Origin of the sequence: Rhodococcus sp. ARC_M6 (assembly GCF_022810305.1) — a bacterium.
Lineage (GTDB): Bacteria > Actinomycetota > Actinomycetes > Mycobacteriales > Mycobacteriaceae > Rhodococcus_F.
This window is the reverse complement of sequence record NZ_JALGQH010000016.1, coordinates 1-57,098: the sequence shown is the minus strand read 5'-3', so window position 1 is coordinate 57,098 and position 57,098 is coordinate 1. Positions and strand designations below refer to the sequence as shown.

55 protein-coding genes and 5 pseudogenes (1 of these 60 running past the window's edge) are annotated in these 57,098 nt (G+C 60.9%); 35 read left to right on the top strand and 25 right to left on the bottom strand.

Going from position 1 to position 57,098, the window contains the following annotated elements; genetic code table 11:
• From MTX36_RS17410 to MTX36_RS17370, 9 genes and pseudogenes are all read right to left on the bottom strand, one after another.
• On the bottom strand, positions 1–1,825 hold the 5' portion of the coding sequence (locus MTX36_RS17410; RefSeq protein ID WP_243620949.1) for a cation-translocating P-type ATPase. The gene continues 125 nt to the left of window position 1, outside the view; 1,825 of the gene's 1,950 nt are visible here — the first part of the coding sequence; it begins with the start codon at positions 1,823–1,825; its stop codon lies off the left edge, out of view.
• Positions 1,822–2,199, bottom strand: a complete 378-nt coding sequence (locus tag MTX36_RS17405) for a helix-turn-helix transcriptional regulator (RefSeq protein WP_243620948.1) — start codon at positions 2,197–2,199, stop codon at positions 1,822–1,824. The genes MTX36_RS17410 and MTX36_RS17405 overlap by 4 nt, the downstream gene beginning before the upstream one ends.
• Positions 2,200–2,428: 229 nt before the next feature.
• Positions 2,429–4,183, bottom strand: coding sequence for an arsenical pump-driving ATPase (gene arsA, locus MTX36_RS17400; protein WP_243620947.1), 1,755 nt, complete (start codon positions 4,181–4,183; stop codon positions 2,429–2,431).
• A 17-nt stretch (positions 4,184–4,200) separates the two neighbouring features.
• Positions 4,201–4,608, bottom strand: coding sequence for an arsenite efflux transporter metallochaperone ArsD (gene arsD, locus MTX36_RS17395; protein ID WP_243620946.1), 408 nt, complete (start codon positions 4,606–4,608; stop codon positions 4,201–4,203).
• Between the two features lie 58 nt (positions 4,609–4,666).
• Entirely contained in the window at positions 4,667–5,077 is a 411-nt protein-coding gene (locus tag MTX36_RS17390; RefSeq protein WP_243620945.1) for a low molecular weight phosphatase family protein, read from the bottom strand.
• A 28-nt stretch (positions 5,078–5,105) separates the two neighbouring features.
• Positions 5,106–5,534 carry an arsenate reductase ArsC gene (locus tag MTX36_RS17385; RefSeq protein ID WP_243620944.1) on the bottom strand — a complete coding sequence of 143 codons (429 nt, stop codon included), beginning with the start codon at positions 5,532–5,534 and terminating at the stop codon, positions 5,106–5,108.
• A 52-nt stretch (positions 5,535–5,586) separates the two neighbouring features.
• A pseudogene (locus tag MTX36_RS17380) lies at positions 5,587–6,248 on the bottom strand (three-helix bundle dimerization domain-containing protein).
• 23 nt (positions 6,249–6,271) lie between these two features.
• A complete protein-coding gene (arsB, locus tag MTX36_RS17375) occupies positions 6,272–7,366 on the bottom strand; it encodes an ACR3 family arsenite efflux transporter (protein ID WP_243620943.1) in 1,095 nt (364 codons plus the stop codon).
• Complete coding sequence (locus tag MTX36_RS17370) at positions 7,363–7,764, bottom strand: helix-turn-helix transcriptional regulator (protein WP_243620942.1); 402 nt, start codon at positions 7,762–7,764, stop codon at positions 7,363–7,365. The genes arsB and MTX36_RS17370 overlap by 4 nt, the downstream gene beginning before the upstream one ends.
• 111 nt (positions 7,765–7,875) lie before the next feature.
• Between MTX36_RS17370 and MTX36_RS17365 the strand changes: the two genes are divergently transcribed.
• The 6 genes from MTX36_RS17365 to MTX36_RS17340 all read left to right on the top strand — a co-directional run bounded on the left by MTX36_RS17365 (position 7,876) and on the right by MTX36_RS17340 (position 11,650).
• Positions 7,876–8,280 carry a MerR family transcriptional regulator gene (locus MTX36_RS17365; RefSeq protein WP_243620941.1) on the top strand — a complete coding sequence of 135 codons (405 nt, stop codon included), beginning with the start codon at positions 7,876–7,878 and terminating at the stop codon, positions 8,278–8,280.
• Positions 8,277–9,287 (top strand): alkylmercury lyase family protein, encoded by a 1,011-nt coding sequence (locus MTX36_RS17360; protein ID WP_243620940.1) that lies wholly within the window; start codon positions 8,277–8,279, stop codon positions 9,285–9,287. Before MTX36_RS17365 ends, MTX36_RS17360 begins: the two co-directional genes overlap by 4 nt.
• A gap of 77 nt (positions 9,288–9,364) precedes the next feature.
• Positions 9,365–9,613, top strand: coding sequence for a hypothetical protein (locus tag MTX36_RS17355; protein ID WP_243620939.1), 249 nt, complete (start codon positions 9,365–9,367; stop codon positions 9,611–9,613).
• A 117-nt stretch (positions 9,614–9,730) separates the two neighbouring features.
• On the top strand, positions 9,731–10,087 hold the full coding sequence (locus MTX36_RS17350; protein WP_243620938.1) for a hypothetical protein: 357 nt from the start codon (positions 9,731–9,733) through the stop codon (positions 10,085–10,087).
• Positions 10,088–10,110: 23 nt separating this feature from the next.
• On the top strand, positions 10,111–10,578 hold the full coding sequence (locus MTX36_RS17345) for a MerR family transcriptional regulator (RefSeq protein WP_243620937.1): 468 nt from the start codon (positions 10,111–10,113) through the stop codon (positions 10,576–10,578).
• A 55-nt stretch (positions 10,579–10,633) separates the two neighbouring features.
• Positions 10,634–11,650: an arsenic resistance protein gene (locus MTX36_RS17340; protein ID WP_243620936.1), complete on the top strand. Its 1,017-nt coding sequence runs from the start codon at positions 10,634–10,636 to the stop codon at positions 11,648–11,650.
• A gap of 189 nt (positions 11,651–11,839) precedes the next feature.
• On the opposite strand, the gene MTX36_RS30275 is transcribed toward MTX36_RS17340, so the two are convergent.
• On the bottom strand, positions 11,840–12,205 hold the full coding sequence (locus tag MTX36_RS30275; protein WP_243620935.1) for a DUF4229 domain-containing protein: 366 nt from the start codon (positions 12,203–12,205) through the stop codon (positions 11,840–11,842).
• Between the two features lie 129 nt (positions 12,206–12,334).
• On the opposite strand from MTX36_RS30275, the gene MTX36_RS17330 reads away from it, so the two are divergent.
• Genes MTX36_RS17330 through MTX36_RS17300 form a run of 7 tightly spaced genes read left to right on the top strand, consistent with a single transcriptional unit; the run spans position 12,335 to position 19,255 of the window.
• Positions 12,335–12,988 carry a TlpA disulfide reductase family protein gene (locus tag MTX36_RS17330; RefSeq protein ID WP_243620934.1) on the top strand — a complete coding sequence of 218 codons (654 nt, stop codon included), beginning with the start codon at positions 12,335–12,337 and terminating at the stop codon, positions 12,986–12,988.
• The gene (locus tag MTX36_RS17325; RefSeq protein ID WP_243620933.1) at positions 12,985–13,629 is read left to right on the top strand and encodes a TlpA disulfide reductase family protein; all 645 of its coding nucleotides are present in this window, start codon (positions 12,985–12,987) and stop codon (positions 13,627–13,629) included. The genes MTX36_RS17330 and MTX36_RS17325 overlap by 4 nt, the downstream gene beginning before the upstream one ends.
• The gene (locus MTX36_RS17320) at positions 13,626–14,432 is read left to right on the top strand and encodes a cytochrome c biogenesis CcdA family protein (protein ID WP_243620932.1); all 807 of its coding nucleotides are present in this window, start codon (positions 13,626–13,628) and stop codon (positions 14,430–14,432) included. Before MTX36_RS17325 ends, MTX36_RS17320 begins: the two co-directional genes overlap by 4 nt.
• 47 nt (positions 14,433–14,479) lie before the next feature.
• Entirely contained in the window at positions 14,480–16,060 is a 1,581-nt protein-coding gene (locus MTX36_RS17315; protein ID WP_243621011.1) for a cytochrome c biogenesis protein ResB, read from the top strand.
• Positions 16,057–17,658, top strand: coding sequence for an apolipoprotein N-acyltransferase (gene lnt / locus MTX36_RS17310; protein WP_243620931.1), 1,602 nt, complete (start codon positions 16,057–16,059; stop codon positions 17,656–17,658). The genes MTX36_RS17315 and lnt overlap by 4 nt, the downstream gene beginning before the upstream one ends.
• 60 nt (positions 17,659–17,718) lie before the next feature.
• Entirely contained in the window at positions 17,719–18,519 is an 801-nt protein-coding gene (locus MTX36_RS17305) for a DUF3105 domain-containing protein (protein WP_243620930.1), read from the top strand.
• Positions 18,512–19,255, top strand: a complete 744-nt coding sequence (locus MTX36_RS17300) for a DUF305 domain-containing protein (protein WP_243620929.1) — start codon at positions 18,512–18,514, stop codon at positions 19,253–19,255. The genes MTX36_RS17305 and MTX36_RS17300 overlap by 8 nt, the downstream gene beginning before the upstream one ends.
• Positions 19,256–19,310: 55 nt before the next feature.
• On the opposite strand, the gene MTX36_RS17295 is transcribed toward MTX36_RS17300, so the two are convergent.
• Positions 19,311–20,246, bottom strand: coding sequence for a cytochrome c oxidase assembly protein (locus MTX36_RS17295; RefSeq protein WP_243620928.1), 936 nt, complete (start codon positions 20,244–20,246; stop codon positions 19,311–19,313).
• A 38-nt stretch (positions 20,247–20,284) separates the two neighbouring features.
• A complete protein-coding gene (locus MTX36_RS17290; RefSeq protein WP_243620927.1) occupies positions 20,285–20,827 on the bottom strand; it encodes a copper resistance CopC family protein in 543 nt (180 codons plus the stop codon).
• A 184-nt stretch (positions 20,828–21,011) separates the two neighbouring features.
• Between MTX36_RS17290 and MTX36_RS17285 the strand changes: the two genes are divergently transcribed.
• From MTX36_RS17285 to MTX36_RS17275, 3 genes are all read left to right on the top strand, one after another.
• Complete coding sequence (locus MTX36_RS17285) at positions 21,012–21,674, top strand: DsbA family protein (protein WP_243621010.1); 663 nt, start codon at positions 21,012–21,014, stop codon at positions 21,672–21,674.
• Positions 21,671–22,333, top strand: coding sequence for a vitamin K epoxide reductase family protein (locus MTX36_RS17280; RefSeq protein ID WP_243620926.1), 663 nt, complete (start codon positions 21,671–21,673; stop codon positions 22,331–22,333). The genes MTX36_RS17285 and MTX36_RS17280 overlap by 4 nt, the downstream gene beginning before the upstream one ends.
• Before the next feature lie 157 nt (positions 22,334–22,490).
• Positions 22,491–22,673 (top strand): antitoxin, encoded by a 183-nt coding sequence (locus tag MTX36_RS17275; protein ID WP_243621009.1) that lies wholly within the window; start codon positions 22,491–22,493, stop codon positions 22,671–22,673.
• 122 nt (positions 22,674–22,795) lie between these two features.
• On the opposite strand, the gene MTX36_RS17270 is transcribed toward MTX36_RS17275, so the two are convergent.
• The 6 genes from MTX36_RS17270 to MTX36_RS17245 form a co-directional block, all read right to left on the bottom strand.
• Positions 22,796–23,335, bottom strand: coding sequence for a hypothetical protein (locus MTX36_RS17270; protein WP_243620925.1), 540 nt, complete (start codon positions 23,333–23,335; stop codon positions 22,796–22,798).
• A 33-nt stretch (positions 23,336–23,368) separates the two neighbouring features.
• Positions 23,369–25,126, bottom strand: a complete 1,758-nt coding sequence (gene ctaD, locus MTX36_RS17265) for a cytochrome c oxidase subunit I (protein ID WP_243620924.1) — start codon at positions 25,124–25,126, stop codon at positions 23,369–23,371.
• Positions 25,127–25,244: 118 nt separating this feature from the next.
• Positions 25,245–26,195, bottom strand: a complete 951-nt coding sequence (locus tag MTX36_RS17260; RefSeq protein WP_243620923.1) for a M56 family metallopeptidase — start codon at positions 26,193–26,195, stop codon at positions 25,245–25,247.
• Positions 26,196–26,555, bottom strand: a complete 360-nt coding sequence (locus MTX36_RS17255) for a BlaI/MecI/CopY family transcriptional regulator (RefSeq protein ID WP_243621008.1) — start codon at positions 26,553–26,555, stop codon at positions 26,196–26,198.
• Positions 26,556–26,586: 31 nt separating this feature from the next.
• On the bottom strand, positions 26,587–27,423 hold the full coding sequence (locus MTX36_RS17250; protein ID WP_243620922.1) for a M23 family metallopeptidase: 837 nt from the start codon (positions 27,421–27,423) through the stop codon (positions 26,587–26,589).
• 145 nt (positions 27,424–27,568) lie between these two features.
• Positions 27,569–29,545, bottom strand: a complete 1,977-nt coding sequence (locus tag MTX36_RS17245) for a bifunctional copper resistance protein CopD/cytochrome c oxidase assembly protein (protein ID WP_243620921.1) — start codon at positions 29,543–29,545, stop codon at positions 27,569–27,571.
• A gap of 179 nt (positions 29,546–29,724) precedes the next feature.
• Between MTX36_RS17245 and MTX36_RS17240 the strand changes: the two genes are divergently transcribed.
• From MTX36_RS17240 to MTX36_RS17195, 10 genes and pseudogenes are all read left to right on the top strand, one after another.
• Positions 29,725–30,645 carry a cation diffusion facilitator family transporter gene (locus MTX36_RS17240; protein ID WP_243620920.1) on the top strand — a complete coding sequence of 307 codons (921 nt, stop codon included), beginning with the start codon at positions 29,725–29,727 and terminating at the stop codon, positions 30,643–30,645.
• Positions 30,642–31,169: a signal peptidase II gene (lspA, locus tag MTX36_RS17235; RefSeq protein WP_243620919.1), complete on the top strand. Its 528-nt coding sequence runs from the start codon at positions 30,642–30,644 to the stop codon at positions 31,167–31,169. Before MTX36_RS17240 ends, lspA begins: the two co-directional genes overlap by 4 nt.
• 241 nt (positions 31,170–31,410) lie before the next feature.
• The gene (locus tag MTX36_RS17230) at positions 31,411–32,484 is read left to right on the top strand and encodes a multicopper oxidase domain-containing protein (protein WP_243620918.1); all 1,074 of its coding nucleotides are present in this window, start codon (positions 31,411–31,413) and stop codon (positions 32,482–32,484) included.
• Positions 32,481–33,746 carry a ZIP family metal transporter gene (locus MTX36_RS17225; protein ID WP_243620917.1) on the top strand — a complete coding sequence of 422 codons (1,266 nt, stop codon included), beginning with the start codon at positions 32,481–32,483 and terminating at the stop codon, positions 33,744–33,746. Before MTX36_RS17230 ends, MTX36_RS17225 begins: the two co-directional genes overlap by 4 nt.
• The gene (locus MTX36_RS17220; protein WP_243620916.1) at positions 33,743–34,162 is read left to right on the top strand and encodes a Rieske (2Fe-2S) protein; all 420 of its coding nucleotides are present in this window, start codon (positions 33,743–33,745) and stop codon (positions 34,160–34,162) included. The genes MTX36_RS17225 and MTX36_RS17220 overlap by 4 nt, the downstream gene beginning before the upstream one ends.
• 89 nt (positions 34,163–34,251) lie before the next feature.
• Positions 34,252–34,971 carry a TIGR02206 family membrane protein gene (locus tag MTX36_RS17215; protein WP_243621007.1) on the top strand — a complete coding sequence of 240 codons (720 nt, stop codon included), beginning with the start codon at positions 34,252–34,254 and terminating at the stop codon, positions 34,969–34,971.
• Positions 34,972–35,289: 318 nt separating this feature from the next.
• Positions 35,290–35,619 carry a helix-turn-helix transcriptional regulator gene (locus MTX36_RS17210; protein WP_243620915.1) on the top strand — a complete coding sequence of 110 codons (330 nt, stop codon included), beginning with the start codon at positions 35,290–35,292 and terminating at the stop codon, positions 35,617–35,619.
• A 26-nt stretch (positions 35,620–35,645) separates the two neighbouring features.
• A complete protein-coding gene (locus tag MTX36_RS17205; RefSeq protein WP_243620914.1) occupies positions 35,646–36,038 on the top strand; it encodes a DUF3703 domain-containing protein in 393 nt (130 codons plus the stop codon).
• Positions 36,031–37,254, top strand: a pseudogene (locus MTX36_RS17200) (heavy metal translocating P-type ATPase); the annotation flags it as partial. The gene MTX36_RS17205 and the pseudogene MTX36_RS17200, both read left to right, overlap by 8 nt.
• A gap of 114 nt (positions 37,255–37,368) precedes the next feature.
• On the top strand, positions 37,369–39,081 hold the full coding sequence (locus MTX36_RS17195; RefSeq protein ID WP_033237204.1) for a hypothetical protein: 1,713 nt from the start codon (positions 37,369–37,371) through the stop codon (positions 39,079–39,081).
• 353 nt (positions 39,082–39,434) lie between these two features.
• Here MTX36_RS17195 and MTX36_RS17190 read toward each other — a convergent pair whose 3' ends face one another.
• From MTX36_RS17190 to MTX36_RS17170, 5 genes are all read right to left on the bottom strand, one after another.
• On the bottom strand, positions 39,435–39,842 hold the full coding sequence (locus MTX36_RS17190) for a hypothetical protein (RefSeq protein ID WP_051730819.1): 408 nt from the start codon (positions 39,840–39,842) through the stop codon (positions 39,435–39,437).
• A 382-nt stretch (positions 39,843–40,224) separates the two neighbouring features.
• Positions 40,225–40,590 carry a hypothetical protein gene (locus MTX36_RS17185; protein WP_033237205.1) on the bottom strand — a complete coding sequence of 122 codons (366 nt, stop codon included), beginning with the start codon at positions 40,588–40,590 and terminating at the stop codon, positions 40,225–40,227.
• Positions 40,591–40,649: 59 nt separating this feature from the next.
• Positions 40,650–40,877: a BldC family transcriptional regulator gene (locus MTX36_RS17180; protein WP_051730820.1), complete on the bottom strand. Its 228-nt coding sequence runs from the start codon at positions 40,875–40,877 to the stop codon at positions 40,650–40,652.
• 594 nt (positions 40,878–41,471) lie between these two features.
• On the bottom strand, positions 41,472–42,284 hold the full coding sequence (locus MTX36_RS17175) for an SDR family oxidoreductase (protein WP_019749834.1): 813 nt from the start codon (positions 42,282–42,284) through the stop codon (positions 41,472–41,474).
• A gap of 992 nt (positions 42,285–43,276) precedes the next feature.
• Entirely contained in the window at positions 43,277–43,948 is a 672-nt protein-coding gene (locus MTX36_RS17170; protein WP_007732122.1) for a TetR/AcrR family transcriptional regulator, read from the bottom strand.
• Between the two features lie 136 nt (positions 43,949–44,084).
• Between MTX36_RS17170 and MTX36_RS17165 the strand changes: the two genes are divergently transcribed.
• From MTX36_RS17165 to MTX36_RS17135, 7 genes are all read left to right on the top strand, one after another.
• Positions 44,085–45,254 (top strand): VOC family protein, encoded by a 1,170-nt coding sequence (locus MTX36_RS17165; RefSeq protein WP_007732108.1) that lies wholly within the window; start codon positions 44,085–44,087, stop codon positions 45,252–45,254.
• Complete coding sequence (locus tag MTX36_RS17160; protein WP_007732106.1) at positions 45,251–46,189, top strand: fumarylacetoacetate hydrolase family protein; 939 nt, start codon at positions 45,251–45,253, stop codon at positions 46,187–46,189. Before MTX36_RS17165 ends, MTX36_RS17160 begins: the two co-directional genes overlap by 4 nt.
• A 67-nt stretch (positions 46,190–46,256) precedes the next feature.
• Positions 46,257–47,795, top strand: a complete 1,539-nt coding sequence (locus MTX36_RS17155; RefSeq protein ID WP_037134792.1) for a bifunctional 3-(3-hydroxy-phenyl)propionate/3-hydroxycinnamic acid hydroxylase — start codon at positions 46,257–46,259, stop codon at positions 47,793–47,795.
• Positions 47,796–47,857: 62 nt separating this feature from the next.
• Positions 47,858–49,060, top strand: a complete 1,203-nt coding sequence (locus MTX36_RS17150) for a cytochrome P450 (RefSeq protein ID WP_019749830.1) — start codon at positions 47,858–47,860, stop codon at positions 49,058–49,060.
• The gene (locus MTX36_RS17145; protein WP_007728158.1) at positions 49,057–49,254 is read left to right on the top strand and encodes a ferredoxin; all 198 of its coding nucleotides are present in this window, start codon (positions 49,057–49,059) and stop codon (positions 49,252–49,254) included. Before MTX36_RS17150 ends, MTX36_RS17145 begins: the two co-directional genes overlap by 4 nt.
• Positions 49,251–50,399, top strand: a complete 1,149-nt coding sequence (locus tag MTX36_RS17140; RefSeq protein WP_243620913.1) for an FAD-dependent oxidoreductase — start codon at positions 49,251–49,253, stop codon at positions 50,397–50,399. The genes MTX36_RS17145 and MTX36_RS17140 overlap by 4 nt, the downstream gene beginning before the upstream one ends.
• A gap of 11 nt (positions 50,400–50,410) precedes the next feature.
• Entirely contained in the window at positions 50,411–50,821 is a 411-nt protein-coding gene (locus tag MTX36_RS17135) for a hypothetical protein (RefSeq protein ID WP_019749828.1), read from the top strand.
• 279 nt (positions 50,822–51,100) lie between these two features.
• On the opposite strand, the gene MTX36_RS17130 is transcribed toward MTX36_RS17135, so the two are convergent.
• Entirely contained in the window at positions 51,101–52,108 is a 1,008-nt protein-coding gene (locus tag MTX36_RS17130; RefSeq protein WP_243620912.1) for a diiron oxygenase, read from the bottom strand.
• A 371-nt stretch (positions 52,109–52,479) separates the two neighbouring features.
• Here MTX36_RS17130 and MTX36_RS17125 point away from each other — a divergent pair.
• Both MTX36_RS17125 and MTX36_RS17120 read left to right on the top strand, forming a co-directional pair.
• A pseudogene (locus MTX36_RS17125) lies at positions 52,480–53,630 on the top strand (IS3 family transposase).
• Between the two features lie 88 nt (positions 53,631–53,718).
• A pseudogene (locus MTX36_RS17120) lies at positions 53,719–54,975 on the top strand (IS3 family transposase).
• A 546-nt stretch (positions 54,976–55,521) separates the two neighbouring features.
• On the opposite strand, the pseudogene MTX36_RS17115 reads toward MTX36_RS17120, so the two are convergent.
• Positions 55,522–56,582: pseudogene (locus MTX36_RS17115) on the bottom strand (IS110 family transposase).
• Between the last annotated feature and the right edge of the window lie 516 nt (positions 56,583–57,098).

Below are 57,098 nucleotides of genomic sequence, written 5' to 3'. Positions count from 1 at the left end.
CGGCCAGGCCGAGGACACCGAACAGTGCCAGTGGCATCAGGACGGTGATGATTGCGAGCGAGAGCCCGACGTTCTGCAGCATGATCCGTCGGGACCGGCGGGCATGCGCCAATGCCTGCGGCAGGTGCCGCAGATCCTCACCCATCAGAGCGACGTCGGCGGTTTCGATGGCGACGTCCGTGCCCATCGCGCCCATCGCGATGCCAAGATCCGCGGTGGCCAGGGCAGGGGCGTCGTTGACGCCGTCGCCGACCATCGCGGTCGACCGGTGCCGGCCGAGTTGTTCGATGATCCGAGCCTTGTCCTCCGGGCGCAGGTCGGCATGGACCTCGTCGATCCCGACATCGGCCGCGAGTGCGCGGGCGGTGCGTTCGTTGTCGCCGGTGAGCATCGCGACGTGGTAACCGTCGCGGCGCAGCCCGGCCACCACCTCGACCGCTTCGGGCCGCAGCTCGTCGCGGACCGCGACCGCCCCGATCAACGCACCGTCGCGTTCGATCAGGACCGCGGTGGCCCCGGCGTGCTGCATTCGCTCCACCTCGGCCGCGAGGGATCCGGGCTCGATCCAGCCCGGTCGCCCCAACCGCACCGAACGGCCGTCGAGGTACCCGGTCAGTCCTGCACCCGTGACGGCCTCGACGTTCTCGGCAGCGGTGATGTCGTCGACGGCGGCGAGGATCGCCTTTGCCAGGGGATGCTCGCTGCGCGCTTCCAGCGCAGCGGCGACTTCGAGGACCTCATCGCGGGTGACGCCGGCCGTGGTGGCGACCGCGATGACGGTGGGCCGGTTACGGGTCAGGGTGCCGGTCTTGTCCAGGGCGATGCCACGGATGCGGCCGAGGGCTTCGAGCGCGGCTCCGCCCTTGACCAGGACACCGATCTTGCTGGCGGCACCGACGGCGGCGAACACGGTCACCGGCACCGCGATCGCCAAAGCGCACGGCGAGGCTGCGACCAGCACGACGAGAGCGCGTTCGATCCACACCCTCGGCTCCCCGAGCAGGCTGCCGACGGCCGCGATGATCGCGGCGACCACCAGGATCGCCGGAACCAACGGTTTGGCGACGGTGTCGGCGAGGCGTTGGGCCTCGCCCTTGCGGGACTGTTCGGCCTCGACGATCCGCACGATCTTCGCCAGCGAATTGTCTTGCGCTCCAGCGGTGACCTCGACTTCGAGGACGCCGGTGCCGTTGATCGATCCGGCGAACACCTCGTCACCCGGTCCGGCTTCGACCGGGACGGATTCGCCGGTGATCGCGGAGACGTCGAGGGCGGTGCGGCCGGTCGCGATGGTGCCGTCGGTGGCGATACGCTCGCCCGGCTTGACGATCATGATCTCGCCCAGCTGCAGTTCTCCAGGTTCGACTATCTGCTCCCTGCCACCGCGCACGACAGTGGCGGTCGCCGGTACCAGGGACAGCAGCGCGCGCAGACCGCGGCGGGTGCGGGTAACCGAGAACTCCTCGAGGCCCTCGCTGATCGCGAACAGGAACGCCAGCATGGCAGCTTCTTCGACCTTGCCGAGCAGTACGGCGCCGACCGCGGCGATCGTCATCAGGGTGCCGACCCCGATCTTGCCCCTTGCCAGGCGTTTGAGGGTGGCGGGGACGAAGGTGTAGCCGGCGACGAGCAGCGCGAGTGAGAACAGCGTCAGTGCCGCCGGGTGGGGGCCGTCGGTCCATTCCACGATCAGACCGGCTACCAACAGCACCCCGGCGACCGCGGCGGCGCGGATCTCTGTGACCTGCCACAGCTTGTCCGGTTCACGTTCCTCCTCGCCCTCGGGGCGAGGTTCGTCATGGCCGCAGCCACACGCATCACTCATGCGGTCACCCCCGACCCGGCGTCGGTGCCGTAGTTCGGGCACAACGCGACCGCGGAACCCGTAGCGGCGAGCAGGGTCTCGGCCGAGGCCAGCAGATCAAGTAACTCGGGGCGAGAGAGGGAGTAGAACACCTGTCGACCCGCAGGGCGGCCGGTGACCAATCCGCAGTCCCGCAAGCACGCCACGTGCGCGGAGACCGTGGACTGCGCCAGACCGAGTTCGCCGACCAGGTCTGCCACACGCGCCTCCCCTCCGGCGAGGCGACGTACGATCGCCAACCTGGTCCCGTCGGAGAGGCTGTGGAACAACGCCACTGCGTTGTCGAGATCCGATCCGTTCTCGGTAGCCAGGCACGCATCTTTATTGATCGTCATATTGCGATGATAGCGGAAAGAGACGATGATAAAGAGGTGGGTCCGGACGTTTCCCGTCCAGGAATCTGCACTCGACGTGAGGAGGAGGTAATGATGAACGTGCTGACGAATCTGCAGGCGTGGTGGAACTGTCAGGTCATGATGGCCACCGGTACGTGTGGGACGTGCATGACGAACATGCCCGGCTGCTGCTAGGCCCCGTCGGGATCCGACCGTTTGCGGTCATCGATTAGGCCTTGCTCAATGCCGCCAAAGCGGATGTGCCTACAGGTTCTTCGGCGAGCATCGGAACGATCGCCGTTCGCTGACTGCATCGACTTGTGATGGCGTCGATCTCGGTGATCTCCCCCGCCGCACGCTGCTGTAGGAGCACAGAGGTTGGTTCGGCGGCGGCGAGGGAATTGTTGACCACCCACGCCCAAGGCTCAATTCCCGCGCGTTGCAGATCAGCTTGCAGACCAGCAGCTTCGAGAACTGGCGTGGTTTCGGCGAGGGTCACGAGCAGGACCTTCGTTGCGTTTGGGTCCTGTAGTCGCATCAACGGGGTGGTGAAGTTCGTGTTCTCGCCCATCTGGCGGGCGATTTCCCGGTGATAGGAACCGGTGGCGTCGAGCAGTAACAAGGTGTGGCCGGTCGGGGCCGTGTCCACGACAACGAATTTTCGGCTCGATTCGTGGATGACCCGCGAAAATGCTTGGAAGACTGCCACTTCCTCGGTGCAGGGTGATCGGAGGTCTTCGGCGAGGTTGGCGCGGCCTCGTTCGTCGAGGTTTTTGCCTTTGGTGGTCAGGACGCGGGTGCGGTATTGCTCGGTGGCTTCCGCGGGGTCGATTCGGGAGACCTGGAGGTTGTCGAGCTCCCCGTTCAAGGTCTCGGCCAGGTGCGCTGCGGGGTCGGTGGTGGTCAGATGCACCTGATGTCCGCGGCCGGCGAGGGCGACGGCGATCGCAGCGGCAATGGTGGTCTTGCCGACTCCGCCTTTGCCCATGCACATGATCAGGCCGTGATCAGTGGTGTCGAGTTCGTCGATCAGGGCCGAGAGCGGAGCACTGAGCGACTGCGCGGCCGAAGCCGCAGCCGCAGCTACCGGACTGGGGTCGGCAGCGAAGAGACTCTCGAGAGCATCGATACCGACGATGTTGGCCGCTTTGAGCGGAACCTGATCGGTGGGCAGTTGCGCCAATTCCACTGGTAGGGCGGCGATCGCAGCTTGCTCGCGGCGGTAGATCGCGGTCTCGAGCGGATCTGTGTCGTCGGCGGGTTCCGGGAGGACACCGTTGATGACGACGTGTTGGTGGGTCAATCCGATGTCGGCGAGTTCGCGGTAGGTGCGGGTGATTTCGGCGAGCGTCGAATTCTGGGCACGCGAGACCAGGACGAGGCGGGTCCGCTGCGGATCTGCGAGCGCGGCAACGGCGTCGGCGTAGATGGTGCGCTGCTTGTCGAGCCCGGACAGCGGCCCGAGGCATGATGCGTCGCCTTTGCCGTCGTCGAGGAACTCGGTCCACGATCCGGGGAGTTGGAGTAGCCGGATGGTGTGCCCGGTCGGGGCGGTGTCGAAGAGGACGTGGTCGAAGGCGGTAGTGATGTCGTCTTGGCCGGAGAGCAGTCCGGTGAACTCGTTGAACGAGGCGATTTCGGTGGTGCAGGACCCGGAGAGCTGTTCGGCGATAGCGGCGATGTCCTTGTCCGGGAGCAGACCTCGGACGGGGCCGATGATGCGCTCACGATAGGCGGCGGCGGCTTGTTCCGGGTCGATCTCGAGTGCCGACAGTCCGGGCGCTGCGGGGATGTCGGTGATGGTGTTGCCGATACTCACCCCGAAAACCTGCCCGACGTTCGAGGCGGGATCGGTGCTCACGAGCAGCACTTTCTTCCCGGCGCGGGCGAGGGTGATCGCACTCGCGCACGCGATGGATGTTTTACCGACACCTCCCTTGCCGGTGAAGAACAGGAATCGGGGCGCGTTGTTCAGGAACTTCATAGCGTTCGTGGGTGCTTTCAGCAGCAGGTGGTGGAGTCGGCGTCGTCGGTGGAGCAGCACGCCGATGTGTCGGAAAGTCCGAGCATGGTGATCCCGGCCGGTGCCGCCCCCGCGTCGAGTTCGGTCAGGCCCGCCCATTTCGCAAGCTGGCTGCGGGTGGGATATTTGCCGGTCAACGCGGTGATGCCATCGACGAGCGCCAACGGGAGTCCTTCGGAGCCTGAGATTTTGAGGAAGGCTGCGACGGTGTCGTTTCCGGCGAAGGCGAGGGGGTCGTTGGCGAGGTTGTGGCGGGTGATGGTGCCGCCGTTGCCCGCGACCCAGTCGAGGTCGGCGGTGAAGGTGATCAGCGCTTGGTCGACGTCGTCGCCGCAGACGCCGGTGTTGCAGCACAGTGCGGGTTCGAATACTTCGATGGTGCTCATAGCGGTGTCCTCTACTTGTATGTGCTTTTCAGGGTTTTCGATGCTGCGGGTTCTGGTGTCAGCGGGTGGCCAATCGGGCAGCGAGGGCGTCGACGTGGGATGCGATGTCGTCGCTGACCAGGCACATTCGTTCGATTCCGTCGATGCCGCGTTCGGACGGCTCGTCGGTGTCCCAGTTCTCGAAGTCGGTGCCCGGGGTGGGGTCGACTTTCGCTTCGCTGCCCAAGGTGACGACGAGGTCGACATCGCGAACGAGCTGCGGGTCGATCAGTGTCGGAGTTTGTGCTGTGATGTCGACCCCGACCTCGAGAAGGGTTTCGGCGGAGAGTGCGTTGACCGCTGAGCCTGGTTTAGTGCCAGCCGAGTACACCTTGACCTGGTCGCCGGTGGCTTTGCGCATGAGACCGGCGGCCATCTGGGATTTTCCGCCATTCTTGACGCACACGAACAGCACTGACGGTGAACTCATCGAAAACTCCTGTCTCTGGATGTGAATGTCAGGGGGCGCCGACGACGTCGGGGGTGTTGGCGGTGAGTTCGGTGATCAGTGCCTGTACGCGGGTCTTGATCTCGTCGCGGATCGGGCGAACCGCATCGATGCCTTGGCCGGCCGGATCCTCGAGGACCCAGTCGCGGTAGCTCTTGCCGGGGAAGATCGGGCAGGTGTCTCCGCAGCCCATCGTGATCACGACATCGGAGTCCTGCACGGCGCCGGTGGTGAGGATCTTCGGGGTCTGGGCGGAGATGTCGATTCCGAGCTCTGCCATCGCCGAGGTTGCGGCGGAGTTGATGGTTTCCGCTGGTGCGGACCCGGCGGAGCGGACCTCGATGGCATCGCCGGCGAGGTGGCTCAGGAAACCGGCGGCCATCTGCGATCGGCCGGCGTTGTGGACACATACGAACAGGACGCTGGGCTTGTCGGACATGAGAAAGAAGGTTCCCTTCGAAGATGGAAGTAAGAGCTGAGGAAGTGGTCGGTCAGACGGCGACGGGTGTGGTCAGCTCGGTGAGCAGCGCGATCACCCGTGCATCGAGGTCGTCGCGGATCCGCCGCACCACCCCGAGGGGTTGTCCGTCCGGATCGCCGAGTGCCCAGTCGAGGTACCGCTTGCCCGGGTAGACGACGCACGCATCGCCACAGCCCATCGAGACGACGCAGTCCGCGGCGGCGACCACATCATCGGTGAGGGGTTTCGGGAACTCGTCGGCCAGGTCGATCCCGATCCCCGCCGTCACCGCGGCGATGTCCGAGACACGAACAGGACCTCGGGCACGTCCTTGTGCGTGCACAACGCGGGGCGATCGCAGATGGCGGCGGCACTGCTCGATCATCACGCCGGATCCTCGCCGATCCACGAGATCAACCCCGCGGCCGAGTCCATGTGCGCTCCGCCTTGGCTCAGTCCAGCGGCGCAATCGCCAGCTGTGAGGCGGTCGGCGGCGAACCGCGCCGCGAGCGAGGTGAGATGGGTGTGGATCTTCGCGGTCCGGCGCAGCGCCGTATAGGACTCGAAGACATAGCGTTCGACGGTTTGTGGGGAGAAGACCCCGACATATTTCGCTGCCAGGTCGTGCGTGGTGCGCGAGAGAACTGCCTGCGGTGAGAGGAGATCGGGCTGGGCTCGGTGCTCGTTCATCATGACTCCCGAAAGATGTAGGTGACTTACGTACCGGTGGGTACGGGTGAAACCTCTTTGACTGCAAAGCGTTTACGCAGAGCGAGGGAGACATAAACCAGGCCAACCAGAACCGGTACCTCGATCAGCGGGCCGACCACGCCGGCCAAGGCTTGACCGGAGGTGGCGCCGTAGGTGGCGATGGCGACGGCGATCGCGAACTCGAAGTTGTTGCCGGCAGCGGTGAATGCCAAGGTGGTGGTGCGTTCGTAGCCCAATCCGATTGCGGCGCCGAGGATGTAGCCGCCTCCCCACATCAGTGCGAAGTACACCAGCAACGGAAGTGCGATGCGGACGACGTCCCACGGCTGCGAGGTGATCCGCTCGCCCTGCATCGAGAAGAGCACGACGATCGTGAACATCAGACCGTACAGAGCCCACGGGCTGATCTTGGGGATGAATTTGTTGTCGTACCAGTCGCGGCCCTTGGCTCGTTCGCCGAAGAAGCGAGACAGGAATCCTGCCAGCAGCGGAATGCCCAGGAAGATCAGAACGGATTTCGCGATCTGCCACGGTGAGGTGTCGATGGTGGTTTGTTCGAGGCCGAGCCACCCGGGCAGAACCGAGAGGTAGAACCAACCGAGGACCGCGAACATGATCACCTGAAATACCGAGTTGATGGCGACCAGAACGGCGGCGGCTTCGCGGTCTCCGCAGGCCAGGTCGTTCCAGATGATGACCATTGCGATGCAGCGGGCGAGGCCGACGATGATCAGGCCAGTTCGGTATTCGGGCAGGTCGGGCAGGAACAGCCAGGCCAACGCGAACATCAGCGCGGGTCCGAGAACCCAGTTCAGGAACAGCGAGCCTGCGAGGAGTTTCTTGTCTCCGGTGACGGTGTCGAGGCGGTCGTAGCGGACCTTCGCCAGGACCGGGTACATCATGATCAGCAGGCCGAGGGCGATCGGCAAGGAGATGCCGTCGATCTGGACTTTTTCGAGAGCGGTGTTGAGTCCGGGGATCCATCGTCCGAGCAGCAGGCCTACAACCATGGCAACGCCGATCCAGACCGCGAGATATCGGTCGACGGTGGAGAGTTTTCCGACGACTGAGGGGTGTTCGGTGGTCGCGGCGTTGCTCATGCGGTGACCTCCGCGCTTGCGTCAGCGGAGCACACGTCAGCAGCGCTCACGGTGGATCCCTCGACCAGAAGCACTGCGGAGAGTTGCTGCAGCGCAGCGGGGATCACCCAGTAGTACACCCAGGTTCCGCGTCGTTCACAGTCGAGGATCCCGGCCTGGCGCAGCACCTTGAGGTGATGCGAGATCGTCGGCTGGGACAGGTCGAAGGTGTCGGAGATGTCGCAGACGCAGGCCTCACCCCCCTCGTGACTGGCGACCAGGCTCAGCAGGCGCAGACGCACGGGGTCACCGAGCGCTTTGAACATCCGGGCCAGGTCACCGGCCCAGTCTTCGGTCAACGGTTCGCGCACCAACGGGGAGCAGCATGCGCCGGTCTCCGCAACATCTTGATTCGACATACTTCGATATTGACAGATCTCGAAGTAGCTCGCAACTGGTGACGAGTGAACATCTCCGGCCGAGCAGAACGACTTGACTCTGTAGCCGGGTACAGGGTTAACAATGGCGACATGCGTAGCAGTGAACTGGCCACTCGCGCAGGGGTGAATGTGCAGACGTTGCGGTATTACGAACGTCGCGGACTCCTGCAGCAGCCTCCACGATCCACCTCGGGATACCGCTCATATCCGGATGAGGCTGTCGAAATTGTCCGGTTCGTCAAACGCACCCAGGAACACGGCTTCAGCCTCGACGAGATCAACGAACTTCTCCATCTCGCCGGTGGCGGACCGGACGATTGCGACACAGCTCGGCGGCTGGCCCAGACGAAGATCGCCGAGTTCGACGAAAAGATCCGAGACCTGCAACGCATGCGGGCCTCATTGACCGAATTCGCGTCCACCTGCGCACTACCCCGAGCTGACCGACACTGCCCCATGCTCCAGACACTGCACACCGACGAAGGAACACCATGATGCATCTCGAAATTCTGCAGGTCCCGGACTGCCCCAACGTGCCGCTCCTCGAACAACGGATCGGCCAAGCTCTCGCAGGTCAGCCGATCCAATGGGAACTGCGCCACGTGATCGTCGATGATCCTCGATCCGCAGAACTGACGGGCATGACCGGGTCTCCGACGCTGCTCGTCGACGGCCACGATCCCTTTGCCGAGCCAGATCAGGTGCCGAGCGTGTCCTGCAGGCTCTATCGAGATGCCACGGGGGCGGTCGGTGGTGCTCCGACCGTTACAGCGCTGAGGACTGCATTCGGGATGGATTCACCCGCCGCCGACGTCAGGGTCTATGTCGAAAGTATCAACCCAGCCGCTCAGTGTTGCCCTGCCGATTCCGATCCGGCGGCAGACCTGGAGGCGTCACGAGGGCGAGCTACACCGACCGGACCTGCGGAGACCGCGGTGCATCAGGCCATCCTCCGCAGCTTCGCGGAGCGCGGCACCTCGCCGACGATCTACGATCTCGAACCGATTGCGCGGCAGTTCGATTCCTCGGCCACCGCGATACTGCGGAGCCTGCATGATGCTGATGTCATCCGGATAGAGATCTCCGGTCAGATTCGGTCTGCCTACCCGTTCTCCGCGTCACCGTCCCCTCACCGCGTTCACCTGCCCTCCGGAGTCGAGGTCTACGCGATGTGCGCAATCGACGCCCTCGGCATCTCGTCCAGGCTCGGCACAGACACGACCATCACCACCTCCGATGCGGGCGATCAGGCACCGATCACGATCAGTGTTCGCGGGATACACGCGCACGCACAACCCGCAACGGTTGTGGTCTATGTCGGATCCGAAGCTGCACAGGGCCCCTCTGCAGACATCTGCTGCAGCCACATTAACTTTTTCAAAGACCGCGCATCCGGTGAAGCCTGGGCCACCGCCCATCCGAACGTCTCCGGCAGCGTCCTCGACCTCGACGAAGCAACGACTGTCGGTGCCGCTGTCTTCGGCACACTACTGGGCACCTGATACTCGGTACGTCTATGCACGCCCGCCCTGGTCAACAGCTTGACCTTGAAGTCGAGTGCAAGGTTTAGCATTCATCTATGCAGCTCATAGCATCCGTGTCCGATCCAGATAGCTCGCGGAACCTCCAATTAGCAGAATCGTTGCCCTCCTCGATCGCACCACTGGCATGTACGTTGAGCGCGTCCGGCCAACAAGATCGACTCGAACAATGGGAACGTGTGCTGGGTGAGGTGGAGCACTGGGCTTCGGTCGCTGATGGGCTGGTGCTGCGGTTTCGTCTGGACCTCGATCTGGCACACACGTTGTTGACGCGTGATTCACGCTGAACTCGAATGTTGCTCGTTCTTCGTCTTCCAGTTGTCCTTGGATTCGCATTTCATGACGTTGACGGTGACTGCACCCGGTCACGGTCTTGATGTCGTCGAGCAAATGTTCGGCCGGTCATGAGCAGCGCAGATCGCTCCGAGGGCGCGCAGGCCGCACTCCCAACACAATCGAAGCTCACTGGGGCCGCAGTCGGCACTGCGGCGGTCGCGGCGTGCGCAGCATGCTGTGCGGCACCGATCGCGGGCATTCTCGCCGCCGCGGGGATTGCCTCGGGCGTGGCCGGTCTGCTCATCCCCGCTTTGTGGGGGTTGGCCATCATCCTGGGAATCGCGGCCGCGGCCGTCTATCTCCGGCGCAGATTTCGGCATCGCCCCGCAGTCGTCCCTCACACGGTGACTCTCGGGTTACCGACCTATGTCGAGCGCAATCGAGAACCTGATCGCGCAGGTCGAGACACCGAATCCTTGAAGTGACCTTCAACCTTTACGCTGACGATATGAGCACGTTCCTGTTGATCTCCGAGTTGGCCGCACGGAGCGGTTTCCCGGCTTCGACGCTGCGCTACTACGAACGAGTCGGACTTCTCACACCCGCCAACCGCTCCCCGGCCGGGTACCGACTCTACGACGTCGCCGACCTCGATCGACTGCGTTTCATCGACCAAGCAAAGTCGTTGGGCCTTCCGCTCAGCGACATCACCCGCCTGGTCGCGGCATGGAACGACGAACCGTGCTCGGCCGTCCGCAGCGAACTCCACTCGTTGCTTCAGGACAAGAGCCGTGAAGTCGCAACCCGCATCCGCGAACTACGATCCTTCGCGCACTCCCTCGACCAGGCCCAGAAGATCCTCGAAGCCTCCGACGACTGCGGATCCTGCGGACCGAACTGTGCCTGCTCTAGCCTCGTCGAGAGCGTCCCCGATACTCGCGCCCTTTTACCTTTGATCTCCGCTCCGGGTCGATGACTACTCATCTCGTTGTCCCTATCGAATCCGACCAGAAAAGACGCCGCCGCCACTCATGACTGCTCCACGTATTACTCGCCTGGTCGAAGCCCTCGAACGTCATCAAATCCCGCTCTATCTCCTCGCTCTGCTGATCGGCGGCCTTGTGGGGATCCTCGCGCCCGACACCGCGCCGGGTTTCGAACACGCGATCAACCCCGTTCTGATCGTCTTGCTCTACGCCACCTTCCTCGCGGTGCCGTTCTCCTCGATCCGGGAGTCGTTGAAGGACGGTCGCTTCCTCACCGCACTGCTCGGCGTGAACTTCGTTCTGGTTCCGATCGTCGTGTTCGCTCTCTCGCGTTTCGTCGCCGACGATCAAGCGGTATTGCTCGGCGTGCTGTTGGTGCTGTTGGCACCGTGCATCGACTACGTCATCGTCTTCAGCGGTTTGGCCGGCGCCGCATCCGAACGTCTCCTCGCTGCCGCACCTTTGCTGATGTTGCTGCAGATGGCGCTTCTTCCGGTCTACTTGTGGTTGTTCGTCGGTTCCGAACTTGTCGACGTCATCGACGTCGCTCCGTTCGTGGAGGCCTTCCTGCTTCTGATCGTGGTGCCGCTCGTGCTCGCAGCCCTGACGCAGGCCATCGCTCGACGCCATGTGGCCGGTCGCATCGTGATGGAGGTGATGGCCTCGATCATGGTTCCGGTGATGATGGCGACCCTCGCGGTGGTCGTCGCCTCCCAGATCGAATCCGTCCGCACACAGCTGAGTTCACTGGTCTCGGTGATTCCGATCTTCGCCGCGTTCCTGGTGATCATGGCATTCGTTGGACAGGGCATCGGCAAAGTCGCACGTCTGGAACCAGCCGCGACGAGAGCGTTGATATTTTCCGGTGCCACCCGAAATTCCCTCGTCGTTCTGCCACTCGCACTGGCGCTACCGCCCGCGTTGTCACTTGCTGCCGTGGTCGTGGTGACCCAGACTCTCGTCGAACTCGTCGGCATGGTGATCTACGTCCGCCTGATCCCTCGGCTCGTACCGAAGTCGAATCTTGATGTCACAACGAATTCCACTGACTTGCGAATCTGAGCCCGACACCTGACATCTTCATCACTCGATGCCATGAAGACGCTCGACCCGCGCCTCGCGCACCATCCAGAAATACATCTTTGAGCGGTCACGTGCCGAGAGGAACAGGGTCGGGCACGATCTTGTGAAATTGCGAGGTACCTTCGGCGCCTGGGAGCTTCTATGCGTGTCTGGCCGTGGGGCGACTTTTCACTGAGTGCGCATTGCGCGACGTTTCTCATCTACGACCATCACTTCTTCATTGATCCGGCGCCGCAACGACCGGAACATGATCGCGGAGATGGCGAATCCGAGCAGCAGGGCCCCGAACAGTGCCAAAACGCCGGGGATTTCGAGATCGAATATGGCGTTGATTCCCATGATGATCACTGCGAGGCCGGCGATCAGGGCGAGTCGAGCTGCGGTGTAGTACATCATCAGGCGCACGAGCTTTGAACGTGCCACACGGTTGATTCGCGCCAGGCGTGTCTGCGGCGCTTGGTGTGCATCCAGTGCCGCAATTTCTGGGCTGACTGGCTGGCTGGGACGGCCCTTCGGAGCGGACTGGCGTTTCACGATGCTCGATTCTCGGGTTCGGATCCCGCCTCTGCTTGGCGGGGGGCGACGGACGAACCACATAACTACTATGCATAATAGTAGTTCAGTGTTGTTCCCGGTTCATCGCACCACGCTTGGAGGAAGTGCATGCAGGCACGGTCTCGATGGCTCCTGTTCTTCCTGGTCGTGATCGCCCTCCTTGTCGTGGCGATCTGGCCACGATCCACGTCAACCGAGGCCCACTCCTCGACCCGGCCGCAAGTGCCCCCGGCCGCGTCACAAGCCGCGTCACAAGTGGAAGAAGAAGCTCCCGACTCGGGGTTTTCATCGTCGTCCGCGGCAGCGGAGGTTTCCTGTCCTGCGGCCCCGGCGCTACCGCCCGTAAACGGAGAACTCCTGGGAATCAAAGCGAAGTGTCTTGGCGAGAGCACTGAAGTCGACCTCGGTGCAGCGTTGTCCGGGGAACCTACCTTGATCAACCTCTGGGCCTCGTGGTGCGGGCCGTGCCGATCGGAAATCCCGGTCCTGAATGACTATGCAGGTACTCCGGGCGCCATCCGCGTAGTCGGAATCAACGTCCAGGACGACATGTCAGCAGCACTAGCACTTCTCACGGACGCAGGCGTGCGCTATCCCTCGTTCGCCGCTGTCGACGACGTCGGAATTGCGCTGTCGGCGCCGCCAGTTCTGCCGCTGAGCTTTCTCGTCCAACGTGACGGGTCCGTCGACCAGGTTACAACCCCCATGGTTTTCGAAAACACTGACCAAATACGCTCCGCTGTAAGTGAGTTGATGAAATGACCGCACCCACGCTCCCTCGAAAGCCGAGGCAACGCGCACTCGGAAAACCCACCCGCGCCCTCTCGCTCGTCGCTATTCTCACCGCGATCGTCGTCGCCGCGAGTGGGTGTGCAACCGGCACCGACGCAGTCGCTTCGGGTGCGAATTTCGATTTCGTCTCACCGGGAGGGCAAACCGATATTTTGTACGACCCACCCGAGTCGCGAAACATGATCGGTGTATTGGCCGGGCCTGACCTCATGACCGACGGTAACGACATTTCACTGACTGATTACGCAGGTCAGGTCGTCGTGATCAATTTGTGGGGGCAATGGTGCGCCCCGTGCCGGTCCGAGGCCGACGATCTCGAGCGCGCGTACGAAGCAACCAAAGACCTCGGTGTTCAGTTTCTCGGGATCAATGTTCGAGATCCTCAACGTGACAAGGCCCAGGACTTCGTTGTCGACAACAACGTGAGCTACCCCTCGATCTACGACCCGTCGATGAGGACTTTGACAGCGCTCGGCGGAAACTACCCGACAAGCGTGATTCCCTCCACGCTGGTGTTGGATCGCAGACATCGCGTCGCCGCAGTGTTCCTTCGCGCACTTCTCACCGAGGATCTGCAACCTGTCATCGAGCGTGTGGCGGCCGAACAGTGAACGAACTCGCCCAAGGCATCGGGTCCAGCTTCCAGACCGCCGCCTCGAGCGGCCCGTTGCTTCTCGCAGTGGCGGCGTGCATTCTGGCCGGTCTGGTGTCTTTCGCGTCGCCGTGCGTGGTGCCGCTGGTTCCCGGATATCTGTCGTATCTGGCCGGCATTTCCGGAGCTGATTCGCCGGCGGTGACCCCTGGCGGCGAGACCGCTGAGGCCGCAGGCAGATGGCGGGTGACCGGCGCAGCAGCGATGTTCGTCGCGGGATTCACTGTGGTATTCGTTCTCGCCACGGCGTCGGTATTCGGGGTGATCGGCACCCTACGCATCAACGAAGAGCTGCTCCAACGTGTGGGCGGTGTCATCACCATCGTGATGGGGTTGACGTTCATCGGCTTCATTCCTGCCCTGCAGAAAGACGCACGGTTCGCGCCGCGACGCATCTCCTCCCTTGCCGGTGCACCCTTGTTGGGGGGCGTGTTCGCGTTGGGTTGGACACCATGTCTCGGCCCTACTCTCGCCGGAGTTATTTCGGTTGCGGCAGGAACTCAAGGCACGACAGCAGCACGAGGGGTGGTACTGATCGTCGCCTACTGTCTGGGATTGGGGCTACCGTTTATCGTGCTGGCGTTCGGGTCGGCGAAAGCGCTCCGAGGCGTCGGATGGCTCAAACGCCATTCACGGACGATTCAGATCGTCGGCGGAATAATGCTCGTCGCTGTCGGCCTAGCCCTGGTCACCGGCGTGTGGGGCGTGTTCATCGGCTGGTTGCGCAACGAGTTCGTCAGTTCGGTCGTGCTGCCGATATGACAGATAGCGCCACCGCGGGAGCTCGCATCCGTCGCCTCCCGAGACTGATGATCCGAGAAAGCATTCGACTACTGCGCCAGTATTGGCGCAGGCTGACGTCGATGAGTACCGCGCTCGTGCTCCTGTTCCTCTTGGCGCTCGCAGCACTTCCCGGCGCTATGTTGCCTCAGCGAAATCTCAACGTACAGAAAGTTTCCCAGTACATCGCTGCCCAACCAACCCTTGGCCCGCTGTTCGACAAGCTGGAGTTGTTCGACGTCTTTTCCAGCTTCTGGTTCACCGCGATCTACGTCCTCCTTTTTCTCTCTCTCATCGGCTGTCTGTTTCCACGCTTGCAGGCACATCTCGGCGCGCTTCGGAGCCAACCTGCCCGGGCGCCTCGGAATCTGTCCCGGTTGCCGCACCATTTCCGCGGCGTAGTAGATATCTCGCATGACGAGGCCCTCACCAGAGTGCGCCGGTCTCTCAAGGGCTGGCGTGTAGCCGTCAGGTCCGAAAAGGATTCCGAGGTCTCGGTTTCCGCGGAAAAGGGGTATCTGCGAGAGGCAGGGAATCTGGTTTTCCACTTCTCGCTGATCGGATTGCTCGTCACCGTCGCCATCGGCAAGTTGGTGGGGTATGAGGGTTCGGTGATCGTCATTGCCGACGGCGGCCCCGGTTTCTGCAACACGTCACCCGCCGTGTACGACTCGTTTCGATCCGGAAATGCAACTGATGGAACGGGTCTCGCACCTTTCTGCATCAAGGTCAACGACTTCTCCGCAGACTATCTCGATACCGGTCAGGCCGAAATGTTCACCTCCAACATTTCGTACCAGAGCGGGCAGGATATCGCGACCAATACGTGGAAAGACTATCGTCTTCGGGTCAACGAACCGTTGCGTACCGATGGTGCCCGCGTTTATCTGACCGGCCATGGGTACGCACCGCAGTTCACGGTCACATTCCCCGATGGACAGTCCCGTACCGAGACAATGCAGTTTCAACCGGACGACGCGGTCACGTTCCTGAGCAGTGGGGCGTTGCGGTTCGATCCTCCAGGTGGATCGTTTCCGAATCCGGACGAGCGACGGAAGAATCAGATCGCCATCGAGGGACTCTTCGCACCGACCGCGTCCTTCAGCGGGACGCTTCTGACTTCGTCGTTTCCCGATGCGCGTGACCCTGCGGTCGCGATCGACATCTACAAGGGCGATACGGGTCTGGACACCGGCATTCCGCAGTCGATCTTCTCGTTGAATACCGAAATGATCAACCAAGGAAGGCTGGTCAAACAAGATCGTGTGAACCTTCGTCCTGGAGAGACGAGAACTCTCACCGATGGAACACAGGTTCGGTTCGACGGCGCAAAGGAATTCGCCAATCTGCAGGTGTCGTACGACCCTGTGCAACAGTGGGTTCTCGTCTTTGCGATCACGATGATGCTCGGACTTCTGATCTCGCTCGTGATCAGGAGGCGACGGGTGTGGGTCCGCCTACGCCCGGGGGCAGGACCGGAGCAGGTTGATCTCGAACTCGGTGGACTGGCGAGGACCGATCATGCAGGGTGGGGCGGCGAATTCGACGACCTTCGCGAGAAATTGTTGGCGGATCAGCGCAGCTCTCCCTCGATAAGTGCGGGCATGTGAGGGTCCCTTCGGCCGAACGTGCAATCGCTACCGACGGCGACACTGATACAGGCCCCAAAGATGATCGGTCCACGCGGCGCAGCGGTGGGATTGCCCTGCGTCTCGCGTTTTCGGTGGGCGCTGGATGGCTGCTGTTTCTCAGCTTTCCGCCGCGCACGCTGTGGTTTCTCGCCCCTGTCGCCATCGCTCTGCTGACGGTCGTTCTCCGGGGTCGTAGTCTCCGTGCGGGTTTCGGATTCGGCTATGCCGCGGGACTGGGCTTCTTCGTGCCCTTGCTGCCGTGGGTCGGGGCGTACGTGGGTCCAACGCCCTGGTTGGTGTTGGCGTCGATAGAAGCGCTTGCATTCGGCGTGTTCGGCGTCCTCGCAGTGTCGGTCAGTCGCGCTCCGCCTTCCCCGGTGTGGATTGCGGGCGCATGGGTCACCGCAGAAGCGCTTCGTAGCCGAGTTCCGTTCGGCGGTTTCCCGTGGGGGCGTTTGGCCTTCGGGCAGGCGGATAGTCCGCTGCTGCCGTTGACTGCGATAGCCGGGGCGCCAGGGCTGTCCTTCGTGACCGCACTCACCGGAACGCTCCTCGCCTGGTCCCTGACCCGGCCTTACTCCGTTCGACGGCAGGCATGGGCAGAAGGCGGCGCGGCCATCGTCCTCGTCTTTGTGAGTGCATTCGTGGTGAGTTCTTCTGAAGTCACCCCTGACGAAGTCGTCACTGCGACCGTCGTTCAGGGCAACGTGCCGCGACTCGGCCTCGATTTCAACGCCCAACGGCGAGCGGTGCTCGACAATCATGTTGCCCGCACCGAGCAGCTCGCAGCTGATGTCGTGGCCGGTCGCGTAGCCCGGCCACGGCTTGTTATCTGGCCCGAAAATGCTTCGGATATAGATCCTTTGGTGAATCGGGATGCGGCGGATCGACTGGACCGAGCAGCCCGTTCGATCGGGGCGCCGCTCCTGGTCGGTACGGTTCTCGAAGGTGAGGCGGGCGCCTCGATCAACAGTGTCATGGTGTGGGATCCCACGGATGGCCCTGGCCAGCAGCACATCAAACGACAACTCGTGCCGTTCGGGGAGTATCTGCCGCTCCGTTCGATCGTTCGTGCAGTGTCGTCGTATGCCGATGCAGCGGGCAATTTCATTGCCGGCAACGGAAACGGAGTCGTCGACCTCAATGGGATTCGATTGGCCGTTGCCACGTGCTACGAGGTGGCCTTCGACGATCTGGTGACCGAGTCTGTGAAAGCGGGAGCCACAGTCATCGCGGTTCCTACCAACAATGCGACCTTCGGCCGGACGGAGATGACATTTCAGCAGTTGGCCATGTCTCGGGTGCGGGCAGTCGAGCACGGTCGCACTGTGTTGATCGCAGCAACCAGTGGTGTCAGTGCGATCGTCACGCCAGCGGGTGTGGTGCGTCAACAGAGTGAGATCTTCACAGCACAAGCATTGACCGACGAGATCGCCGTGCGTTCCGATCTCACGCTGGCAACACGTGTGGGTTCGGTTCCCGAGATCGCCCTGTCGGTGATCGTTCTTTCTCTCGCTACCGCGCCACTCTTCACGGCCGCATGTCGATTCCGTCGCGGCAGAAGAACGAAAACATGAATTACTATGATGGATAGTAATTCAGTGTCGGTGCCAGCGTACAAGGGAACGAGTCCGCCAATGTCGAAGAGCCACAAGAAGAACACACTCCGCCCCCGCGGCGGTGGGGTGCCTGGCGGCCGAAGATTTCCGTGGTCGATATCGATAGCAGTCCTGGTTATCGCCGGCCTGGTCTCGATCATCGCCTACAACATGGTGCCCAAGGCCATCGAGCGGACCGAGGCGCAAAAATACGCTCCGAGCGCGGACAACCCGGACCCTTCGCAGTCGATCGATGGAGTGACCGAGATCGAATACGCGGCCGGCAATCATATTCAAGCGCCTCAGCGCGTTGCATACGATCAAACTCCGCCTCTGGGAGGAGCGCACGATCAGTACTGGGCAACATGCACAGGCATCGTCTACCCGGAGCCGATACGGACCGAAAGTGCGGTGCATTCGCTTGAGCACGGCGCGGTCTGGGTGTCGTACAACCCCGACTCGTTGAACCCGTCCGACGTCGACGCCCTTGCCTCCCAAGTCAATGGTGAACCGTATTCCCTGATGTCACCGTTCCCCGGTATCGATTCACCAGTTTCGATTCAATCGTGGGGACATCAACTCGAGGTCGACAGCGTCGACGACCCCCGTATCGCGAAATTCATCACCTCCCTCAAACAGAACCCGAACACACATCCGGAGGTCGGTGCCAGCTGTGCGACGGTCCCTGGAGGATTCGACCCGGAGGCGCCTTTCCCCTTCGACGCATCTCCGCCAGGCCCTGATGCGATTCCCGCAGCATCGGAGCAGTCAGCAACTGATCTTCCTGTAGCAACGACCACACCGGCGCCTGTGATCACGGGGGATCGCGGAAATGGTTGAACACGATGCGGTACCGATTCAGTCCGAGTCGAAATCCGATTCATCAGGCAAACGCCATGACACGCCACCCGCAGTATTGGTGGTCGGTGTTGTCATCGCTCTGCTGATCGGAATCATCATCGGGCTGTGGGCAAAGGGGCGGATCGAGAACACCTCACAGGAGGTGCCACCCGTCAGCGCCGTGGAGGTCGGCTTCGCACAGGACATGTCGGTTCACCACGGGCAAGCAGTCGAGATGTCGTCCCTTGCATTGATGAACACCGCTGACCCTGCCATCCGCACTCTTGCGTACGACGTCGTCACTACTCAGCAAAGTCAGATAGGGATGATGCAGGGGTGGCTGTCGCTCTGGGATCGCCCCGCCCAGAGCGCAGTTGGGTCCATGGAGTGGATGCCCTCGACTTCCTCGTCGATGAATCACTCGATGCCCGGCATGAGCACCCGACAAGGTGGTTCCGACACAAATCCGGCAGTTGCGATGCCGGGCATGGCCTCTCCCGCCGAACTCGCGGAACTACGCGTGCTGACTGGACCGGCATTCGAGATTCGCTATCTTCAATTACTGTTGCGCCACCATCAAGGGGGAATCCCGATGGCCCAATACGCCGCCGACAATGCCGATCTCTCCGTCGTGACAAATCTTGCACGACAGATCGCCGCCACACAGCAAACGGAATCGGCAGCATTGCGAGAACTACTCGCAGTGAGAGGCGCCCAACCGATCCCGATGAACTGACACTTTTCTCATCCACCGTCTCATCCGCCGAACCGGATCACCAATGCCGAGAAATTTATCGGCGGGGAAGGGTTTTGAGGAATTCGTTGTAGGCCTCGAGGTCGACGTCACCGTCCCTGGCGACTTCCTTCTCGACTGCAGCGTTGGTGCGGGATTCGTCGCGATTCCACCTCATCGCGAAAACCACCATGATGATCAACGCGACCGGTTCTCCGTAGGACCATGCCAAGGCCCCTGCCATCTGTTGATCGGCCATCAGATCGACGTTCCAGGACGTCGGCGGATTGGTGAAGGTACTCAGGAGTGGCGTGGTTGCCATCATCAGGATCACGCCGATGAAAACATGGAGAGGCATTTCGACGAAGAGGTCGAAACATCGCCCCAGGTTGCTTTGTTTGACGGGCAACGGACCGGATGAGAGCACCGGAACGATGAACAACACTCCGGTGGCCAGGAAGAAGATCTCCAGGCCTGTGTGACCGACCCAGGACGACGCCACCAGGTCGAATACCGGCGAGAGGTAGATGCCGTAGTAGCTGAACAGGAACAGTGGAATCGTGACGCCGGGGTGTAGCAGAATCTTCGCGGTCCGGCTTCGGAGCGCCGTCAATGCAAGCTTGAGGATCGGAATTCCCCAACCTGTGTGAGGCGTGGAGCGCAGCAGGAGAAGACCTGGGCTGCCGAGAACGAGCAGTGGTGGAATCGCCATCGACAGGGTCAAATGCTGGAACATCCAGATACTGAAGAGTTCGTACCCGTAGCCCTCGATGGCGAGACCCGTGACCAAGATCAGCAACACACAGCCGAAGAGGAAGCTGGCTGTCCTCGTCCACGGCCACTCCCGACCGGAAGACGTCACCCGGTGGACACCCCAGCAGTACCACGCTGCCAGCAGGATTCCGATCAGCGGTAGGACCGGCAGTGGCTGCGGAGCCCATCCCATCATTGCTCCGAACGAAGGCACTGCCTCGGGCAAACGTATCCAGTCCATCGCCTACGTTGTCCCTTCCCTCCCCACCCTACTGTGACTCAGCGCTTCGAGCGCTTGTCTCCGCGGAGGACGATGACCATCCCGATCACGAACAGGATTGCCACTGCGCCACCGAGAATCGGCAACAACAGCGGAGATCCGCCGCCGGAGCCAGCGTCGCTGGTTGCCGCCGACTGCGCGACGGTCACCGAAGGTGCGGCACCTGTGGGAGACGGCGCAGCATTGTTCGTCGCCACGTTCAAGGTGAAGGCGTACGACCCCGTGATCGGATGTCCGTCCTCGGAGATCACGCGGTACCCAACGGTGTAGGTGCCGGAAGTCATCTGACCGGTCGTCGCGAGAGAAACACGCTCTCCCTGCACCGACGACTCCCCGGCGCCGACCTGCATCCCGTCGGCCGTACTGACGGTCACGTTCGCGAAACTCGTCTGAATTTTCTGATTGAAAACCAATTCCACCGAACTCGGCGCGGTGTCGAGAACCGCGTCGGCGGATGGAGTCGATCCGACCAGTGCACTGTGCGCTTGCGCGGTACCTGCGCCGATGAGCGCGCACCCCGCAGCCACCAACAGCACAACCATTGCACGCCTCAAAATCTGTTCCTCCTACTTAGCCCACACCATCGAGGTGCGGAGTCCGGCGATCGATGCACACCGGTACCTCGCTGAGACACTACCTCCGACTACTATGTTGCATAGTATTCAGGGGCGTGTGGTGGCCGGAAGGTTGCGCGCATCGACGAACACCGACCAGGTAGGCGGATCCATGAAGTTGACCACCAACGCAAAATTCTCGATAGCCCTGGTAGCCGTCTTCGCTGTCGTCCTCGGCACGCTGTTGCTCGGCAACCGCAGCGGGACGGAGAGCGCCGGCACCGGCGCCGGCGCTTCGGACTCGTCGGTTCTCCGCGACGACACGCATCTGCTTTCCACTGCGCCGGACAACGACGTCGTGCTGGTGGAGTTTCTCGACTTCGAGTGCGAGGCATGCCTGGCGATGTATCCGACGATGGAGCGGATACGTGCTCAGTACGCTGACCGCATCACGTTCGGCGTACGGTACTTCCCCATCCCCAGTCACACGAACAGTGGACTCGCGGCGCGAGTCGTCGAAGCGTCGTCTCGGCAAGGGAAGTTCGTCGAGATGTATCAGCGGATGTATGACACGCAGACCCAGTGGGGCGAGTCGTCCGAGTCTCAAGAAGCGCTCTTTCGTACGTTCGCACAGGACCTGGGACTCGACATGGCGACCTTCGAAGCCGATGTGAATGACCCGGCGGTCGCAAAGCGCGTTGAACAAGACTTCAACGAAGGCATCGACCTGGGAGTACAGGGCACACCGACGCTGTTCCTCAACGGCGTCCAGTTGCCATCCATGCCGACATATGACGATCTCACCGCTCGCATCGACGCAGCACTGGCCCAATGACATCGACGGGCATAAGCGGCGCCCACGTCGATACCGGGACGCCTCCGACTGTCGGGTCGTCCCCGAAAGTGTGTTCTTCCTATGTCGTCGGATGGATTCTCGCAAGTGCCGGCGCTCTCGGCTTGGCAGCGTCTCTAATACTGACTGTTGAGAAGTTTCAGCTTCTCGCAGATCCCTCGTATCGCCCGTCCTGCAGCATCAACCCCGTCCTCAGCTGTGGATCGGTGATGAGTTCTTCGCAGGCGTCGATCTTCGGTTTCCCGAACTCGATCCTCGGCGTGGTCGCGTTCACGGTCCTGTTGACCACGGGAATCGTGACACTCACCGCAGCAAACGCACTGCCCCAATGGTATTGGCGGTGCATCGTCATCGGATTGTTCGCCGGCGCGGTGCTGGTTCACTGGCTGATTTTCCAAAGCCTGTACAGAATCCAGGCACTGTGCCCCTACTGCATGGTCGTGTGGGTGGTGACGATGACAGCCCTCTGGTACGCAACTTTGCACCTGGCTACCCGTAGACCGGCATCCTCCTCGCGAACCTTGAAGAATGTCGTTGCCCTCGGCGCGAGAAATCACTCACTCGTGCCGACCATCTGGGTCTTGTCCGTCATGAGCCTGATTCTCAACGCGTTCTGGGACTACTGGTCGACGCTGGTCTGAGAGCCTCACGAAAACGTGCCGGTGCCGTCCATCTCGGCAGTTGCATGCTCCGTCCGCCTTCAGCATCGTTAAACTACTATGAAGCTTAGTTTTTAGGTCTGCAATCCTCCAGAACAGAGGCGATTGCGGATAGGCGAAGGAGATGAACGTGAAACTCATGGGTGCAGCGAAAGCGCTGGTCGACAAAGGCAAGGAAGCTGCCTCGAAGAACGCCGACAAGATCGAAAAGGCGATCGAGAAAACCGCAGCGTCTGCCGAAGCCAAGACCGGCGGAAAAATGACCAGCCAGATCCAGAGGGCTGCTCTTGCGGTAAAGAGAGCGATTCCTCCGAAGAAGTAATCGCTTCCGCCGTGCCGAATGTTTGTGCTTCGGTCGCGAAGCGATACGTCTTGGAACCGGCTCCCATGACGAACACCTCGCTTCGGTACGCCCTCATCACAGCACACCGAAGCGAGGAGCGCTCAGGGTTCGATAGGCGGAGGAATGACGATGCTCGCCTGAAAATCGCTGTGCCACAGCCGCGTAAGCAGAGCGCAATAGGAATCGATCACCCTCACTTGGGTCGAGAACGCCGCCTCTTCCGACTCGATGGTTGCCGGAACGAGAAGGAGCGCGCGATAGGCCAATGCCGCTGAGGAACTCCCGATATCCATCATTGCGCCACCGATGCTGGCTGCTGCGTTCAGCACAGGATCGGGAAGGACGATGGTGGGTCGAGCAAGGGCCCGCTCTGCATCAACGGAAACCGCTCGGATCCGGATTTGATCCTCGATTGCGGCGATTGTGTCCCCTACGCGACGGGCGTGAACCCGCAGCTTGCGGGGGCTTCGGATGTGGCGATGAGATATCGGGGGCAAAGTCCGCAACCGGACACTTGCATGGTTCGCAGCGCCACCGTCGAGGGCCGCCGGCAGCACGTCTCGAATCAACCAATCAAGTAGTAGGGCGGCAGCGGTATCTGTTGCCGGCACGCGCACTACCGGCATTGTGCGTGTTGACATTGTCACTCTCCCATCGTCATCGAGCGCCGGCGGCTATTTCTTTCCGTCACTGTCAGGCTCGGATGTGGTGAGTATCTTTTCCGATTTCTGCGAATTCTGCGTCGGGTGTCCGGTGAGGCCGACATGTGCTTCTGCTCGCATCCGGGCAACCATGTGCGGGTAATGCAGTTCGAATGCCGGACGCTCGCTGCGGATGCGCGGCAACTCGGTGAAGTTGTGGCGCGGCGGCGGGCAACTGGTTGCCCATTCGAGCGAGTTGCCGAAGCCCCACGGATCGTCGACAGTCACAACTTCACCGAACCGGTAGCTCTTGAAGACATTCCAGATGAACGGCAGGGTGGACGCTCCGAGAATGAAGGACCCGATCGTGGAGACCGTATTGAGTGTGGTGAATCCATCCGAGGGAAGGTAATCCGCATATCGTCGCGGCATGCCTTCCGCACCGAGCCAATGTTGGACCAGGAAGGTCATGTGGAAGCCGACGAACGTGGTCCAGAAGTGCCACTTGCCGAGTCGCTCGTCCATCATGCGACCGGTCATCTTCGGGAACCAGAAGTAGATACCGGCATAGGTGGCGAACACAACGGTGCCGAAGACCACGTAGTGGAAGTGGGCGACAACGAAGTAGCTGTCCGTGACCTGGAAATCTATCGGCGGACTGGCCAGCAGTACACCGGAAAGACCGCCGAAGAGGAAGGTGATCAGGAAACCGAGTGAGAAGAGCATCGGCGACTCGAAGGTCAACTGCCCCTTCCACATCGTTCCGATCCAGTTGAATATCTTCACGCCGGTCGGCACTGCGATCAAGAACGTCATGAACGAGAAGTACGGAAGCAGAACAGCACCCGTTGCGTACATGTGGTGCGCCCACACCGCGATCGACAGGGCCGCGATGCCCAATGTCGCATAGATCAGGCCCTGGTATCCGAAGATCGGCTTACGGCTGAAGACCGGGAAGATCTCCGAGACGATGCCGAAGAACGGCAGCGCGATGATGTACACCTCGGGGTGGCCGAAGAACCAGAACAAGTGCTGCCACAACAGAACTCCGCCGGTTGCCGGGTCGAAAATATGACCGCCCAATCTGCGGTCGTAGAGCAACGCGAACAGTGCTGCGGTCAGAAGTGGGAAGGCCAACAGAATCAGGATCGAGGTGACGAAGATGTTCCACGTGAAGATCGGCATGCGGAACATCGTCATACCCGGAGCTCGAAGGCTGACGATGGTCGTGATCATGTTGACCGCACCGAGAATGGTGCCGAGACCTGATACGAGCAGGCCTACAATCCACAGATCAGCCCCTACGCCGGGTGAGTTTATTGCCGAACTCAGAGGGGTGTAGGCCGTCCAGCCGAAATCTGCGGCGCCGCCGGGGGTGACGAATCCGGCCGTCGCGATCAGAGCGCCGAAGAGATACAGCCAGTAACTGAAGGCATTCAATCGGGGGAAAGCCACATCCGGCGCACCGAGTTGCAGGGGGAGAATGTAATTCGCGAATCCGAATACCACCGGTGTCGCATACAGCAGCAGCATGATCGTGCCGTGCATGGTGAACAGCTGGTTGTACTGCTCGTTCGACAGGAACTGCATACCCGGGATCGCCAGCTCACTACGCATGATCAGCGCCATGAGCCCGCCGATGAGGAAGAATGCGAACGAGGTTACCAAGTACATCAGGCCGAGCGTCTTGTGATCGGTCGTCGTGATGGCGTTACGGAGCACCGATCCCTTCGCTGCCGCACGTGCGGGGTACGGCCGGATGGGAGTAGGGGGTGGTGCAATTGCGGTCATAGTCAGCCCGCTTCCTGTCGAGACGCAAATAGAGTGTGCGACAGAAGCTTAACTCAACTACTACGTTGCATAGTTTTTGGGTTCTGGGCGCTGAACCGGCGACCTTCCGGTCCCCTCTTCAGGTCACGAGGGCATGAGTGGACGCAGAGAAAATGATCAAGGTCGTCAACGCGGCGATCACGGGAACGATCATCGGAAGCACCGCTGCAGAAACACAGACCAGCTTTGTCGCACGAAGCCGGGAATCGGCCTGCAACCTGACCAAGCGCACCGAGATCTCGTCATCACCGAGTCCGAGGGTCCACACCGGTTGAGGGAGTGGCGACGTCGCCACCACACGCAATGCCGACCTGACGACATCGGGACTGGTGGCCTGCGCGGCTCGGTCATCGGCCGCAAGCTCGACCAACCGACGCACCGCAGCAGGAGCTGCTGCGAACAACGGGATCACCGGCAGCGCCTTCGCGAAGACTTCGCACACATTGATGATTCGGTGGTGCTGACCTCGCAAGTGCGCACGCTCGTGTGCGATCACGGCTTCACGCTCGGGTGCAGTCAAGCAGTCGGAGAGCCCCTTGGTCGCTACGACGAACCCTGGCCGTCCCGCGACGCTATAGGCCATCGGCATTGGATGATCAAGCCAGAGAACATCATCCGATACCGGATCTGCGCGGGCGATGATCGATACGACATCACGGTGGTAGTCGCGTACCTTCGCACTACCTTTGTGTTGTCTATGCGCCAAGAACAGGCTGCGAGCGGCGATGAGCGCAGTAACCGCAACTCCGCCGACGGCGAGCGTTTCCCCGATCCACGGCGCCATCGCGTGCTGGAATGCAGTGAAACACCGCACGAGGGCTTCGGAGAGTTCTTCAGCCGGCGCATGGCTCGGCCACAGGAGGATCACTACTGCCGACACGGTCAGGAATGCCAGACTCGCGATGCTGCCTATCCATGCTGTGAGAATCGCGGTGGGAGCCAGATTGGTCGATTCGAAGCGGCGCAAAACCTTGGGCATGAACGCTCCGATGAGTACGGCCCCGAGAAAGAGGACAGCAGCGAGAGTCATCTACCGGACCTTGCCGTTATCCAGTGCTCGCCTGAGTGCTTCGTGTTCGTCCTCCGAGACGTTTTGCGCGAAGTGCAGGAGCGCTGAAACCGAATCGCTACTGTTGTCGAGTAATTCGCGCATGGCCAGTGAGGTAGCTTCGTCGCGGCTACGCGATGGCGAATAGATGTACGCACGGCTTCGTTTTTCCCGCTGCACCCAACCTTTTTCGTGAAGGTGAGTCACGACGGTCAAGATCGTGGTGTACGCCTTCGGCGCGTCTCCCTCGAGGCGGTCGACCAGATCCCGTACAGACTGCGGCTCGTCTGTATCCCAAAGGAGGTTCATCACTTCGGCTTCGAGCCCGCCGAGTCTCTTCATCTTCCTTCCCCTTCGAAAATCGTCGATCACGTCAGTCACTGACGGCCGGGGACTGGATCTGCACCCCGCGCGCGTCCAACCATGCCATGGGATCGACCTTCTGCCCGTCGGCCTGCCACACTTCGTAATGCAGATGTGGCCCTGTTGATTGTCCCCTGTTTCCTACTGTCGCGATCAATTCTCCAGCACGCACCTTCTGACCTGCTGTTACCAGTGTCTCATTGATGTGCCCGAAGACTCCGATCGTTCCGTCATCTTGCAGGATACGGACCCACAGTCCAAAACCCGACGCAGGCCCGGACTCGAGTACCGTACCGGCGGTAACGGAGACAATAGGCGTACCAATCTCATTGGCAATATCCAACCCGTAGTGAGTCGACCCCCACCGCGGTCCGTAATTTGACGTCAACGTTCCGCTTACGGGAGACACCGTCAGCGGCTCGCGTGCAGCTACCTCTCTCGATGCGCGTGCTGCGTCGCGTTCGGTGCCACGAGCCAACTGTTCGGCGAATCTCCCCAGATCGGCCAGTTTGGGAACCTGAAGAATTTCCGGAGCCGATGCCAGTGCCTGCTCCAGCGGTGCCAGTGGTTGCGCATCGACCTCGACGGGGACGCTGACACTCTCTGACGAGGCATGCGAAGCGGATGTACCGGCGGCGAGCAAAGCGCCGGTGGCAACAGAGAGAACCAATGCCCGCCCGCCAGGGCGACTGCGGGACTGTCGGCGATGAGCGCCGCCTCTTCGCCGCTGAACACTTCCAAGGACGGTGTCCGATTCGACTGCAGACGGGGTGGAGATATACGTCGAATCGACTGGCAGTTCGTGATCACTGCGGAGAGCGTCGAAAAGGTAACTTTCCGGAAGCATGCAGTCAAGATTGTCGATGTCGGGCTTGCGGTGTCGGGACAAAATCGCATTCCTTGCGTCGCGGAAGGTCACGGAATGGTGACGGCCTCAGACAGCGTACTACTATTTTGCATAGTTTTTCGGTGAGAGTTGACAACGCTCAGAATCACAACGAAACGCCCCCACCGGGAATGCACACCTTCTCCTCCTGACCTGCCGCACGTCGGCCTCTCGACGAGCAGCGCTCGATGGCGAGAGCCCCTGTAGCAATTGCCAGAGGCATTGCTCCGACCGCGAGTATCAGTCCGGCACCGAGGCGTTGATCTCGTGCAAGGTTGTCGAGCCAGCCGCGTTGCAACGAGGTGAAGTACTGATCGGCGATCACGGTGTCGGTGGTGATCAGTACCGCGGCGAGGCCCACGTAGGCCAAGAACGCTGCCAGGAGCAGGGCCGTTCTGACTGAGGTCCTCGCTCGGTTCGGCAAGGGATCAACGCCGACCATTACCCAAAAGAACATGAAACCGCAGATCAGCAGGGTTCCATTGATTACCAGATGGGGGACGTGCGAACCCGCGACAGCGCTGTACAGCCCTCCCAGGTAAAGGAAGTACAGAGCTCCGGCGAAAAGCACAACAATCACGTAGGGACGGGACAAGAATCGGAACCAGGCGCCCCGGTACAAGCTTCGTGTCCATTCCCTCAGTCCGGGCGCATCTCCGGATGACCGGCGAACGGTGAGCCGAAACAGCGTGAAAGGAGCTCCCAGGACCAGACAGAGCGGAGCGAGTACCGCAACAGCTGACGTTGCGCCCATGTGCACGCTCATCACTGCGGGCGCGTACCTTCCAACGCCAGACGATGTGGCAACAAGCAACACGAGGCATCCGAGAACCCAGCTCACCGAACGGCGCGTCGACCACCGCCCGCCCTGCCGCCGGAGTCGAAAAACGCCGACGAGATAGCAAGCGGCCAACACCAGAGCGAGAGTTCCGAAGATGAGATCGAATCGCCAGTCGAAGAGCAAGCGACCCGCAGTGGGCGCGCCGTTGAGTGCATATCCGAGCACTTCTTCGACCCTGCTCGGATCCTGTCGTTCCGTGGGAGCAGGGGGCGGAGTGCGGCCGAGAGCGACGGCAATACCGACAGTTACTGCGAGTACGACCGACTCCACCACTGCCAGCTGGGTGAAGGTGCGCCTGTCGCCGGGGTCCTTCGCCAACTCGGCGAGCGCAACTTTCCGTTGGCGCCAACCCGCCAACCCCGTGAGGATCAAGGCGGCGACCTTGGCAAGGATCATGACACCGTAGGTACTACTCCACATCGCGGCCAAGGGAACCCGCACAGCAGCGTTGACCACACCGCTGATCGCTATCACGACGAAAGCTGTGAGCGCGACGGTCGAGAAACGGCGCGCTGCGAAGTCGAGATGGCTCCCCTTCCTGTATGCATGCAGCACCAGAGCCGCTATTCCTCCCATCCAAATCGACGCCGCGAGGATATGCAGAACCAAACTGTTCGTAGCGATGTCGTGGGATCCTCCTGAGGAAGAGTGGCCAGACAACGCCCTCGGAAGCAAGCTGAACAGCGCGAATGCAAGGAGAAGCGGTGTCCACGAATACCGCAGGGTCAGGCGACACGCAATCGCGAGTATGAGTGTGAACCCTGCGGTCCATGCCCATGCAGTAGTGACATCGATGTCCAAAATCGCGCGAGTGAACGGCCCTGGATCGGCGAACACGACGGAAAGCGGTTGGCCGGAACTGTCCGAGAGGGTGAGCGGAACGAGCAGTGCCGCGCATATCGCCCAGATAGCGGCGGCGACACTTGCGGTTCGTAGCGCTAAATATCCGTCGACGTCGAGCACGCCCGAGGCTTGAGAGGGAACGAGAACCGCGGCCAAAAGTAGGCTGCCTACGGTCATCACGGCGGCAACCTCGCCGAGTGCCATCACTGCCGGGAGTCCGTAGATCGTCAGGGGACCTGGATCGGGAAGTCCGAGCAATCGGAGCGCTTCGGAAGTTGATGCCCGCGCCAATACCGCCGCGGTGATTGCGGCTATGACACCCCATCCCAATACTTTCCGCATTGGTCGTCCGATGGCGAGAGTATCGGTGCGGGTGTCGGCCGGTTCGGTGTCGATCATTGCGGGTGGACCTCTCCGGGTTGTGGATCTCGCCCGCGCGATCGGCGCTCCGGACCAAAATACTATGACGGATAGTTGCATGGGTGCTTCAGTCGGGGTTTACTGAAGCCATCCAGTAATCAAATATGCGCATATGACAATATGACCTTGCGGTCGACGACGAAGAAGGGCACACCGAGATGGGTCACGGTCATGGCCATGGGGTCGCAGAACAAGCTGCGAGTGCATCCGGCAAACATGTGCGCAAGCTATGGATAGCCGTCGGACTCGGCCTGGTCACATTCGTCACGCAGGTCATCGTGGGCCTGTCCACGTCATCGCTCGCCTTGCTCTCCGACTCGGCACACGTCTTCACCGATGTGTTCGGCATCCTCATGGCCCTTGCCGCCATATTGCTTGCTCAAAGGGCACGCTCGCGCCCTGATCGCACGTTCGGCATGTACCGGGCAGAAGTGTTCGCTGCCTTGTTCAATGCTCTACTTCTGTTCGGTGTTGCCGGGTGGGTTCTCTACGAAGCCGTCGGTCGACTTTCTGATCCACCTGAGGTCCCGGGGCTTCCGGTGAGCATTGTCGCTGTCGTCGGCCTCGCAATGAACGTCGCGGCATTTCTGCTGCTTCGCGGCGGTGCGAAGGAGAGTATCAACGTCCGCGGCGCCTACCTCGAAGTGATGGCGGACATGCTTGGATCTGTCGGAGTCCTGATCAGTGGACTGGTGACATTGATCTTCGGGTGGCGTTACGCGGATCCGGTGATCGGTGTTGCGATCGGCCTGTTCGTCTTGCCACGAGCATTCAATCTCGGCCGCCATGCCGTGAGGATCCTGCTCCAGCATGCCCCCGCCGGCATGAGTATCACCGAAGTGACACAAGCCTTGCAGGGGATCACCGGAGTCAAGGACGCCCACGATCTTCACATCTGGACGCTCACATCGGGCATGGAAGTTGCGTCGGCGCATCTGACGATCGACGAAGGATCCGATCCGACCAAGGTTCTTGCTGCTGCCCAGGATCTGTTGGACACGCGGTTCAATCTCGTACATGCGACCCTGCAGGTGGAACCCGCCGCGGGCGACGGGCGTTGTCAGGAGCTTCCGTGGTGAGTACCGACAAGGTGACCCCGAACGGCAAATCTCCCTATCGCACGAGGCGAGCAGTCTTCGCTATGACGGCGCTCATTTCGGCATTCGTCGCCCTGGCGATTGAACCTGTTGCACGGAAGCATCTTTCCGGCTCCAATGAGATCGATTTGGGTGTCGTCAGGTTGCGGTTGGCGTACAACAGTGGTGTTGCCTTCAGTCTGGGCGATCGGCTACCGAGTGCCATCATCATCGCGTTGACCGCTCTCGTCACCGTTGGCATCGCCGTATACGCCTGGAGGAGTATCCCTCAAAGCCGTTGGGTGGCCGTGATCGGTTTCGCCTTGATTGTCGCCGGAGCTGCTTCCAACGTGGTCGACCGAGCTCTCGACGAGCGGGTCACCGATTATTTCCATACCGGCTGGTGGCCCACCTTCAATCTTGCCGATACCTACCTCACCTGCGGATTCATCCTGGTCGTCGTGTCGCTACTGTTCGAATCCACGCGCGGGTCCGAACCCGAGATTCAGCGTCCGCAATTCGAGTGACCTGAATCGAGCACGGACGGGGTCGGAGAGCTGCCGGCGGGGCAGAAATCCGTCTCCTCGAACTTCTGCGCTGCGAGGTGCCGAAACCACGCCCCACGCGTCGGCATTCACGAGGCCCGCCGGGTATCGATCAAATCCATTCACCATAGTTTGGTAGCTATGAAAATAAAGTTCGGCATGACAAACTTTGAGGTGTGACTCTCTTGACTGTTAGGAATGCCGATGCTTCGGGAGGTCGGCCATGAACGCACCTTCGCGGCGTCAATTGTTGATCGGCGGGGTGCTCGCCGGATCGGCCGGGCTGATGGTGAACGCAGGAAAAGTGGTGTCTGCATCGCCTGCCGCGCATCCCGGAAACACCAACCCCGATTCCGCCGCACCTGACGGAGGCGGCGGAGGCGGCGGAGTTCATCACGGAGGCGGTGCGAGCGGTGCGACCTTTCGAGCCGGTCAGCAGGTAAACCACACTGCCAACGGGTTTCATCCCACGGCAATGCTGCGTGACTTCGACTACGGGACGACTTCCGAATTGCCTGACGGCCGAACCCTGCGCGAGTGGGAGATCTTCGCAGCCGACGAGGAGATCGAGGTAGCACCCGGAGTCTATTTTCCCGCGTGGACCTTCAACTCCCGCATTCCAGGTCCCGCCCTGAGATGCAGTGAGGGAGACCGGCTCCGGGTGCGGTTCGTCAACGGTTCCGCGCACCCTCACACGATGCACTTTCACGGAATCCATCCCGCTGAAATGGACGGAATTCCCGGGGTAGGCCGGAGCATCATCGAGCCGGGCGAGTCGTTCACCTACGAATTCGATGCAACCCCTTTCGGATTGCATCTCTATCACTGCCACGTCAGTCCACTCGCCGAGCACATTGCCCGCGGCATGTACGGCACATTCATCGTCGACCCAGCTCAGGGCCGCCCGGCGGCTGACGAAATGGTGATGGTGATGCACGGCTACAACACCACATTCGACGGGCAAGGAAACCAGCTCTACGCGGTCAACGGCATCCCGTTCCACTACATGCACGAACCGGTACAGGTGAAACGAGGCGAGCTGGTTCGCATCTACCTGGTCAACGTCCTCGAATACGATCCGATCAACAGCTTCCACGTGCACGGGAACTTCTTCGACTACTACCCGACCGGGACTCGGCTCGAGTCCAGCGAATTCACGGACACGATCATCCAGGCACAGGGCCAACGCGGAATATGCGAACTGCGCTTTCCCTACCCGGGCAAGTACATGTTCCACGCCCACAAGACCGAATTCGCCGATCTGGGCTGGATGGGTTTCTTCGAGGTGACCGAATGAGTGACACTCCGGATCCGACCCATCCGACGAGCACTCATGAGAATTCCTTTGACACTGAGGATTCCGCGCAGACAGAGTCCGATCAAGCCGACGCATCTCGCGCCGGGCTTTGGCTCCGAGGCGCTGCAGTACTCGCGATCATCGTCGTTGCCTTGACTGCCCTGGCAATGCTCGCCGGACAAAGCCTCCCCGAACGCACCGGCCCACCGATCGAGAACATCTCCGTCGAACGGACGGCCCTCGAACCAGGCCGAATCACGTTGACGCTACGCAACACCGGCCCCGACGCGGTGACCGTCGCGCAAGTTGCCGTCAACGACACATTCGTCGATTTGGTAGGAGCTGCAGATCCCATCGGCAGACTCGGGTCCGAGACGATCACCCTCGACTACCCGTGGGTCACCGGACAGCCGTACCTCGTCTCGATGCTCACCTCCACAGGATTGGTCATCGAACACGAAATTCCCGCTGCCGTAGCAACTCCTGCCCCCGGAGTGGCATTCTTCGGCTTGATGGCCTTACTAGGCACATACGTCGGAATCATCCCGGTCCTCCTCGGAATGCTCTTGCTGCCGGTGATGCGGCACGCCGGCTCCAGGGCAGTCAGATTCGTACTGGCCGTCACGGTCGGTCTACTCGCCTTCTTGATCTTCGACGGCACGAGCGAGGGGTTCAAGCTGGCAACAGCCTCGAGCGGAGCCTTCGGCGGCGGCACTCTCGTCGTACTGGGCGCAGCGATCGCCTTCCTGACGCTCACGTGCATCGATCGCTACCTGCGTGGAAGACGACGCCGAGCCGGCGCGACAGGTGCGTCCGAACTCAGCCTGGCACTGATGATTTCCATTGGCATCGGATTGCACAATCTCGGAGAAGGCCTCGCGATCGGATCCTCGTATGCGGTAGGTGAACTTGCACTCGGCGCGTTCCTCGTCATCGGATTCACCCTGCACAACACAACAGAGGGGCTCGCGATCATCGCACCATTGGCTCGGCGGCGCACCCCTCTGCTGACGTTGTTGGGGTTGGGATTGATCGCGGGTGCGCCGGCAATCCTCGGTGCTGTTATCGGGGCGGGCGTCGACAACCGTGAAGTATCTGCGTTGCTGCTCGGGGTCGGGGTCGGTGCAATCATTCAAGTCATCATCCAAATTGCACCGTCCCTGCGCACACAAGGCCGCTCGGACCTGGACCCTCTGGTCCTCGTCGGGGTCGGTGTCGGAATACTCCTGATGTTTCTCACTGGTTTGGTGGTCCCCGCATGAGCATGATCGATCCATCCGACATCAAAGTCGGTCGCCGTACTATCCTCGCAACAGCCTGCGCGACAACTTGTCTCGCCGTTGCCGGATGCAGCACGCAGAACAACAGCAACGAACCCGGTGTAACCCTGGGCAGCGCCAAGGTTCCGATATCTGCGGTTCCTGTCGGCGGCGGAGTCATTCTGGCGGACGAGCAAGTTGTGATCACCCAACCGCAGGAAGGCGTGTTCCAAGCCTTCTCTGCGGTATGTACCCACCAGGGATGCGTAGTCTCCGAGATCAGCGATGGAACGATCAACTGCCCATGTCACGGCAGCCGATACTCCATCGTCGATGGCTCGGTCGTGCAAAGACCGGCTCAGAAGTCCCTACACAGTTACGCACTTTCTCGCACTGGGGACACGATCATCGTCAACTAAGTCGGGGAACAGCACTTCCGAACTAGAACAGATATCTACGAAGGTTGTACCGGAGCAGTGTGTTCGGCGGCACTGCGGAAGTGAGAGATGTGCACTCTGCGCAACCTGAGTTCTCGGCGTACGGCCTATCGCATTGGGTCGTCATCGCTCTGTTTGTCGTGGGTTCTGTGTTTCTGATCTGGGCGGGACGTAGGCAGACCGAAGTGCAAGCTCGCCACCTCAGCCGCTTCCTCGCCGGAATACTGGCGGTGATATACGGCTCGGCGGTGCTCTACTCGCTGTCCTCGCCCACGCTAGGAGGATCCGTACCCCTACAACTCACCGATCTCGCGACAGTGTCCGCGATCTACGCCTTGTGGTCGCACCGACATTGGCCGTTCGCCCTCACTTACTACTGGGGGCTTGTATTGAGTACGCAGGCGTTGATTTCGCCAGCTCTAGTCGGGCCGGACTTCCCCGGTTACGAGTTTCTTGCCTTCTGGGTGATTCACCTGCTTGTCGTCTGGGCCGCGATCTACCTCACGTGGGGCCGGAGAATGCGGCCTAGCTGGCGAAGCTACCGCCTCGTGGTACTGGTCACGCTGACATGGGCGATAGTCACTTTCATTTTCAATCGTATCGCCGATACCAACTACGGCTTTCTCAACGCAAAACCTTCCACCGCATCGCTTCTGGATCTGATGGGTCCGTGGCCGGTGTATCTGTTTTCTGGGATAACAATCGTATTCATCATCTGGGCTCTGATGACGTGGCCGTGGGAGCGAGACGGGAGTCTCGACGAGGACGCCGCGGATCAACCTATGGACTAGCCGTCATCGTTCCTCCGCGCGCCCCTGGTACTGGACTGTTTCAACAACGATCTGCATAGAGTCCTGCCCAACCGATCGACCGGGCACGCGAGTGGTAAGCAAACGAGAGCGGCAGATGTGATTGCTCGACCGGCATGTGGATACCGGTGGGCAGCGCACGCTCCGATTGGCGACTCGCGGTGCCTCTGAGTTTCACCCGCTCGAGTTCGTCGGCACGTACATGATCCCATCGTCGGCACTTACCACTGAGTGTCGGCAATCTACTGAACAGTTTATTCACTATTTCCTGTATTCATAATTTTCTGTATTATCTTAGTTATGGACACCTTGTTGCATCGTGACGCACTGTCGAGGTTCGGCTACGCACTTTCGGACTCGACGAGGACACAGGTGCTACTGAGCTTGAGGAAGGCTCCGGGCTATCCGTCCGACCTCGCCGACCAGATCGGGGTCTCCCGCCAGATCCTGTCGAATCACCTCGCCTGCCTGCGCGGGTGCGGACTGGTCGTCGCCATTCTGGAAGGACGCCGTACCCGTTACGAACTCGCCGATCCCCGGATCGGGGACACCCTCGGCCAACTGATGGACCTCGTCCTCGCCGTCGACCCCACCCTGTGCCCGAAATCGGATGACGAAGGCTGCTGCTGACCGCAGCACGAAAGCGAGAACCCCCCATGTCGACACCGAACACCGCAGTTCGCGCACTGTACGAGCGTGAAATGTCCTCCGCGCACACCGCTTCCGACGACGCGATCCGCTGGAGTCACCTCGAACGCGCCCATATCCTCTCGCAACCACACCCGTGGCTTCACACCCGTAACCACCTCTCGATGCTCACCCTGGCGCTGCGGCAACATGATCGCCGCGAGGCTCTCGGACAGGTCCTGCGCATCGTGGTCGCCGCGCCCGGATCCCTGACCGGGCGGTATCCGGTCGGTAACACCGGACGCACGGCTGTCGGCCTGATGACACCGATGCCGATCCCGGAGGATCTGCAGAAAGTGCTGGCGCGCAGCCGCACTGAAGACATCGACTCTGCAGCCGAACCGGAGAGCACCCATGGCTGACGCGTGCTGCGGCCCAGACCTCGACTCTCCCGCGCCCGATGCCCACGAGAGTGAGCAACGACTCTGGCATGTCCGCGACCTGCAAGTGGCCGCCGCAGCAGCGCTTTTACTGGCGATCTCCTGGCTGATCGGACTCACCGGCTCCGATATCGCCGGCACAGCGGTAGCCCTGGTCGCCGCCGTGGTCGCGGCGTCGACCTTCGTGCCGAACACCGCGAGGAACCTACGACACGGCCGCATCGGCGTCGGAACGTTGATGACGATCGCCGCCATCGGCGCGATCGCACTCGGACAGATCACCGAAGCTGCGATGCTCGGGATCTTGTTCTCGATCGCCGAAGGCCTCGAACACTATGCCGTGACCAAAACCCGCCGCGGCCTGCGAGCACTCCTCGCACTGGTGCCCCCGACCGTCTCCGTCCTACGCGGCGGCCGCGAAGTCACGATCACACCGGACGAATTGGCCGTCGGCGACCGGATGCTCGTGCGCCCCGGTGAACGCGCCGCCACCGACGGCACCATCGCCGCCGGCACCACGAGCCTGGACCTGTCCGCGATCACCGGCGAATCAGTCCCGGTCGAAGCCGGACCGGGCGATCAACTCCATGCGGGCGCGATCAACGGCGGCGGAGCCATCGAAGTCGACGTCACCGCCCGCGCCTCCGACAGCTCACTCGCTCGGATCGTGCACATCGTCGAAGAAGCCCAGGACCGCAAGGGATCCGGCCAACGCCTCGCCGACCGCATCGCCCGCCCCCTGGTACCGGCGATCATGGTCCTCGCCGCACTGGTCGCCGGAATCGGCGCACTCCTCGGCGATCCGATGCTGTGGATCGAACGCGCCCTGGTAGTGCTCGTCGCCGCATCGCCCTGCGCACTCGCGATCTCCGTGCCACTGTCGGTGGTGGCGGCAATCGGTGCCGCAAGCCGAAACGGCGCCCTCGTCAAAGGTGGAGCTGCACTCGAAGAACTCGGCCGCATCACGGTGGTCGCCCTCGACAAGACCGGCACTCTCACCGCCGGAGCACCCGAAGTCATCGCCGTCGTCACCACACCCGGAACCACCCGCGAACAAGCACTTTCGGCCGCAGCAGCACTCGAAGCGCGCAGTGAACACCCCCTCGCCCGAGCGATCCTCGCCGCCGCCGCGACCCTCGACGCGGCCGATGACGTTACTGCTGTCGCCGGCCACGGACTACATGGCACCCACCGCGGCGGCGAGTTCCTAGCCCCTGCCTGAGGCGGGATAAATGGAACAACTGCTGGTGGTGCAAGCGCACACATGGTGATTACTTTCTGCGATGACGACTGAAAGGCTATTGAATTGAGCGTGGACTGGGACAAGATCGGGAAGGACGACTTCGAAAGAATCGTCGAGACGCTGCTGACGCGGAAGTGGCAGGGCATTGCGACAGTGACCTGCCCGGACGGGCGGGGCGGTGACGGCGGAATCGACGTCGAAGTTCGACAGAGTGATCGCCGGCGCATCCACCAGTTGAAGTACTTCCCAGACGGATTCTCCGGAGATAAGAAGACAACCCGCCACAAACAGATTCGCAACTCATTCGAACGAGCGACGAAGCTGTCGCCGCCCCCATCCGAGTGGATTCTCGTGATCCCCGCAAAGCTCACTCCTGGCGAACGAACATTCGTTGAGGGATTAGGAGGACCCGACCGGCCGCCCGTCACCATTCTCGACCGTGTGGGATTGGACGTCCTGATTGCCGAGTTTCCGGACGTCTATCGTTACCTCCGGCGCGATCACCTGCGACCTGAAGTCGAGTTGTATCGTCTCGAAACGGAGACGCTCACCGGCAGTTCCAAACCGCTCACCCGCCGGATACTGGACCTCGGAGCACAAGCAGACTCCACCGACCTCTTCTGGGCCACCGACTTTTCCCGGGTAGGCGACAAAGTTACCTACACGGTCCGCCCCAAAGACACTGACGCTCATAAGAAAAGCCCCATCACCGTGAGCTTCGACAGCGTCTTCGGCCCTGAACACGACGATGTGCGCAGAAAATTTGAGCAGTCGATGAATTTCGGCGCCTCCGGAGCAATCGTGCTACCGCCGCACGTCGTCAACAACATGGTGATCCGGGGGCCCCAAGCCATTGCCGGTACACCCGGCAATGTCACGGTCCGGATGGAGCCACTCAACGACAACCCTGCGGTCGGCGAGTTCGCTGAGCTTCGCTTCTTCGGCACCGACGGGACACTCAGGTCAGCGCACGAAGGTCGAATCACGTACATCAACCACGGATCAGTCGGCTACTCACTCGAAATCTCGTTCTACGAGCACCTAGAGGTTGAGCTTTTGGCTCCGATCAGCACAGGGGGATCGGGAGAATCCCGTCTCTCGTACAATTTTCACAGAATTCGCCCCAAGGATGCACTAGCTGTTCTCGACCTCCTCGATTCGTTGCGGTCGCCCGGGATCTTCAAGGTCTACATCAAAGACGACTTCCTGGCATCCCATCAAACCAACGGGGAGCCGACCGACCCGGCACTGGAACAAGAACTCGCCGAGATATACGGCATCGCACTCGATCTCAGCGTGGTACAGGAATTCTGCAACCACTCCTTCGCAATTCCGGAAGAAATAACCCCCTGGGAGCGGGTGAACCTGCGCGTCGCGCGGATCATCATCGACGGACACCTCACAGCCTCACCCCGAATCACCAACTGGACTGCGCCTCTGTCCGGTTTGGACTCACCGAAACTACGCACACAGCTCACAGAAAGCGGCCCCGCTCACTTCACGTGGAAGGATTTCACGCTCAAGCTGGGATCCAAGGAACTCGCTCTCGGCGATGCCGGGGTCATCCACGGGTCGGCGAAGGTAGTCAATTCAGAGGAAGCTCTCGCGGCCTTGGACGCCGGCACTGCAAGAGGATTCCGGATCAAATTCGAACCCCAGGAAGATCGATACTTCCTGATCTATCTCCTCGGACAAGGACCAGAACTGAAGGACCGCATGATCGCCAAGTGGACACTGCCCGGCTTCACACAACCCGGAACGGAAAAAACAAACCGCAATTGATCAAATAATGTTGCTGGTAACGCAACACGAGAGGACCAGGACGCAGATCCCGGAAATCGCGGTCGGCGAGCTGTGCTGCAGATTCCCCAATACGTGGCGCGTTCATTCCCCGGGCGTAGTGCTCGAAGCCCTTGAGTGGATCCAGGGCACTCATCACTGCAGACAACGAATCGCCTACGCATTCAAGGCCGGCCCACAACCAGACTCTCGACTGGCATCGCCCACCGAACTAGTTCATTGGGGACGGCGGCAAAATAGCGCGCTGTACCTACTCCTGGAACCAGCTACCGTTGAAATACGGTAACTGGCAAAGGATTATCTGTCTGGGTGCGCACCGGCCTTGCCCGTGCGGTTCAGCCCGTGGTGATGTTGACGACGCACTTGTCGACGGCCTGAACCCGCTCGTCGCCTGCTGAAATCTTCAAGGGTGCATCACTTGCTTTGCTCCAGCTTCCACCGTTTCGTGCGCCACCAGTCGAGGCGTACGCGACATTGCCGTTGATTACCCACACGTCGGAGCGGTTCTTGGTCTTTCCCGCGCCATCGACTGTGGTCGCCCCGTAGAAGGTGAGCGGACCATCGGTGATCACAGTTCCGTTGGTCAACCCATAGCCACTGGTCGATAGTCCGGAGCTAACGAGAGATGTCAGCTCTGCGCTGGCGGGAGCGCAACGAGGATCTGAAGCCGTCTTGGCTGCTGGGTTACCGGCCGATTCCGACGGAACTACCTTCGCGGTGGACGTCGGGGACGTTACGGCCACTGAAGTAGTCGAAATCGCGGTCGACGTCTTGTCACTACTTCCACATGCTGCGAGAAGAAGGGCACAGATGGCTGTGGCCGCGAACACGGCCGAACGAGTAATTTTCACAGGATGATCAAACCAGACTTGCCGGTCGCAAATCTCGTATGTCCTTTACGGTGCCCGGACGGCTTATCCAGTCGTCAAGGGACTGTTAGGTGGCGCGACAAAAGTTAAGCACTGCGAGCAAAGTGATGCCGTTTCGGGCTCACGCACGACCGGCCCGAACATGTCGTGCCCGTCAGGACGAGGACCAAGACCGTCCAGCTGCTGACTCGCTGGGCGGTGGTGCGGTTAGGGTTTCCGATTGGGGCCTGTGAAGCTTTGAACCTGTCAGCCCCTCTCATGCCCACGCGGGACGCCATCGGGGATCAGTTACGACCACCCGAGGTGCCCCCGACGCTGCAATCAGCGCAGCACGGTGACGGCCGTCCACCCAGGAGCCTTCGCTCCCGACAGTCAGCGGCTGAGTGAAGAACTCCTCCCACACACGACAATCCGGGCCGAACAGACCGCTCTGCTCACCGCACCGCACCCAATCGTCGAATTCCCAGTTGGCGGGTCGGACCCTGACCACCAGCACGCTCAGACGAGCAATCAACAACCAGTCAACCCACGGATACCCTTCATACAGTCGCCAGTTGTTCGACTCCACCACCGAACCGGCCACCTTCGGCAGAGTCGAGACCGCCCGAACAACGAAATCCACGAAAGGTTCTCCTCTCCATGACCTACGGCAGTGCCGGGCTCGGAGCCTTGGGCTTGGACTCAGTCAGTTTTCGGGCAACTGAGTGCGCGCAGGAGAGCATGAATTTCCGCGCGGCGGTAACGGCGGTGCCCACCGACAGTCGTAATGTATCCAATTTTTCCTTCGATGGCCCAGCGGCCGACGGTTTTCGGGGTGACGTGGAAAAGCGCAGCGACGTGTCCCGGGGTCAGAAACTCATCGCCGCCGTCGGAGTCGCTGCCTGCAGCTGTCTGGGATTCACTCCCCAACACGCCGGAAGAACCCTCCGACCAAGATAGTGCGGTAGCCTCCTCCACCGTCGGCTCATCACTCGCAGCAGCGGCCGGCGTTGCGGTGCTGACCGTGGAGTCAAAGTCTTCGGCGGCATGACGACATGTGCTCACTGTGATTTAGCTGTTTCTCTCGTGCCGATGATCATTCACCCACTCTGATGAGGGGCAGAAATTGTGCGCTTGGCTGCAGTGGTGAGAGGTCTGATCTTGGGCGCAGAACCATGTTCGAGCCGTGCCGACCAATGCTGGCAGGCCTGGCGAGGATTCGGCGGGCCGTGTCGCCTTGTTGGCCTTAGAGCCACGACATCAGCAGTCAACTGGCCTATATGCACACTAGATCTTTTCTGAAGTGCACGATCGAGCGGTGGGCGGATTATCGGTCAATATACGCGCTCAGATTGTCTGCCTATCGAGCATTGGCCACATTTCGCGCACACGTCAATGTTTCTTTGTCCAGCTCGCCCACCACCGCCAAATCGATACCAGCGTGTAGCGGAAGCAAGGATATCGGAGTGCCGAGGCACCCCCTCCCTCCCAACACGTTTCGTATCGAACAACCAACAGCAGCCCTCAAATCGGACGCCGACTGGGGAGTCCGTATGCCCTGGCCGTCAATGTCTCCATAACTGTGCGTGGGAGCATCCGCTGCGCCAGGAGGACCACGGGTGCATTGCTTCCGACTGCGTAGACTGGGCGTGTGCGTTTTGCCTCGACGGCTTTCAGGACGGTTCTCGCCACGGTGTCTGGCGAAATGCCTTGTCCTTCTTTAGCGTCGAGCTTCGCGATCACAGTTGTGAAGTCGCGTTGATATGGAGAATGCGGTCCGCAGTATTTGGTGCGCCGTGTGGAGAGTCCGGTGTCGATCGAGCCGGGCTCGACGGTAGTGATGTCGATGCCGAACGGTTTCAGTTCGTAACGGGCTGCCGTCGAGAAGGCCTTGATCGCGGCTTTGGTTCCCGCGTACGAAGAGCGGTAGGCCAGGGGGAAGCTCGCCAGCATCGATCCGACGTTGACGACTGTGCCGCGCCCACGCACCCTCATGCCGGGTAGCACGCGCTGGGTCAGTTCCACCGGACCGAAGACGTTGAGCTGAAAAAGACGCCTCACGGCGTCAATGGGCAGCTCTTCGATTGGGCCGCATTGGCTTTCGCCCGCATTGTTGACCAACACGTCGATGTCGATGTGTTGGAGGCCGTTGACGAAAGACTGTATGGATTCGGATTCGGTCAGATCCAGTTCGCGGTACTCGACGCCTGGCAGGGGGTCGGCGATCGCCGAGATATTCCTACTCGTTCCGATCACATGGAATTCTCGTGTGAGTAGTGCTCGGGCGACGGCACGGCCGATGCCTGAAGATGCTCCGGTAACAACTGCAGTTTTCATGTGTGCACCTTTTGGTTCTGGATGGAAGGGAATGGACAACCTGGCCGCCTCCCACTCGGGAGCGTTAATAAGTAGCCTCTGCTGGTTGAGCGACGGTTTGCTGGTGGGATCGAATCAGCGGCCGTACTGCGGTCAGGAAGAACCAATGTTGCTCTCAGACGCAGCGTGACTGGCACGGTCTGAGCCCAAGAGTCCGGGACGCTCCTCCGCTGACTACTGTGGGCACTCTCCTCGTCGGACGCTGCGGGAAATAGACACTATTTACGCTTAGTCCTTTGCTTTACAAGGACTCTCGACCCGCCCCACTGCTCGAAGTTCAGCAGTGTCGACCGCAAGATCGGCCCGACGTTTGCGCGCCGCCTTCACTACGAAAATGTCCGATTCCGTGTAGTCGAACTGCGCCGGCCCTTGCGCTTTCGCCGGAAGTCGCTTGACTAATTTCTGGGCTCGCCTACGAAAATCGGATGCATCAGGTTGCTGCAACAAGAAAGCGACTGCATCGACAACTTCCCGCGAAGGGGCACTAACCCTATCCATGGGATTCCCTTCTCCTGCCGCCAACGGACGCCATGAAAAGTGAGGTACCAATCGGCTCTTTGCGGTGCTGAATGGCCCGCCACTCGGATCTGCACGGACGAAAGCCGGTGAATCTTCCCACAGGATGCCTGTAGGACCACCCGAACCTCGCGAAGCGCGGCGCGGTGCCCCCCTGCCCAGGGCACATCTTTCTCATTTGTCGGGGAAGTTCACTCCACTTTCTGACGTAATCATCACTTATGATCAAGTCGTCAGTCAAGGGCGAATAAGAGTTTCTCGACGAGTACCGAAACTCCTTCGTCCGACATGGACCGTAGAACGCTCGCGGATATGTGCGATGTGGGAGAGTCTCCACCGCGAGGACTTGGGGTACCTGATTCACGCTCCTCCGGTCGCGCAGGCAGCCGAGGTGCCGGCGCCCTGCGCAGGCATCGGACTGTCACCATGCTGCGCCTCTAGGTGCCATCCGGTAGGACTGACGCCGGGGCGATGACGGTGTGCAACGCTCCACGGTAAGACTGTGGAAGGGCCTTGCTGCACAACTCTTCCGCCTCGCATGCAGGTACACCCAGCGCCCGGAGAACTCGTACGGTCGTTCGGTCGACGGTGCTCGCCTCGTCTCGATCCGAATCTTCAAGGAGCAAACGGCCCATCGACAACAGGGTGCCCGACACAAGAGCCAAGGCAAGTTCGGAGTCCTCGACGTCGAATCGTCCCTGTTTCGTCGCCGATTCGATGTCTCGGCGCGAGCGCGGCGCCAAACCTCGCTCGGACGCAACCACTGCCGCTTCCGCGGTGAGCAGAACCCGACTCAGCTGCGGCTCCATTCGAAACAGGCGCCCGGACAGCCTGAAGGACTGCGTGAACTTCTCGACGGGATCATCCAGGCCCACCGTGAGGGTATCGAGGTACGCGCCGACGGATTCCAGCGCCTCGTCGACGGCGGCGCTCCACAGTTCCTCTTTGCTGGCGAAATAATTGTAGAAGGATCCGTTGCCTACATCGGCAGCTTGGGTGATCTCCAGAACCGGCGCGTTGACGTTGCCATTTGCAACAAAATCCAGTGCGGCTCGGACGAGTGCCGCTCGGGTGCGAGCTTTGCGGCGTTCGACGCGGCTGTCCTCCATCACTTGATGCTTCCCTTCCGTCACGCAAGGAGCCCAGTCTAACGCCACCATAACAAAATGACGATTTCGTCAAAAAGGGTTGACGCGGCCTCCTGCAATAAGTGACGATATCGTCAACAGCTTCGGAGGATTCAATATGCCGACAGACATCAACCCCCGGTCAGGCGTCGACGGCCACCAGAACATTCACGTCGACCAAGGATCATTGCCGGGTGAACATCCCGGGCGCGCCAGGAATCCGGTCATCAAGGTCCACGACATCGCGTGGCTCGAGTTCCGGAAGCCGGATCTGGTCAAAGCACAAGCCTTTGCCGAGGCTTTCGGATTTTCGGTCACGCTACGTACGCCGGATGAACTGCATTTGCGAGGTACCGATGTCGGTTCCCCGTGTGTGATCATCCGCAAGGGGGGCCGCTCGAGCTACGTCGGCGCGGCCTTCCTGGCCGCCGATGTCGCCGACGTGGTGAAACTGGCCGAGGCGGCCGATCGCCGCGTCGATCGACTTCCCGACGCCATCGGCGGGGTCGCGGTGAGCTTGACCGATCCGAGCGGTCAGGCAGTGCGGGTGGTCGCCGAAATCGACGGCGGGGCGCAACTGCCGCGACAGCAGGTGCACGCCCTGAACTTCGGTGTCTCGCACACCGCACCCCAGATCGCTCCCCGACTGAACTCCACCCAGCGAACTCCGCGTGAACCTGCGCGAGTGGAACGACTGGGACACGTCGTTCTCCAGCGCACCCGCTACCTCGAGAATCTCGACTGGTACCTCGAACACCTCGGGCTGATCGTGAGCGACTTCCTCTTCTACGACGGCCAACGCGAACGCGGTCCAGTGATGAGCTTCATTCGCTGCGATCGCGGCGAGACCCCCACCGACCATCACACACTCGCCATGACGTTGGGCCCCTCGGACCGCTACGTGCACTCGGCGTACCAGGTGTGCGACCTCGACGCCATCGGGGCAGGCCACCGATACCTCACCGAACGCGGATACAAGCACTCGTGGGGCATCGGCCGCCACATCCAAGGCAGCCAGATATTCGACTACTGGCGGGACCCGGACGGTTTCCTCGTCGAACACTTCAGTGACGGCGACCTCTTCGATTCCTCCCTCGAACCGGGGTGGGCACCGATGACCGCAACAGGATTGGCCCAATGGGGACCACCTGTGAGCAAGGACTTCCTCGGCCTCGCTCCCGGCAAAGACGCTCTCCACGAACTCCGATCGATCATCTCGGCCCTACACCGCGACAACGAATTCGACCCCGAACGCCTCCGCGGCCTGTTGAAAGTAGCCTCCTCATGAGCATCCCGGTCCTCCGCACCCCCGACGCCTGGTGGGTACAGCTACCCGCCGGCGCAGCACGCATCGACACCTCGGCAACGACCACGGCCGAACTGCTCAGCGATCGCACAGCAGTCGATGCCGCATCCAACAGCACAGACACCGTACCGCTCGAGACACTTGACCTGATTTCACCAGTCACCGCCCCGTGCCGGGTCGTCGCACAGATGACCAATTACGTTTCACACGTCAAGGATTCGGGCATGAACCCCGACACGGTCCCGCTAACCTTCTTCCGGAAATCGTCCGGCTCGATCAGTGGACCCACGGACGCCATCGTCAAACCCGCACACGTGAATCTACTCGACTACGAGGCGGAGATCGGACTCGTCATCGGAAAGCCGTTCCCTGTCGGCACTCCCGTGGACAACTCCACCGCCGCCGACCATATCGCAGCACTGGTGATCACCAATGATGTGTCCGCCCGCGATGTTCAGTTGCCGAAAACACAGTTCTACGAGGCGAAGTCATACCCGACCTTCACTCCCGTCGGTCCGGTGCTGCTCATTCTCGAGGAAGGCGACTTCGCCCGTTTCGACAAGCTCCGACTGATGCTTCGCGTCAATGGTGAACTGCGACAGAACAGTACGGTCCGAGACATGATCTATCCGCCGTCAAAGGCGTTGGAGACCCTGAGCAAATTTCAACGCCTCGATGTCGGGGACTTGATTCTCACCGGCACACCCGGCGGAACGGCCCTCAAGGCGCCCGCCAAACCGATCGAGATCATCGGCGGGTTCTTACCGCCCGCGCTCAAATGGAAGCTGTTCTTCAACAAGCAGTCGGCCAATCCCCACTACTTGAAGGACGGGGATGTGGTCGAAGTGAGCATCGCAACGGATGACTTCATGCTCGACCTCGGAATCCAGCGCACGAAGGTGAAGTACGCGCGATGAATCTCGGGACAGGCGAAACTTTGCCTCGGCTCGGTACTTCCACTACGTGCCGAACCGCAGTGGCGTCATGACCTTAAAGCACTACCCCGTGGTAATCGTCGGGGCCGGTCCATCCGGAATGACCGCCGCGTCACTACTGGGCCGATACTCCACGAACTGTCTTGTGCTCGACAGGTGGGCGAGCGTTTTCGCGCAACCGCGAGCCGTTCACCTCGATGACGAGATCTATCGCATCCTCGGCGATCTAGGTATCGCCGAGGAGTTCGGCTCGATCTCACGAGCCGGACAGGGTCTACGGTTGATCGACTCGGACATGAGCACGATCGCAGAATTCACCCGCAACCCGACGGAACAACCACACGGATTCCCCGCGGCCAACATGTTCGACCAGCCCGCACTCGAAGCGGTACTGCGAGCAAGAATGGACCAAGGCGGCAATGTGACATTTCGTGGCCATTGCGAAGTCTCCGACGTCATCAACGAACGCGATACGGTACGCGTGATCTACACTGAAAGAGACACTGGGCGAGTACATTCGGTCACGGCGGACTACGTATTGGGCTGCGATGGGGCCAACAGCGTCGTGCGCTCCGCGATCGGATCACGGATGACGCACTTGGGATTCGAGCAACGGTGGCTGGTCGTCGACATCGCCACCACCGCCGACTTGCAGCTATGGGATGGCGTCCACCAACTGTGCGACCCGCACCGCGCGGGAACTTACATGCGGATCGGTGAGACGCGCTATCGGTGGGAATTCCGATTGCAGGATCACGAAACCGTGGACGATTATCGTGACCTCGATACCTTGCGTCCGCTGTTCGACCCGTGGCTCGGAGCTGTCGTCAACTCGGATGTGGAGCTGATCCGGGTCGCGGAATACACCTTTCACGCGCAGGTCGCCGACCGGTGGCGCGATCGCCGAGTATTTTTGCTCGGCGACGCAGCCCACCTCACGCCTCCGTTCATCGGACAAGGCCTGGGCGCCGGCCTTCGTGATGCAAAAAACCTGATGTGGAAACTGGTCGCGGTCCGGGAAGGTCTGCTCCCCGCATCCGCGCTCGACAGTTACCAGATCGAACGCGGCCCGCACGCTACCGCGATGATCAAACGGGCCGTGATGGTCGGCTGGGCGATGACCGGGGGCGGCCATCGGACTGCCGCAGTGCGAAAACGTGTCCTCCCGCCGCTGATCAAGCTTCCCGGCATCGCGGCCAAAGTGACCGACAGCGCGACCCCCAGCCTGCGTCCATCGCAGTTCGTTCGCCGTAGCGTTCCGACGATTCACGGACTCGCAGGAACACTTTGCCCAAATGCGTTGGTGGACAAATCAACCCGGTTCGACGAAATCGCGCCCGACCAGACGGTCGTCGTGACAATGACACCCCCGAGCGACGGACAGCGACGAGAAATGACCCGCCGGGGCGCCCACGTCTTGGTAGTCGAAAAATCTTCGCCTCTGGGAACATGGCTGCGGCGCGGCCGGTCCTGCGCAGCGATCGTACGTCCGGATCGAACAGTGATGGCGTCCTCCCGGTCCCTGTCTTCACTGCACACCCGAGTACCTGTGCTGCCGGCCCCCGTCGGCGCGGCCAGGCCGGCTTGACCGTCGGGCTGGCCCAGTTCTCGCAGCCCTCGACTCTGTCCTCATCCTCATTTAGGAACCTCATGGCTACAGACATCTCCACCCCGCAATACCGTGCGAACATCTACTCGACAGAGGCGATTCTCGATCCGTATCCGCACTACGCCGAGTTACGCGCGTTGGGCCCGGTGGTATGGCTTGCTCGCCATCGCGTTTTTGCCGTTTCCCGGTACGCCGAGTGCAAATCCGTGCTGCTCGACGACGAAACATTCATTTCCGGCGACGGCGTAGGGCTCAATCCGGTCGCCAACAAGTTGGGTCAGGGTACGACCCTCAACAGCGATGGAGACGAGCACACTCTGAAGCGATCCGTCCTGGCGCATCGGTTGACTCCCAAGGCTGTTCGGAAGATGACGTCTGCAATCGAGGAAAAGGCCGAAAGCATAGTCGAGAATGCCCTCCGTAAGCAGTGGGTGGACGGAGTCGACGACCTCGCGACAGCCTTACCCATGTCGATTGTGCCTGATCTCGTCGGGTGGCCCGAAGACGGTCGCGACGACTTGCTGCGTTGGGCCGGGGCCACATTCGATGCCCTCGGCCCGATCAACCGACATGCTGTCGGCGCAACGAAAGCCGCGGCCGAGATGCTGGCCTTCTCCAAAAGGGTTGTCCGAGAGCGATCCGTACTTCCCGGCAGCATGGGCGAAGACGTTCTCATCGCCGCCGACGAAAACAAGATCGACAAGTCACAGTGTCCTGCCTTGATGATCGATTACCTCGCACCCTCTCTGGACACAACGATCGGCGCAATCTCGGGCGCGCTGAATCTGTTCGCGCAACACCCCGACCAATGGCAGGCCGTTCGCGAGAACCCCGATCTGATCCCGAACGCGGTCAACGAAGTCGTTCGCTTCGAGTCGCCGATCCGCGCGTTCTCCCGCCGAGCGACACGGGACACCGACGTGGGAGGCTCGATGATCCCCGCAGGCGGTCGAGTGCTGGTGGTGTACGCCTCCGCCAACCGAGACCCGCGCGAGTGGCACGATCCGGATTCATTCGACATCACACGCGACGCTGCACGCCAGCTCGGATTCGGCTCCGGAACACACGGCTGCGCAGGCCAAGGCTTGGCCCGTCTCGAAACACAGACCATCTTGCGCATCCTCGCCCGGCGCGTCGCCCGTATCGAACCTGCAGGCAGCGCGGAACGTGCAATCAACAACGTCATTCACCGATACGAGCGGCTTCCCTTGAAGCTGGTCGCAGCAGGAAAGGCACTCTCATGAAGATCAGCGTCGACTGGGACCGCTGCGAAGGCCACGGTATCTGCACCGAACAGGCGCCGAAGGTGTTCAGCCTCGACGACGAAGGCGAACTCTCCTATGCGTACGAAAATACAGACATTCCGGACGAGCTCGCTCCCGGCGCCCGCTCGGCGATCGGCGCCTGCCCCGTTGCCGCGCTGAAAGAGCAACAGTGAGTACCTCCGATCGCCACATCGTCATCGTCGGCGATTCCATTGCAGGATGCACAGCTGCACGCGAACTCCGTGCGCGCGGCCACCTCGGACCCATCACGATGATCGGGGCAGACAGCGACGGCTCCTACGCCCGGCCACCGTTGTCCAAGCACATCCTCAAAGAGGGGGCGAAGGAAGCCGAGGTGTGGGATCTATCGGACCTCGACATCACTGCCATCCGCGGCACCGCGACCGGCCTCGACACCGACCTACAAGCAGTTCTACTCACTGATGGACGCCAAGTTCGCTTCGATGCCCTCATCGTCGCAACCGGAGCTCGAGCCCGCCGTATCGGTGCCCCCACCCAACACGGGGAGTTGGTGTTGCGAACATTCGCCGACGCCCGGGAGCTGGGCACTCGGCTCGACGCGGCCGATTCGGCGATCGTCGTCGGCGCCGGCTTTCTGGGAATGGAAGTCGCCAGTGTATGTGCAGCGCGCGGCATCGCAGTCACCGTGGTAGACGTCGATGCACCGCTCCAACGTATCCTCGGGTCGTTTCTGTCCGGGGCAATCACCGCCCGTGCGCGATCCTCGCCGGTGCAGATAGTGCGCACCGATCGGCCCGTCGAACTGATCGGCGATCCCGTCACCGGAATAGCCCTCTCGGATCGAGAACTACATGCGGATCTCGTCGTGACCTGCGCCGGCGAAATTCCCGACTCGCACTGGCTCGAAAGTTCCGGTGCCGCCGACACACAGGGCGTCGGTATCGACGCCCGGTGCGCGACCGCAATACCGAATGTCTTCGCTGCCGGAGACGTCTCCCATTTTTGTAGCTCGGTGCCACAGCGCAGGCAACCGTTCTGGTCGAACGCAGTCGCCCAGGGGAAAGTCGCAGCCGCTTCGGCACTGGGTCTCGAACCCACATGCCCTCCGACCGACGACTACTTCTGGACCGAAATCCTGGGACTGTCGATCAAAGTGGTCGGCCCACTCCCCCTCCTGGGTGAGCCGACCGTTCTCGACGGCTCCGTGAACGAAGGATCAGCTTTGCTCCAATGGACGCATCCCAACGGCCGAAAAACGGTGGTGGCATACGGGATCAAAAAATCGGTGGGACTTCTCCGGCGTATCGCACGCGAACAGACAACTCTCTCGAGGTAAGGAACACACAGATGACCTTCGGTTCGACATCGTCCGCCCGCCGCTCAACTCTCGTCCGCCACCTCCCCGAAATTGTGGGTCTGGCTCGTACGGCGATCGGCGTGGCACATATGATCGCGCCCACCCGCGCCAACGACCTCATCGCCGGACCTGACGCGGCACGTGCAACCGTCCGCGCAACGGCTCGAACCTTCGGAATCCGTGAAATCTACATCGGTGGCGGCCTTTTCGCTGCGACTCTGTGCGCCCCGAAAGCAGTTCGAACGCTGCTGCGAGCCGGCGTGGCGGTCGATGTCTGGGATACCGGCGCCTTCGCCATGACAGCCAATCTGCCGCGACGCACTCGAATCGCGGGCTGCGCGATCGCAGGCGGATTCGCGATCGCCGGTACGCTTGCGGAGATTCCGCTCCAGCGTTCCTGAACGAGCGGGATTGACGGGTGCCGAATTGTAAAATGTCGTGTGCGTGCCTTGTCGAAGGATTGGATCACCCTAGACGGAAGTGCGTCTAAAATATGTTGCAGCACAACCTGTTTAAAAACAATCAGCCATATCCGAATCACAGGGCAGGATGGATGGATGGTAATCCTGACCCACAGAGACAGACGTCTGCACCATCTGCACAATACGTCGAAATAGTCATGTGCATAAGGCCGTTGGGAAACCTCGGTAAACGCAGCGGCCCGGGAGAGGCGCCGCCCCCTAGGCCGCGGCGTTGTGCGCGCTGCGATCAGGCTCACTACGAAAACGCGATGCACGGCCGTCCATCTTGCAGGCCTTCCACACCAGGCGCGACCCGCGGTTCATCAGGCCGGCGTCGGTAGCCAGCATGCGGACGTCACCGAAGTAGTTACGCAGAGTCTGACGCGACTCGGACAGATCCCAGAACAGGTCCTTCTTCACGGACTTCGGGATGTCGAACTGCTTCCAGAACGACTTCGGCGGCACGACGATGGCGTCACAGAGAATGCGCATGACGATCGGGAACAGCAGCGAGAGGACGAACCGGTTCGGGCGTGACATCAGCGGGATGCGACGGCTCAGAAGCTTGTGCGCGAACGAGATATGACGCGCTTCCTCGGCCACATGAATGGCCATGACCGACTCCATGATCGGATGGATCCGGCCACCACCACGCAACACGCTCTTCTGAATGTGATCGATCGGCTCCTCACCGGCAAGGACACCGACGAAGAACAGCTCCGGGAACGGACCCGCAACGAGAGGGACGAAAGGAGCAAGCATCTTCATCGGACGGCTCATACCCGGAGCATCGACACCGATGCGGTTGACCATCTCCTGGAACATCATCGTGTGATTGCACTCTTCGACCGACTCGTGCGTGCAATAACGCGCCTCGGCCGAATCGTTGGGCAACGAGAAGACGTACTGCATCAAACCGCGAATCAGAATGTTCTCGAACTGAAGACCAACCTTCGCAATGTTCGCCTGACGCCACATACCGATCTCGATCTGCCTGGCCTCCGGCTGCGCCTGATACCACGGATGAGCCCCCAACGGATCAGACTCGACCGGCAGGATCCAACGGCGATCGTTCGCAACAACAGCGAACTCGGGAGAATCCCAATCGATGTCGAGATACGGATCGAAATGCTTGTGCACCGAACCCTCCGACAGGAGCCGAAGCGTCTCGTTGTACGAGTCCTCGGATACTTCTGCGCGCTTGTCGAGCGGCACCGCGAGCGTCATGACATCTCCCCTGCAGTTCTCACCGCAGGTACTTCTCGCGGTGGTCGGTGGAATCGAGGGCCGCTTGCACGATCACACTCGGCCGGTCAGATTTAATGTAACTCACGGTATCAGTAAAAGTGGGCGGTCGGATACCTGAACTCCATAACGCCTTGATCCAATACTTACAAATGAACGACGAGACCGGTTGGACGAGCTGCCACGACACCGAAATGCTCGAACACCATCTACTGACTCTCTACCGAGACGCAGTAGTCACAGGTGCACCAGAAACTGAATCGAACCGGAGTTTCCGGAGACTGATGTACCCCGAGTTTTCCGGAGTTCGTTTGTTTTACTTCAGGCATTGATGCACCCGAGAGAGGTCCACGATGCCCCGACGTTATCCACCCGAGTTCCGCCGGAAAGTCCTCGATCTGTTGAAGTCAGGCCGCACGGTTGCCGAGGTCGCCTCAGGTCTCGATGTCACCGAGCAGACGATCTACAACTGGCGCAATCAGGAGCTCATCGATACCGGACAGAAGCCGGGGCTGAGCTCGATCGAGAGCGCGGAACTCGCCGCTGCCCGCCGCCGCATCGCTCAGTTGGAGACCGAACTGGCCATTGCCACACGGTCCACCGAGTTACTGAAGTCGGTGGTGCTCCCAAAAGGCGGTTCGAAGCGATCGAAGTGATGGCCAAGGAAGGACTACCCGTGCAGACGGCATGCCGGGTTCTGGAGGTGTCCGAGTCTGGTTTCTACGAGTGGCGAAACCGGCCACCCTCGGAACGTTCATTGCGACATGCCTGGTTGACGCAGCTGATCACCGAGGTTCACACCGCCTCGCATGGCACCTACGGCGCCCGGCGTGTTCATGCCGAACTTACCCTTGGTCACGGCATTGCTGTTGGACACGGCTGTGTCGAGTTGTTGATGAGAACTGCTGGTGTGAAAGGGCTTCCGGGAAACAAACGTGCGCGCTCCAAGCATCAGACCCCGACTGCGAGCGATCTCGTGGACCGTAAATTTACCCGCGACGAGCCGAACAAGCTGTGGGTCACGGACATTACGGAACATCCCACGCGCGAAGGAAAAATCTACTGCGCTGTTGTCTTGGACGCGTTTTCGAGGCGGGTTGTCGGTTGGTCGATTGACAGTTCTCAGACGGCGACGTTGGTGACGAACGCTCTGGGAATGGCTATTTCGAATCGGGATCCGACGCCCGGCACGTTGATACATTCTGACCACGGAGTTCAGTTCACATCCTGGGCGTTCACCCGCCGGGCCCACGACTCGGGCCTGGTCCCGTCAATGGGATCGATCGGCGATTGCTATGACAATGCCGTCATCGAATCTTTCTGGGGCCGAATGCAAACCGAGCTATTGAACCGGAAACGATGGAGAACAAGGATCGAACTGGCCAACGCTATGTTCGAATACCTCGAGATCTTCCACAATCGCCAACGCCGGCACAGTGCCCTCGGGATGCTGACCCCGATCGAGTTCGAGAACATACACTTCACACGTCAGCCCGTAGCCTGAAGTCAAATATCGCGACTACACGAAACTCGGGGCACATTGAACCGTGCCGGGTTTGATGCCGCATCCGTTTTTGTGAAGGATGCAGATCATGCCCAAGCGTTACCCACCCGAGCAACGTGAGCGAGCCGTCAAGATGGTCCTCGACCAACTCGACGAATACCGGTCCGTCTACTCCGCATGCCAGGTGATAGGCCCGAAACTCGGTATCGGCGCCGAATCGCTGCGGAACTGGACCAAGCAAGCCCAGGTCGATGCTCAGGAGGTGCCCGGAGCGAGCACCGCGGAGCAAATGCGGATCAAGGAACTCGAGCGTGAGAACCGAGAACTCAAGGAAGCCAACGAAATTCTGAAGTCGGCATCGATTTTCTTCGCGAGGGAACTCGACCCTCGCCGCCGCTGATAGTCCAGTTCATCGACGACATGCGTGCACAAAATTTCAGGGTCGAGTCGATCTGCCGAGTGCTCACCACACAAGGAATCCAGGTCGCCCCACGCACATACCGCAACTGGAAAACCTCACCACCATCTGCAAGGACGATCACCGACGCCCACCTCACCAAGGAACTGCGGTCCACGATCGGCACTGCCGAAGGGCTCTACGGCCGACGAAAGATGACGGCTTATCTGCGCCGCAAAGGCCACCACGTCGCTGCCTGCACCGTCGACCGTTTGATGCGCGACGAAGGACTGAACGGGGTGGTCAGAGGCAGACAGCACCGAACCACGATTCCAGGCGGCAAGGACAGCCGGCGGGCACCAGACCTGCTCGATCGCGATTTCACCGCTGAAGCTCCGAACCGCACATGGGTTACCGATTTCACTTATTGCCGAACGTGGGCGGGGTTCGTCTACGTCGCTTTCGTGATCGACTGCTTCTCCCGGGCAATCGTCGGCTGGCATGCCTCGACAGTGAAGGACACGGGCATGGTCACCACGGCCTTGAAGATGGCGTTGTGGCGACGCGATCACGGTGGACATCGGGTCGGTGATGGGTTGATCCATCACAGCGATGCCGGTAGCCAATATACATCTATTTCCTTCGCGGAAACGCTTGTGTTGGAAGGGATTGCAGCTTCAATTGGAAGTGTCGGCGACGCCTACGACAATGCCCTCGCGGAGTCGACGATCGGACTGTTCAAGACAGAAGCGGTTTCCAAGAGTAGTCCCTTTCTGCAGGGCCCGATCAAGACGATCGACGACATCGAATTCGCGACGATGGAATTGGGTGGATTGGTTCAATACCCGCCGTCTGCACAGCACCTTGGACTATGTCACTCCGGACGAGTTCGAGGCCGTCTATTACTCTCAATTATCGATTCTCCAGCCGGAGATGTCGCCAGCATAGGAGCGGCAAGAAACCCGGCACGGTTCATATACAGGAACTGTTGGGAGTATGGGTTGAGTGTGGATCGATCTCGAACCGATGTTGGCTGATCTATCTGGTCTAGACCTCCCCACGATTAGTCGGCGGTTGACGGACGCCCGCATACGCAGACGACTCATGACCTAAAAGGCGTTCGTCTCCGCTCGGTGGGTGGGGCTGCACCCGGTACTTGCACGTTTCTGAGGTGTCCCGTCACGGTGTCGTCAATGCGAGGAGCCGGGTCGATGCGCAATAGTCTTCTTGGTTCCGTTGGCGAGATGGACCTCAAGGAGGGTATCGGCCTGCCGTCCGCTACCCCATGCAGAAATTGAGCACTCTCATTGCCAAGCAGCTCGTCTGTGAGGTCCAGCTGACTCTGACCCGATTCACCAATCTCCAGAAACCCCACCAACCTTATGGTCGGGCATGTCGACGGCAGGTGAAAACTGATCAAGGTATGGCACCTTGGGTTCTAGTCAACGTCGCAACACCGATGGATTTTGAATCGCCGGGATGCTTCTATATCTGTCAAGACACCAAGATCGGGTGTGCGGCGGCGAGTGTCCGGAACAGCTGCCGGGTGACGTAACGCTTGAGAGATCGCATGATCTCCTTGGTCGTGCGGCCTTCGGTTCGTCGACGTTCGACGTAGGTACGGGTTTGGGGATCAACTCGCATCCTCACGACGGATGATGGTGGTCAGTGCTCTGTTCAGACGGCGGTCACCGCCACGATTGAGCCTGTAGCGCACCGTGTTACCTGACGAAGCCGGGACCGGGCAGGTCCCGGCGAGTGAGGCGAACGCAGCCTCGGAGCGCACCCGACCTGCATGTGACCGCGTGATCAGGACAGTCGCTGCAACCACCGCGCCGACCCCGACCGCGGCAGTCAGTTCCGGCACATTGGTCGCCGCCAATGCGTGGAGAGACTTTCGATTGTCAACCAACTCCGCATCGAGCGCACGAATCCTCTTGGCTAGTCGCACGGCTTCCGCTCGGCACGTCGCAGTGGTGGCGTCCTCGGACCGAGCTCGCCACGTTGCGATCTCCTTTATCTGACTGTATGCCAACGATTTTCGTGCATCTACACCAAGTTCGACAGTGCGAACCAAAGCCGTCAACGCATTGACCGCGCGCGTCCGTTCACACGTCATCTGTTCGCGGGCGACCACGAGAACGCGCATCGCCACTCGCGATCCGTCCGCACGTGGTCGGCGCAGTCGATCGATGTCGACAGACAGAACTGACCGGGCGATCCGAGCGGCGTCGAGATCGTCGGTCTTACCGACTCCTCTCCGATCCGCCGAACCCATCACGGATGGGTTCGGCTACCGGGAATCCCGCCGCAAGAACGCGGTCGGAGAGTCCGGCGCCGTAGGAGCCGATGCCTTCGATGACGACGAGGGCGGCTTGTTGACCTGCTCTGTGTGCAATCCACGTGCGGGCCCGATCAAGACCCGCTGGACTTGCCGGAAAACTTGCTTTGTCATGCACGGCACCGGTTACAGCGGCCACAACACACAGCGCATGGGCGGCAGCGTGGGTATCTACACCGATGACGATCTCGTAGTTGTCTGCGACGATAGGCATAGCGACGGATGTCCTTTCCGATGGGCGACGTCGTTGTCGGCGTCGGCCCGGAAAGAGCACTTCGAGGCAGGCCTGTAATGGGCCACGACCTCGCGCTACGGGGTCGGGCAGGCTTGAAGATCAAGCCACCGAAGCAGGACCGGACCGGCGTCGCCGCCACGACAGAGTGGACAAACCCCGGCCAGTGCATCCGAAAAGGAGCAAAGCGATTCATGAGTCACACGGCGTTGTAGCGACGGCACCTATCCTGTCAGCCAGCCCCGGACCGGCCACTACAAACACCTACATGCGATTCAAAGTGAGCTTGGTGACGTCCGATTCTTGTTCCCAATACACCTTTGTTGCAAGCGCATCGATGTAGATGACAACGGACTCAGCCATGATCGGATTGAATCGCACCGGAGTTTCCGGAGACTTCATCCTTTGGGAAAGATGGAGTCATGTCGTCAGCAACGAACAAGAGGTACCCACCCGAGCTGCGTGAGCGGGCGGTTCGGATGGTCGCAGAAGTCCAAC

Coding starts and splice junctions, on each gene's coding strand:
- MTX36_RS17405 (WP_243620948.1), bottom strand. CDS start 2,199: ATGACGATCAATAAAGATGCGTGCCTGGCTACCGAGAACGGATCGGAT.
- arsA (WP_243620947.1), bottom strand. CDS start 4,183: ATGAAGTTCCTGAACAACGCGCCCCGATTCCTGTTCTTCACCGGCAAG.
- arsD (WP_243620946.1), bottom strand. CDS start 4,608: ATGAGCACCATCGAAGTATTCGAACCCGCACTGTGCTGCAACACCGGC.
- MTX36_RS17390 (WP_243620945.1), bottom strand. CDS start 5,077: ATGAGTTCACCGTCAGTGCTGTTCGTGTGCGTCAAGAATGGCGGAAAA.
- MTX36_RS17385 (WP_243620944.1), bottom strand. CDS start 5,534: ATGTCCGACAAGCCCAGCGTCCTGTTCGTATGTGTCCACAACGCCGGC.
- arsB (WP_243620943.1), bottom strand. CDS start 7,366: ATGAGCAACGCCGCGACCACCGAACACCCCTCAGTCGTCGGAAAACTC.
- MTX36_RS17370 (WP_243620942.1), bottom strand. CDS start 7,764: ATGTCGAATCAAGATGTTGCGGAGACCGGCGCATGCTGCTCCCCGTTG.
- MTX36_RS17365 (WP_243620941.1), top strand. CDS start 7,876: ATGCGTAGCAGTGAACTGGCCACTCGCGCAGGGGTGAATGTGCAGACG.
- MTX36_RS17360 (WP_243620940.1), top strand. CDS start 8,277: ATGATGCATCTCGAAATTCTGCAGGTCCCGGACTGCCCCAACGTGCCG.
- MTX36_RS17355 (WP_243620939.1), top strand. CDS start 9,365: ATGCAGCTCATAGCATCCGTGTCCGATCCAGATAGCTCGCGGAACCTC.
- MTX36_RS17350 (WP_243620938.1), top strand. CDS start 9,731: ATGAGCAGCGCAGATCGCTCCGAGGGCGCGCAGGCCGCACTCCCAACA.
- MTX36_RS17345 (WP_243620937.1), top strand. CDS start 10,111: ATGAGCACGTTCCTGTTGATCTCCGAGTTGGCCGCACGGAGCGGTTTC.
- MTX36_RS17340 (WP_243620936.1), top strand. CDS start 10,634: ATGACTGCTCCACGTATTACTCGCCTGGTCGAAGCCCTCGAACGTCAT.
- MTX36_RS17330 (WP_243620934.1), top strand. CDS start 12,335: ATGCAGGCACGGTCTCGATGGCTCCTGTTCTTCCTGGTCGTGATCGCC.
- MTX36_RS17325 (WP_243620933.1), top strand. CDS start 12,985: ATGACCGCACCCACGCTCCCTCGAAAGCCGAGGCAACGCGCACTCGGA.
- MTX36_RS17315 (WP_243621011.1), top strand. CDS start 14,480: ATGATCCGAGAAAGCATTCGACTACTGCGCCAGTATTGGCGCAGGCTG.
- MTX36_RS17305 (WP_243620930.1), top strand. CDS start 17,719: ATGTCGAAGAGCCACAAGAAGAACACACTCCGCCCCCGCGGCGGTGGG.
- MTX36_RS17300 (WP_243620929.1), top strand. CDS start 18,512: ATGGTTGAACACGATGCGGTACCGATTCAGTCCGAGTCGAAATCCGAT.
- MTX36_RS17295 (WP_243620928.1), bottom strand. CDS start 20,246: ATGGACTGGATACGTTTGCCCGAGGCAGTGCCTTCGTTCGGAGCAATG.
- MTX36_RS17290 (WP_243620927.1), bottom strand. CDS start 20,827: ATGGTTGTGCTGTTGGTGGCTGCGGGGTGCGCGCTCATCGGCGCAGGT.
- MTX36_RS17285 (WP_243621010.1), top strand. CDS start 21,012: ATGAAGTTGACCACCAACGCAAAATTCTCGATAGCCCTGGTAGCCGTC.
- MTX36_RS17280 (WP_243620926.1), top strand. CDS start 21,671: ATGACATCGACGGGCATAAGCGGCGCCCACGTCGATACCGGGACGCCT.
- MTX36_RS17275 (WP_243621009.1), top strand. CDS start 22,491: ATGGGTGCAGCGAAAGCGCTGGTCGACAAAGGCAAGGAAGCTGCCTCG.
- MTX36_RS17270 (WP_243620925.1), bottom strand. CDS start 23,335: ATGTCAACACGCACAATGCCGGTAGTGCGCGTGCCGGCAACAGATACC.
- ctaD (WP_243620924.1), bottom strand. CDS start 25,126: ATGACCGCAATTGCACCACCCCCTACTCCCATCCGGCCGTACCCCGCA.
- MTX36_RS17260 (WP_243620923.1), bottom strand. CDS start 26,195: ATGACTCTCGCTGCTGTCCTCTTTCTCGGGGCCGTACTCATCGGAGCG.
- MTX36_RS17255 (WP_243621008.1), bottom strand. CDS start 26,555: ATGAAGAGACTCGGCGGGCTCGAAGCCGAAGTGATGAACCTCCTTTGG.
- MTX36_RS17250 (WP_243620922.1), bottom strand. CDS start 27,423: ATGCTTCCGGAAAGTTACCTTTTCGACGCTCTCCGCAGTGATCACGAA.
- MTX36_RS17245 (WP_243620921.1), bottom strand. CDS start 29,545: ATGATCGACACCGAACCGGCCGACACCCGCACCGATACTCTCGCCATC.
- MTX36_RS17240 (WP_243620920.1), top strand. CDS start 29,725: ATGGGTCACGGTCATGGCCATGGGGTCGCAGAACAAGCTGCGAGTGCA.
- MTX36_RS17230 (WP_243620918.1), top strand. CDS start 31,411: ATGAACGCACCTTCGCGGCGTCAATTGTTGATCGGCGGGGTGCTCGCC.
- MTX36_RS17225 (WP_243620917.1), top strand. CDS start 32,481: ATGAGTGACACTCCGGATCCGACCCATCCGACGAGCACTCATGAGAAT.
- MTX36_RS17220 (WP_243620916.1), top strand. CDS start 33,743: ATGAGCATGATCGATCCATCCGACATCAAAGTCGGTCGCCGTACTATC.
- MTX36_RS17210 (WP_243620915.1), top strand. CDS start 35,290: ATGGACACCTTGTTGCATCGTGACGCACTGTCGAGGTTCGGCTACGCA.
- MTX36_RS17205 (WP_243620914.1), top strand. CDS start 35,646: ATGTCGACACCGAACACCGCAGTTCGCGCACTGTACGAGCGTGAAATG.
- MTX36_RS17175 (WP_019749834.1), bottom strand. CDS start 42,284: ATGAAAACTGCAGTTGTTACCGGAGCATCTTCAGGCATCGGCCGTGCC.
- MTX36_RS17170 (WP_007732122.1), bottom strand. CDS start 43,948: ATGGAGGACAGCCGCGTCGAACGCCGCAAAGCTCGCACCCGAGCGGCA.
- MTX36_RS17165 (WP_007732108.1), top strand. CDS start 44,085: ATGCCGACAGACATCAACCCCCGGTCAGGCGTCGACGGCCACCAGAAC.
- MTX36_RS17160 (WP_007732106.1), top strand. CDS start 45,251: ATGAGCATCCCGGTCCTCCGCACCCCCGACGCCTGGTGGGTACAGCTA.
- MTX36_RS17155 (WP_037134792.1), top strand. CDS start 46,257: ATGACCTTAAAGCACTACCCCGTGGTAATCGTCGGGGCCGGTCCATCC.
- MTX36_RS17150 (WP_019749830.1), top strand. CDS start 47,858: ATGGCTACAGACATCTCCACCCCGCAATACCGTGCGAACATCTACTCG.
- MTX36_RS17145 (WP_007728158.1), top strand. CDS start 49,057: ATGAAGATCAGCGTCGACTGGGACCGCTGCGAAGGCCACGGTATCTGC.
- MTX36_RS17135 (WP_019749828.1), top strand. CDS start 50,411: ATGACCTTCGGTTCGACATCGTCCGCCCGCCGCTCAACTCTCGTCCGC.
- MTX36_RS17130 (WP_243620912.1), bottom strand. CDS start 52,108: ATGACGCTCGCGGTGCCGCTCGACAAGCGCGCAGAAGTATCCGAGGAC.